At 70.8% G+C, this 56,861-nt stretch carries 51 protein-coding genes (2 of these 51 running past the window's edge); 23 read left to right on the top strand and 28 right to left on the bottom strand.

The window, feature by feature from the left end:
• From BG418_RS28055 to BG418_RS28045, 3 genes are all read right to left on the bottom strand, one after another.
• Positions 1-52, bottom strand: the start of a protein-coding gene (locus BG418_RS28055) for a TetR/AcrR family transcriptional regulator (RefSeq protein ID WP_188276791.1). The gene continues 554 nt to the left of window position 1, outside the view; 52 of the gene's 606 nt are visible here — the first part of the coding sequence; its start codon is at positions 50-52; the stop codon falls past the left edge of the window.
• Between the two features lie 114 nt (positions 53-166).
• A complete protein-coding gene (locus tag BG418_RS28050; protein ID WP_188276790.1) occupies positions 167-679 on the bottom strand; it encodes a hypothetical protein in 513 nt (170 codons plus the stop codon).
• Between the two features lie 102 nt (positions 680-781).
• Complete coding sequence (locus tag BG418_RS28045) at positions 782-1,189, bottom strand: hypothetical protein (RefSeq protein WP_188276789.1); 408 nt, start codon at positions 1,187-1,189, stop codon at positions 782-784.
• Positions 1,190-1,272: 83 nt separating this feature from the next.
• On the opposite strand from BG418_RS28045, the gene BG418_RS28040 reads away from it, so the two are divergent.
• From BG418_RS28040 to BG418_RS28025, 4 genes are all read left to right on the top strand, one after another.
• Positions 1,273-1,518: a hypothetical protein gene (locus BG418_RS28040; RefSeq protein ID WP_188276788.1), complete on the top strand. Its 246-nt coding sequence runs from the start codon at positions 1,273-1,275 to the stop codon at positions 1,516-1,518.
• Positions 1,519-1,601: 83 nt separating this feature from the next.
• Complete coding sequence (locus tag BG418_RS28035; RefSeq protein ID WP_223185518.1) at positions 1,602-2,627, top strand: endonuclease/exonuclease/phosphatase family protein; 1,026 nt, start codon at positions 1,602-1,604, stop codon at positions 2,625-2,627.
• A gap of 76 nt (positions 2,628-2,703) precedes the next feature.
• Complete coding sequence (locus tag BG418_RS28030) at positions 2,704-3,621, top strand: NADP-dependent oxidoreductase (protein WP_188276787.1); 918 nt, start codon at positions 2,704-2,706, stop codon at positions 3,619-3,621.
• A gap of 142 nt (positions 3,622-3,763) precedes the next feature.
• A complete protein-coding gene (locus BG418_RS28025) occupies positions 3,764-5,737 on the top strand; it encodes an FUSC family protein (RefSeq protein WP_188276786.1) in 1,974 nt (657 codons plus the stop codon).
• Positions 5,738-5,962: 225 nt separating this feature from the next.
• Here BG418_RS28025 and BG418_RS28020 read toward each other — a convergent pair whose 3' ends face one another.
• Positions 5,963-6,190 (bottom strand): hypothetical protein, encoded by a 228-nt coding sequence (locus BG418_RS28020; protein ID WP_188276785.1) that lies wholly within the window; start codon positions 6,188-6,190, stop codon positions 5,963-5,965.
• A gap of 89 nt (positions 6,191-6,279) precedes the next feature.
• Positions 6,280-6,948, bottom strand: a complete 669-nt coding sequence (gene snpA, locus BG418_RS28015) for a snapalysin (RefSeq protein ID WP_188276784.1) — start codon at positions 6,946-6,948, stop codon at positions 6,280-6,282.
• A 210-nt stretch (positions 6,949-7,158) separates the two neighbouring features.
• Here snpA and BG418_RS28010 point away from each other — a divergent pair, with 210 nt between their 5' ends.
• From BG418_RS28010 to BG418_RS27995, 4 genes are all read left to right on the top strand, one after another.
• Entirely contained in the window at positions 7,159-8,265 is a 1,107-nt protein-coding gene (locus BG418_RS28010) for a LysR family transcriptional regulator (RefSeq protein WP_188276783.1), read from the top strand.
• A gap of 204 nt (positions 8,266-8,469) precedes the next feature.
• A complete protein-coding gene (locus tag BG418_RS28005) occupies positions 8,470-9,867 on the top strand; it encodes a VWA domain-containing protein (protein ID WP_188276782.1) in 1,398 nt (465 codons plus the stop codon).
• Positions 9,868-9,998: 131 nt separating this feature from the next.
• A complete protein-coding gene (gene metG, locus BG418_RS28000; protein ID WP_188276781.1) occupies positions 9,999-11,606 on the top strand; it encodes a methionine--tRNA ligase in 1,608 nt (535 codons plus the stop codon).
• Between the two features lie 136 nt (positions 11,607-11,742).
• A complete protein-coding gene (locus BG418_RS27995; RefSeq protein ID WP_188276780.1) occupies positions 11,743-11,892 on the top strand; it encodes a hypothetical protein in 150 nt (49 codons plus the stop codon).
• 135 nt (positions 11,893-12,027) lie between these two features.
• Here BG418_RS27995 and aspS read toward each other — a convergent pair whose 3' ends face one another.
• Positions 12,028-13,797: an aspartate--tRNA ligase gene (aspS, locus tag BG418_RS27990; protein ID WP_188276779.1), complete on the bottom strand. Its 1,770-nt coding sequence runs from the start codon at positions 13,795-13,797 to the stop codon at positions 12,028-12,030.
• A 108-nt stretch (positions 13,798-13,905) separates the two neighbouring features.
• Between aspS and BG418_RS27985 the strand changes: the two genes are divergently transcribed.
• On the top strand, positions 13,906-16,083 hold the full coding sequence (locus BG418_RS27985) for a SpoIIE family protein phosphatase (protein WP_188276778.1): 2,178 nt from the start codon (positions 13,906-13,908) through the stop codon (positions 16,081-16,083).
• Here the strand turns inward: BG418_RS27985 and BG418_RS27980 are convergent.
• The 3 genes from BG418_RS27980 to BG418_RS27970 form a co-directional block, all read right to left on the bottom strand.
• Positions 16,008-17,117, bottom strand: a complete 1,110-nt coding sequence (locus BG418_RS27980; protein WP_188276777.1) for an AI-2E family transporter — start codon at positions 17,115-17,117, stop codon at positions 16,008-16,010. The two genes, BG418_RS27985 and BG418_RS27980, sit on opposite strands and share 76 nt — an antisense overlap.
• Before the next feature lie 238 nt (positions 17,118-17,355).
• Positions 17,356-18,312 carry a pirin family protein gene (locus BG418_RS27975; RefSeq protein ID WP_188276776.1) on the bottom strand — a complete coding sequence of 319 codons (957 nt, stop codon included), beginning with the start codon at positions 18,310-18,312 and terminating at the stop codon, positions 17,356-17,358.
• A gap of 182 nt (positions 18,313-18,494) precedes the next feature.
• Complete coding sequence (locus BG418_RS27970) at positions 18,495-18,947, bottom strand: SseB family protein (RefSeq protein WP_188276775.1); 453 nt, start codon at positions 18,945-18,947, stop codon at positions 18,495-18,497.
• A 122-nt stretch (positions 18,948-19,069) separates the two neighbouring features.
• Here BG418_RS27970 and BG418_RS27965 point away from each other — a divergent pair, with 122 nt between their 5' ends.
• The 5 genes from BG418_RS27965 to BG418_RS27945 all read left to right on the top strand — a co-directional run bounded on the left by BG418_RS27965 (position 19,070) and on the right by BG418_RS27945 (position 26,204).
• Positions 19,070-20,899, top strand: a complete 1,830-nt coding sequence (locus tag BG418_RS27965; RefSeq protein ID WP_188276774.1) for an acyl-CoA dehydrogenase — start codon at positions 19,070-19,072, stop codon at positions 20,897-20,899.
• A gap of 231 nt (positions 20,900-21,130) precedes the next feature.
• Positions 21,131-22,420 carry a M18 family aminopeptidase gene (locus BG418_RS27960; RefSeq protein ID WP_188276773.1) on the top strand — a complete coding sequence of 430 codons (1,290 nt, stop codon included), beginning with the start codon at positions 21,131-21,133 and terminating at the stop codon, positions 22,418-22,420.
• 167 nt (positions 22,421-22,587) lie between these two features.
• Positions 22,588-22,926 carry a hypothetical protein gene (locus BG418_RS27955; protein WP_188276772.1) on the top strand — a complete coding sequence of 113 codons (339 nt, stop codon included), beginning with the start codon at positions 22,588-22,590 and terminating at the stop codon, positions 22,924-22,926.
• A gap of 185 nt (positions 22,927-23,111) precedes the next feature.
• On the top strand, positions 23,112-23,738 hold the full coding sequence (locus tag BG418_RS27950) for a hypothetical protein (RefSeq protein ID WP_188276771.1): 627 nt from the start codon (positions 23,112-23,114) through the stop codon (positions 23,736-23,738).
• Between the two features lie 84 nt (positions 23,739-23,822).
• Positions 23,823-26,204 (top strand): hypothetical protein, encoded by a 2,382-nt coding sequence (locus BG418_RS27945; RefSeq protein WP_188276770.1) that lies wholly within the window; start codon positions 23,823-23,825, stop codon positions 26,202-26,204.
• A gap of 14 nt (positions 26,205-26,218) precedes the next feature.
• Here BG418_RS27945 and BG418_RS27940 read toward each other — a convergent pair whose 3' ends face one another.
• Positions 26,219-28,000: an NHL domain-containing thioredoxin family protein gene (locus BG418_RS27940; RefSeq protein ID WP_188276769.1), complete on the bottom strand. Its 1,782-nt coding sequence runs from the start codon at positions 27,998-28,000 to the stop codon at positions 26,219-26,221.
• Between the two features lie 40 nt (positions 28,001-28,040).
• Between BG418_RS27940 and BG418_RS27935 the strand changes: the two genes are divergently transcribed.
• Positions 28,041-28,547: an LURP-one-related/scramblase family protein gene (locus BG418_RS27935; RefSeq protein WP_188276768.1), complete on the top strand. Its 507-nt coding sequence runs from the start codon at positions 28,041-28,043 to the stop codon at positions 28,545-28,547.
• 15 nt (positions 28,548-28,562) lie between these two features.
• Here BG418_RS27935 and BG418_RS27930 read toward each other — a convergent pair whose 3' ends face one another.
• Positions 28,563-29,342: a carbon-nitrogen family hydrolase gene (locus BG418_RS27930; RefSeq protein WP_188276767.1), complete on the bottom strand. Its 780-nt coding sequence runs from the start codon at positions 29,340-29,342 to the stop codon at positions 28,563-28,565.
• 140 nt (positions 29,343-29,482) lie between these two features.
• Between BG418_RS27930 and BG418_RS27925 the strand changes: the two genes are divergently transcribed.
• Entirely contained in the window at positions 29,483-30,307 is an 825-nt protein-coding gene (locus BG418_RS27925) for a maleylpyruvate isomerase family mycothiol-dependent enzyme (RefSeq protein ID WP_188276766.1), read from the top strand.
• Positions 30,308-30,323: 16 nt separating this feature from the next.
• Here BG418_RS27925 and BG418_RS27920 read toward each other — a convergent pair whose 3' ends face one another.
• The 6 genes from BG418_RS27920 to pdhA (BG418_RS27895) all read right to left on the bottom strand — a co-directional run bounded on the left by BG418_RS27920 (position 30,324) and on the right by pdhA (BG418_RS27895) (position 37,247).
• Positions 30,324-31,640 (bottom strand): nitrate/nitrite transporter, encoded by a 1,317-nt coding sequence (locus tag BG418_RS27920; RefSeq protein WP_188276765.1) that lies wholly within the window; start codon positions 31,638-31,640, stop codon positions 30,324-30,326.
• Positions 31,637-32,311 carry a GntR family transcriptional regulator gene (locus BG418_RS27915; protein ID WP_188276764.1) on the bottom strand — a complete coding sequence of 225 codons (675 nt, stop codon included), beginning with the start codon at positions 32,309-32,311 and terminating at the stop codon, positions 31,637-31,639. Before BG418_RS27915 ends, BG418_RS27920 begins: the two co-directional genes overlap by 4 nt.
• A 104-nt stretch (positions 32,312-32,415) precedes the next feature.
• The gene (locus tag BG418_RS27910; protein WP_188276763.1) at positions 32,416-33,543 is read right to left on the bottom strand and encodes a hypothetical protein; all 1,128 of its coding nucleotides are present in this window, start codon (positions 33,541-33,543) and stop codon (positions 32,416-32,418) included.
• A 148-nt stretch (positions 33,544-33,691) separates the two neighbouring features.
• Positions 33,692-35,098, bottom strand: coding sequence for a dihydrolipoamide acetyltransferase family protein (locus BG418_RS27905; protein WP_188276762.1), 1,407 nt, complete (start codon positions 35,096-35,098; stop codon positions 33,692-33,694).
• A gap of 14 nt (positions 35,099-35,112) precedes the next feature.
• The gene (locus tag BG418_RS27900) at positions 35,113-36,093 is read right to left on the bottom strand and encodes an alpha-ketoacid dehydrogenase subunit beta (protein WP_188276761.1); all 981 of its coding nucleotides are present in this window, start codon (positions 36,091-36,093) and stop codon (positions 35,113-35,115) included.
• A gap of 2 nt (positions 36,094-36,095) precedes the next feature.
• Complete coding sequence (gene pdhA, locus BG418_RS27895; protein WP_188276760.1) at positions 36,096-37,247, bottom strand: pyruvate dehydrogenase (acetyl-transferring) E1 component subunit alpha; 1,152 nt, start codon at positions 37,245-37,247, stop codon at positions 36,096-36,098.
• 343 nt (positions 37,248-37,590) lie between these two features.
• Here pdhA (BG418_RS27895) and BG418_RS27890 point away from each other — a divergent pair, with 343 nt between their 5' ends.
• The 3 genes from BG418_RS27890 to BG418_RS27880 all read left to right on the top strand — a co-directional run bounded on the left by BG418_RS27890 (position 37,591) and on the right by BG418_RS27880 (position 40,282).
• Positions 37,591-38,250, top strand: a complete 660-nt coding sequence (locus tag BG418_RS27890) for a response regulator transcription factor (RefSeq protein WP_317453777.1) — start codon at positions 37,591-37,593, stop codon at positions 38,248-38,250.
• 385 nt (positions 38,251-38,635) lie between these two features.
• Entirely contained in the window at positions 38,636-39,088 is a 453-nt protein-coding gene (locus tag BG418_RS27885; RefSeq protein ID WP_188276758.1) for a pyridoxamine 5'-phosphate oxidase family protein, read from the top strand.
• Between the two features lie 15 nt (positions 39,089-39,103).
• Positions 39,104-40,282, top strand: a complete 1,179-nt coding sequence (locus BG418_RS27880; protein WP_188276757.1) for a phosphotransferase — start codon at positions 39,104-39,106, stop codon at positions 40,280-40,282.
• A gap of 69 nt (positions 40,283-40,351) precedes the next feature.
• On the opposite strand, the gene BG418_RS27875 is transcribed toward BG418_RS27880, so the two are convergent.
• Entirely contained in the window at positions 40,352-42,097 is a 1,746-nt protein-coding gene (locus tag BG418_RS27875; RefSeq protein WP_188276756.1) for a protein kinase domain-containing protein, read from the bottom strand.
• Positions 42,098-42,477: 380 nt separating this feature from the next.
• Here BG418_RS27875 and BG418_RS27870 point away from each other — a divergent pair, with 380 nt between their 5' ends.
• The 3 genes from BG418_RS27870 (at position 42,478) to BG418_RS27860 (ending at position 45,212) form a co-directional block, all read left to right on the top strand.
• Positions 42,478-44,088 carry a protein kinase domain-containing protein gene (locus BG418_RS27870; RefSeq protein WP_188276755.1) on the top strand — a complete coding sequence of 537 codons (1,611 nt, stop codon included), beginning with the start codon at positions 42,478-42,480 and terminating at the stop codon, positions 44,086-44,088.
• Between the two features lie 82 nt (positions 44,089-44,170).
• Complete coding sequence (locus BG418_RS27865) at positions 44,171-44,590, top strand: hypothetical protein (protein WP_188276754.1); 420 nt, start codon at positions 44,171-44,173, stop codon at positions 44,588-44,590.
• 94 nt (positions 44,591-44,684) lie between these two features.
• Positions 44,685-45,212: a bacterial proteasome activator family protein gene (locus tag BG418_RS27860; RefSeq protein WP_188276753.1), complete on the top strand. Its 528-nt coding sequence runs from the start codon at positions 44,685-44,687 to the stop codon at positions 45,210-45,212.
• Between the two features lie 258 nt (positions 45,213-45,470).
• Here the strand turns inward: BG418_RS27860 and BG418_RS27855 are convergent, their stop codons facing one another.
• From BG418_RS27855 to pdhA (BG418_RS27825), 7 genes are all read right to left on the bottom strand, one after another.
• A complete protein-coding gene (locus BG418_RS27855; RefSeq protein WP_188276752.1) occupies positions 45,471-46,448 on the bottom strand; it encodes an NAD(P)H-quinone oxidoreductase in 978 nt (325 codons plus the stop codon).
• A 10-nt stretch (positions 46,449-46,458) separates the two neighbouring features.
• On the bottom strand, positions 46,459-47,538 hold the full coding sequence (locus BG418_RS27850; protein ID WP_188277242.1) for a TrkA family potassium uptake protein: 1,080 nt from the start codon (positions 47,536-47,538) through the stop codon (positions 46,459-46,461).
• 145 nt (positions 47,539-47,683) lie between these two features.
• On the bottom strand, positions 47,684-49,027 hold the full coding sequence (locus BG418_RS27845; protein WP_188276751.1) for a molybdopterin molybdotransferase MoeA: 1,344 nt from the start codon (positions 49,025-49,027) through the stop codon (positions 47,684-47,686).
• Positions 49,024-49,893: an NTP transferase domain-containing protein gene (locus BG418_RS27840; RefSeq protein WP_188276750.1), complete on the bottom strand. Its 870-nt coding sequence runs from the start codon at positions 49,891-49,893 to the stop codon at positions 49,024-49,026. The genes BG418_RS27845 and BG418_RS27840 overlap by 4 nt, the downstream gene beginning before the upstream one ends.
• A gap of 208 nt (positions 49,894-50,101) precedes the next feature.
• Complete coding sequence (locus BG418_RS27835) at positions 50,102-51,415, bottom strand: dihydrolipoamide acetyltransferase family protein (RefSeq protein ID WP_188276749.1); 1,314 nt, start codon at positions 51,413-51,415, stop codon at positions 50,102-50,104.
• Positions 51,415-52,419, bottom strand: a complete 1,005-nt coding sequence (locus tag BG418_RS27830) for an alpha-ketoacid dehydrogenase subunit beta (protein WP_188276748.1) — start codon at positions 52,417-52,419, stop codon at positions 51,415-51,417. Before BG418_RS27830 ends, BG418_RS27835 begins: the two co-directional genes overlap by 1 nt.
• On the bottom strand, positions 52,416-53,555 hold the full coding sequence (gene pdhA, locus BG418_RS27825; protein WP_188276747.1) for a pyruvate dehydrogenase (acetyl-transferring) E1 component subunit alpha: 1,140 nt from the start codon (positions 53,553-53,555) through the stop codon (positions 52,416-52,418). Before pdhA (BG418_RS27825) ends, BG418_RS27830 begins: the two co-directional genes overlap by 4 nt.
• A 173-nt stretch (positions 53,556-53,728) precedes the next feature.
• Here pdhA (BG418_RS27825) and BG418_RS27820 point away from each other — a divergent pair, with 173 nt between their 5' ends.
• On the top strand, positions 53,729-54,226 hold the full coding sequence (locus BG418_RS27820; RefSeq protein ID WP_188276746.1) for an Lrp/AsnC family transcriptional regulator: 498 nt from the start codon (positions 53,729-53,731) through the stop codon (positions 54,224-54,226).
• Here BG418_RS27820 and BG418_RS27815 read toward each other — a convergent pair.
• The 3 genes in view from BG418_RS27815 to BG418_RS27805 are tightly spaced (at most 50 nt apart) and all read right to left on the bottom strand, a layout consistent with a single transcriptional unit that may run on beyond the window.
• Positions 54,223-55,017, bottom strand: coding sequence for a S9 family peptidase (locus tag BG418_RS27815; protein WP_188276745.1), 795 nt, complete (start codon positions 55,015-55,017; stop codon positions 54,223-54,225). The two genes, BG418_RS27820 and BG418_RS27815, sit on opposite strands and share 4 nt — an antisense overlap.
• A gap of 50 nt (positions 55,018-55,067) precedes the next feature.
• The gene (locus tag BG418_RS27810; protein ID WP_188276744.1) at positions 55,068-55,661 is read right to left on the bottom strand and encodes a TetR/AcrR family transcriptional regulator; all 594 of its coding nucleotides are present in this window, start codon (positions 55,659-55,661) and stop codon (positions 55,068-55,070) included.
• On the bottom strand, positions 55,658-56,861 hold the 3' portion of the coding sequence (locus BG418_RS27805; RefSeq protein WP_188276743.1) for a 3-hydroxyacyl-CoA dehydrogenase. 323 nt of this gene lie beyond the right edge of the window; the window shows 1,204 of its 1,527 coding nt (coding positions 324-1,527); the start codon falls outside the window, past its right edge; it ends in the stop codon at positions 55,658-55,660. The genes BG418_RS27810 and BG418_RS27805 overlap by 4 nt, the downstream gene beginning before the upstream one ends.

The raw sequence follows: 56,861 nt of genomic DNA, 5'->3' as shown, positions 1-56,861 counted from the left end.
TGGTGAGCAGCCGGTCGACGGTGGCTTCACCGCGTGGTTGTCTAGCCACCATGCCCCGAAGTCGTGGGTGCGGGAACGTACTTGGTACTGCGGTGCTGCGCGCTGCCCTCCGCCATGGCGGTCAGCCTAACGCAGTCGACCACCCTCATTGGTCTAGAAATATGTTCTAGAACGTTGCTCCGTTTTCGTACGCCCTCAGTACGTCCCGCAAGTGGTTGTCCGGGTCCCGCAGGAACAGCGCCAGGAGCTCGTCCAGCGGGTCGCACAGCGGCCAGTCCGACTCGTACAGGTCCTCCCGCTCCCGCAGTTCCGCCAACTCCTCCTCCGTCAGGCGGTCCTTGGGGAGCGTGACCAGCGGCTGGGGCCTGGTGGGGCGGCCGGGTTCGGGGTCGGGCGCGCACTTCCACACCGCACCGAAGCCGCGCACCTGCACCTCACCCAGGTACCAGGCCGCCACCTGCAGGAACGGGGTATCGGCCGCCTCGTCCGCCGCCTCGTACGAAGCGAATCGGCCGCGCACCAGGTCTTCGAGAGCGTCGAGGGAAGCCGGATTGAAGTCCCAGGTGCGCGGCGCCTGTTCGAGCACCTCGCACCACGCCGGGAACGCGTCCCGCTGCCGGTCCAACCAGTCGTTCAGGCGGGGATTGTCCGACCACTCGGGGCTGTCGATCGCGTCCATGGGTCCGGATCCTATGGCCGCACATGCCTGAGTCTGATCACGAGCTAGCCGAGGACCGGCCCCGCCTACGTACGGGGCCGGTCCTCCCCCGTTTTGCCGGGGCTAGTCCTCCCGTGTGTAGAACACGTAGAACGCCGCCGCGAACATCGCGCCGCCGAGCAGCGCGCCCATCATCGACGCGCCGAAGACGCTCTCGCCGGACTGGGCGTACAGGAAGCCCGTGCCCGCGCCGAACAGGGCGCCGAACGCCGCGCCGCGTACCTCGCGCATCAGGCGGCCCTGGATCATCAGCAGGCCGAGGCCCAGGGCGGCGATCACGATGCCGGAGACGAGGCCGAGCCCGATGTTCGCGGCGGTCACATCGCCGCCCCGGCGGTTGATGGAGGCGGCCCAGAAGCCGTAGAAGATCCCGATGACCACGGGCGTGGCGATCAGGGCCGAGGGCAGGCGGGTGCGGGACGCCGGGCGCGTCCGGGCCGGTCCCGCCGGCATGGCGGCGTGTGCGGACATGGCGGCACTCCTTCCACTCCACTCTTCCCCCATACAGCCCACACCCGCGCGCCCCGACCGGCAACCCGGGGTTCGCTGGACCCGTGCGACTCTCCTTCACCGCCGCCGGACTCGGCCTCGCCGCAGGCGGCCTCGGCCTGCGCGGTCTGGTCGCCCTCGGCCGCGTCCTGACCATCGCCGACCTGCCCGCGTACGGGGACCCGGACGTCGCCGCCGACGTCTACGACGCGCTCACCGGCGTCCTGTCCACCACCGCGTGGTGCGCGGTCGCGACGGGCCTCGCCCTCGCGCTGACGGCCTGGTTCGGCGGCCGCGTCGGCAGGTCCTGACCATGGCCGGGGCTACGCCAATCCGGCCTCCCCGGCGGATACTTCAGGTCTGACGCGCACCCGCCGACCGGGAGGGCATCGACTTGGACACCGTGGGCACCGCGCCGACCTCACCCTCGACGGACGCTCCGGTTCAGGAGCCCGGGCGCGGGCACCCCTGGCGGCGGGCCGCCGCCGTCCTCGCCGCGCTGCTGCTCGCGCTGGTCAGCGCCGTGGTGGGGTGCCGGATCGCCGGGTCCGACGGGGTCACGCCGGTGCCGCAGCTGCTCGCCTTTCTGCCGTGGCTGCTCGTGCCGGGCGCGGTCGCGCTGCTGCTCGCCGCGTTCGGGCGGTGGCGGACCGGGATGGCGTGGGCTGTGGTCGCGCTCGCGGTCACCGGCTGGTTCACCCAGCCGTACGGAGCCGAGACCACCCGCCCCCAGGGCCAGGTCCTCGCCCAACTGCGCATACTGACCTCCAACACCGAATTCGGCTGGGCCACCGACGACTTGATCGCCACCGTGCGGCGCGAGAAGCCGGACATCGTCTTCGTCGAGGAGTGCGCCTTCGTCTGCGCGGACGCGCTTGAGCAGCGGGTGCCGAAGGCCGACTACCCGTACCGCGATGTCGTACGCGAGGACGGCTCGGCCGGGTCCGCGATCCTCAGCCGCTTCCCGCTGCGGGACGCGCCCGTGATCCCCTCCGAGATGGCGATGCCGGGCGCGGTGGCGGTGATCGGGGGCAAGGACGTACGGCTCCAGCTCGCGCACCCCATGCCGCCGCTGCCGGGCGAGGAGGCGAAGTGGCGGCGGGAGCTGGGGCGGGTGCGGGACTTCGCGGCGGCCTCGAAGGGGCAGGCGGTGATCCTCGCCGGGGACTTCAACGCCACTCAGGACCACGCCCTGTTCCGCTCGGTCCTGGACGCGGGCGCCCTGCACGACAGCGCCCGCCTCACCGGCCACTCCCGTACGTACTCCTGGCCCGCCGACCGCACCACGCCCTTCCGCACCCAGATCGACCATGTGCTGGTCAGCGGGCGGGACTTCAAGGCCACCGCGTCCCGCTTCCTGACCGTGCGCGGCACGGATCACCGGGCACTGCTGGTGGACCTGTCGCTGTACGGAGGGTGATGCTCCGGGGTGCGCCGGGCGCCGGGGTGGGCGAGGATCGGAGCGTCCCCGGGGGCGGAGCAGGAGGCGTACGCGTATGCGCGCTGTCGCGGTGCAGACCTTCCGGGCCGAGCCGGAGCTCGTCCAGCTGCCCAAGCCCGAGCCCGGCCCCGGCGAAGTGCTCGTCAAGATCGACTATGCCGCCCTGAACCCCTTCGACTGGCAGGTCGCCGACGGGCTCCTGGACGGCCGGGTCCCGCATGTCTTCCCGCTGGTCCTCGGCCTGGACTTCGCCGGACGGGTGGACGTGGTCGGGCCGGGCGAGAACCGGTTCGTGGTCGGCGACGCGGTGTACGGCCAGGCGGGCCGCCCGCCGGTGGGCACGGGGACGTACGCGGAGTACGTAACCATGCCGCACGACACCACCATCGCCGGGGTCCCCGACGGGCTCGCGCTGCGGGCGGCCGCCGCCCTGCCCACGGCCGGGATGACCGCCCTGGAGATCCTGCGCACCACCACGCCCCTGGACCCGGGCGCGACCATGCTGGTCGTGGGCGCGGCGGGCGGGGTCGGCAGCGCGCTGACCCAACTGGCCGCCGCGCGCGACATCCGGGTGGTGGCGGCGGTGCGGGGCGACGAGCGGGAGCGGATGCGGGCGCTGGGCGCGGCGGTGAGCGTCGACACCACCGAGCAGTCGGTACGGGAGGCGTGCACGGGCGGGGTGGACGCGGTGGTCGACCTGGTGTCGGTGGACGCGGAGTCGTTCGGCGCGTACGCGGGTCTGCTGCGCTCGGGCGGGACCGCGCTGAGCACCCGGGGCGCGGCGGCCCCCGGACAGGGCGTCAACTTCCAGCTCACGGCGTCGGGCGCGCTGCTCGACGCGCTGGCGGCGGCCGCGCTCGCGGGCGAGGTGCACGTGCCCGTGGAAGCGGAATACCCGTTGGAGAAGGCACCGGAGGCACTGGCGCGGAACCGGTCGGGCGGGGCGCGCGGCAAGACGCTGTTCGTCCCGTAGGAATCGGCAGGTTTCCCGAAATCTTTTCCACACCCTGTGGAAAAGATTTCACGGCTCAGCGATTCACGATCCACGCACAAAGATCCATTGTGCCCAAGACCCGCCCAAAAGGACCCGACCGCAGTGATCGCATACTGATGCCATGGGTGATCAGCTCGACGTGGACGAGGGCCGGGACGGCCGGGGACGGGTGCGGCTCGCGCCGCCGCAGTGGCTGGTCAGCGGGTTGCGACCACAGAACACCCCGATTCCCTGGCCCGCCGTCGGGCGCGCCGGCATCGCCCTGGCCGCCCCGCTCGCCGTCGGCTTCGCCACCGACCAGACCGCGTACGGTGCGCTGGTGTCGATGGGCGCGCTGTCCGGGGTCATCGGCGACACGGCCGACGCGTACCGGATGCGGGTCTTCAACATCGCGGTGCCGCAGCTGTTCGGCGCGATCGGCGTCACGCTGGGCACGCTCGTGTACGGCGACGGCTGGCTCGCGGTCGGCGCGCTGACCCTGGTCGCGCTCGTCTCCGGGATGATCTCGTCGATCGGCGCGGTGGCCTCCGTATCGGGGCTGCTGCTTCTGCTGAACGCGGTGGTCGGGGCCGGGCTTCCGATGCCGTCGCCGTGGTGGAAGGCGCCGTTGCTGCTCTCCCTCGGCGGACTCTTCGTGCTGCTGCTGAGCCTGCTCGGCTGGCCGTGGCGCAACCGGGTCCCGGAACGCGCCGCCGTCGCCTCGACGTACCGGGCGGCCGCCGATCTGCTCGAAGCGGCGGGCACCACGGCGTACGACACCAAACGGCAGGCGGTCACGCAGTCGCTCAACACCGCGTACGACCTGGTGCTCGCCCGCCGCACCCGCGACCACGGCCGGCGCAGCCCATTGGTGCGGCTGCTCGCGCAGCTGAACGTGGTGATCCCGCTGGTGGAAGCGGCTCCGGCCGCGCATCTGCGGGGGCGCGCGCTGCCGCCCGAAATCCCTTTTGCCGTACGGGAGTTGGCGACAGCGGTGGAGGAGGGACGGACCGGTCCGGTCCCCGATCTCGCGCTGCCCGAGCCGGGCAAGCCGTCCGAGCGGGCCGTGGACGCGGCGCTTCGGCACGCGGCCGTCGTCGTGCACAAGCCGGACCCCGACCCGTACAACGTCGACGACCGGCTCGGCCGACCGGCGGCGCTGCGCATCCGGGTGCGGCGTGGTGCGCGCACCGTGCTGTTCTCCGAGTCGTCCTGGCGCTACGGTCTGCGGCTCGCGCTCTGCATCGGGCTGGCGCAGTCGCTGGTGTCGCTCGTCCCGGTGCCGCGCTCGTACTGGGTGGCGCTGACCGTCACGTTCGTCCTCAAGCCCGACTTCGGGTCGGTGTTCTCGCGGGCCGTGCTGCGCGCCCTTGGCACGGCGGTCGGGCTGGTCACGGCGGCGGCGGTGCTCTCGGAGGTGCCGCGCGGGTGGTGGGACGTGCCGGTGATGGTGGTGCTCGCGGCGCTGATCCCGGCGTTCTCGGCGAAGGGGTACGCGTTCCAGACGGCCGCGATCACCCCGGTGATCCTGCTGCTCTCCGACCTCCTCAACCACCAGGGGTTCCACCTGGTCCTGCCGCGCCTGTGGGACAGCCTGATCGGCTGCGGGATCTCGCTGGTCGCGGGGTATCTGCTGTGGCCGGAGAGCTGGCACACGCGGATCGGCGACCGGCTGGCCGATGCGGTGGCCGACGCTGCGGCGTATGTGGAGTACGCGTTCACTCAGGCGGCGGGTGACGACGCCGAGCGGGTCCGTCGACGCCGCCGCATCTACCGCGACCTGTCGGTGGTGCGGTCCGAGTTCCAGCGCGCGCTGACCGAGCCGCCGCCGGTGGGGGCGCGGGCGGCTGCGTGGTGGCCGCTGGTGGTTGCGGCGGAACGGATTGTCGATGCGACGACGGCTGCGCGGGTACGTGTGAACCATGGGGCGTCCCCGCCGACCCCGTCGGAGGTTTCCGATGCGTCGCGCGAGCTGCGAGAACTGGCCGAGGGCCTGCGCACCTCGGACACCCTGGTGGAGGTCCAGGCGGCCCTGACGGGCGACGAGACCGGTGTCCTGGCTCCGCTGCGCCATGAGATCCGGGCGGCGCGGGCGATCGCGTCCCCAGCGCGGTGATTCGCCTGCGGACCGTACGTGGCCGCGTCCTTTGGCCCCCCACCCCACCCCTTCCCGAAACTCTCCGAGGGATCTGGTCGGCTGCGGACCGTGCTGGGTTGCTCGCGCAGTTCCCCGCGCCCCTAGGTATTTAGGGGCGCGGGGAACTGCGCGGTCAGCCCCCACCGGCCCGCACCCGAACGACATCCGCCGGAGGCTTTCGGGAAGGGGTGGGGTGGGGAAAGGTCAGAACAGGGGCAACTGGCCCGGGAACGGGGCGACTTCGTAGCCGTCCAACGTTCGTTGGCCCGCGCCCTCCGGCGCCCGCCGCTTCGAGCCCGGACAGAGCGTCAGCTCCCCGCCGCCCACCACATACGTACGCGTACGCGGATCATGGCGTACGTACTTGCCCGCCACGACAGCCACGGCACGGCCGCACGACGGGCAGGGACGGCGGGGAGAGACACTCGGCATACCGTTCATGCTGCCAGAGGGGTACGACACACCACCCCCGGCGGCACGGGCACGGTCAAACGGCACACCGAGACCGCACAGCTACGGCATCACGCCACCGGCTTGAACGCGGAAGCCAGGCCGTACTGCCACAGCTGGTTCACCTGCGCCCGCTCGTTGCCGTCCGGGTACGGGTTGGTACACGACGGCCCGGGCCCGCCACCCGACATCAGCTCGCTGCACGGGCCGGAGTAGTGGTCCGGCAGACCGAGGACATGCCCGGTCTCGTGAGCGACGACGCGGACCGAGTAGTACTCCTGGTTCTGCTGGTAGTCGAGGAAGATGTACCCGTTGCCGTGCCCGTCCGTGGACGCGTACGAGCCCTGCGGGTCACTGCCCTCGTAGTACGAGAAGTCGGCGCCGCCGGAGGACTCCTGGAGCCGCACGTTCTGCACGGACGAGTTCCAGATCTGCGCGGCCTGGGCTATCTCGCTGCGGAAGCTGGGCGCGTTGTCGGTGCTGTAGGAGACGGTGACGGAGGCCGCGAGCGGGTGGGCGGCCCGCTTCTTGGCCACGGACTTCATGACGGCGTTGTAGAACGCCTTGTTGTTGGCGGCCTCCTTGGCGGAACCGGCGTACGCCGAGCCGTGCGAGACGTATGCCGGGGAAGAAGAGGAAGAAGGCGCGGTGGCGGCGTTGGCGGGGATGGCCCCGAGTCCGGCGAGCGCCAGACCCAGTGCGGTGGACAGGGAGAGGACGAGGGTCCTTTGGTGTCTCATGGGGGGCTCCTGGTCGTCCGTTCATGGCGGACCCCGGTGGGTTGCCGGGCGCCACGGTGGGTGCGGTCCCCGGTGGGTTGCCGGGGGCCACGGTGAGTGTCGGCGACCGAAGCGCGCCCCGGGATGATGACAACCGGCGATAACTCCGGGCTATCGGAGGGGATTCGGCCGTCTAGTGCGGGACATGACAATCCCTTTACCCTCGGAGCCATGGAGCTCGATGTGAGACATCTCCGCACCCTCTGCGCGATCGCGGAGACCGGCAGTCTGCACCGGGCCGCCCGGCGGCTCGGAACCAGCCAACCCGCGCTGACCACGCAACTGCGGCGCATCGAGCACTCGTTGGGCGGCCTGCTCTTCTTCCGCGAGCGCACCGGCTGCCGTCCGACCCCGCTCGGCCAGACCGTCCTGAGCCGCGCCCGCCCGCTGCTCGCGGGGATGGACGCGCTGGTCACCGAGGTACGGGCGGCCGCCGCCGGGGTCGACGGGCGGCCCCGGCTCCGGCTCGGCTCGACCGCCAGCCGGGCCATTCCGGGCTGGCTGCGGCGGCTGCGCGAACGCCTGCCCGGCACCGAGACCCAGCTCCACGTCGCCGTCTCCGCCAACGCCCTGCTCGGCCTGGTCGCGCTCGGCGAGCTCGACGTGGCCTTCGTGCACGAGGTGGAAGGGTGCCCGTTACGCGTCCCGGACGGCCTCGACCAGCGCGTACTCCTGGAGCGCGAGCCGCAGTTCATCTCGCTCTCCGTCGACCACCCGGCGGCCCGCCAGGACGTGGTGGAGCTCGCCGACCTCGCCGGGGACCGGTGGATGGTCGACCCGAGCGTCGACGGCGAATGGGACGGGCTGCGCCGGATGCTGACCGCCGCCGGGCTCAACCCCCGTGTGCTGCACGGCGATTACCTCACCGCCGCGAACCTGGTCGCCACCGGCGAGGTCGTCACCCCCTGCCAGCCGACCTCGCGGCCGCGCTCCGACATGGCGGTGCGCCCGCTGCGCGGCGACCCGCTGGGGGTACGGCTGCTGCTCGCCACCCGGCAGGGGGCGGACACGGAGCGGGAGGCGCTGTACGGGACGGTGCACTCGGCGCTGGAGGAGGCGTACTGGGAGGCGGCCCGGCAGTCCGCGCCCTACCGGGCGTGGCTGGCCCGGCCGCTGCTGCGCGCGTCGGGGGCACGGGGCCGCCAAGTGGCGTGGCAGGCGGCGCTGATGGAGCTGGAGCCCCGTTACGACGGAGGTCTCGACGGCGGACCCGGGCACGGTCCGGCCCGACGGGCGCACGGCCCGGGCGCGGGCCTCGGTCCTGCGGGCGGCCGGTGACGCGGGTGCCGTGGGTGTACACGGGTGATCCGGGGCGGCAGATCGCGCGGTGGCGTCGTGAGGTCGGCGCGACCGGTACGACGTCGTCCGCCCCCTGCCGAGGATGACCGGATCGGATCGCTAACCTTACGTGTCCGCGCTCGTGTCCCCCGCTCACGCGGCGTGGACGTGCATCGCACCCAACTTATGCGAAAGGCCTCGCCCATGGGCATTCGGAGCTTGCTGCGCAAAGTGTTCGGACGCGGTGACGCGGTGGCGTCGGACGAGGTGACGACTGCGGCCCCGGAGGCGTCGTCGACCGGGGAGTCGGCGTCGGCTCCGGCTTCCGTCGCCGTCGAGGAGTCGGCCCCGGCCTCGGTTTCCGCCTCGGTGGAGGAGTCGGCACCGGTCGCCGTCACGGTTCCGGCGCCCGCCGAGGAGGCCTCTGTCCCGGCCGAGAGCCCGGTCGTGCCGGCTCCGGCCCGGCGTGACCTGTCCCCGGCGGAGGAGCTGGTCGCGGCCGCTTTCGACGCTCCGTCGCGCCCGGCGGTCCCGGCCCCGTCCCGGCCGTCCGAGGACGCCCCGGTGTCCCGCCCGGAGGAGGACGCCCCGGCCTCCGCCCCGGCTGCCGAGCTGCCGCAGCCCCGGGCCGCGGAGTCGGAGCCGGAACCCGAGCCGATGCCCGAGCCGGCGCCCCTCCCGAAGCCCGAGCCCGAGCCCGAGCCGGTGCCCGATGCCGAGGTCGTGGTGGAGGTCGTGGCCGAGGTGGTCAAGGCCGAGGCCGTGGCCGAGGTCGTGGAGCCCGAGGTCGAGGTCGTGGCGGAGGCCGTCGTCGAGGTTCCGGCCGAGCCGGAGATCGTGGAGCCCGAGGTCGAGGTCGTCGAGGTCGTCGAAGTCGTCGAGGTTTCGGCCGAGGCCGAGACCGTAGTGGCCGAGCCGGAGACCGAGGCCGTGGTAGCCAAGGCCGCGCTCTCGCTGCCGCGCGTCAAGTCCCGTGCCCCCGGGCTCGTCGAGCACTACAAGGCCGCCGGGGTGCAGCTGCGCAAGGCGGGGCTCGTCGGGCAGCGGGCCCGGGTCTACCTCGTACTCGACCGGTCCGGGTCGATGCGGCCGTTCTACAAGGACGGCAGCGTCCAGCACCTCGCCGAGCAGACGCTCGCGCTCGCCGCGCACCTCGACGAGGACGCCACCGTCCACACCGTCTTCTTCTCCACCGAGCTGGACGGGACCGTCGACCTCTCCCTCACCTCGTACGAGAACGTCGTCGACGAGACGCACGCGGGGCTCGGGCGTATGGGGCGCACCAGCTATCACGTCGCCGTCGAGGCGGTCGTGGAGCACTACGAGAAGAGCCAGTACGAGGGTCCCGCGCTGGTGGTCTTCCAGACCGACGGCGCGCCGGACGCCAAGGTGGCGGCCCGCCAGGCGCTGGCCGACGCCTCCGGTGCGCCGGTGTTCTGGCAGTTCGTCGCCTTCGGGGACGACGACAGCAAGGCGTTCGACTTCCTGCGGAAGCTGGACGCGCCGAACGCCGCGTTCCTGCATGCGGGGCCCGCGCCGCGCGATCTGGCCGATGCCGCGTTCTACCAGGGCGTGCTGTCCGGGTTCGCCCAGCGGGACTAGGTAGGGGTCTTCTTTCGGGTGCGGGCCGTGGGGGCCGGCCGTTGCCGTGCCCCCGTCGGCCGCCGCCCTCACCCGCCGGTGCCGGTTTATGCGGGTGAGTGGATCTCCCGGGGCCCGTTAGGATTTCGACCATGGCGGCCACTGGATCCGAGAAGCAGGGGGCGAAGGCGTTTTACGTCTCGACCCCCATTTACTACGTCAACGACGCTCCTCACCTGGGCCACGCCTACACGACCGTCGCAGGCGACGTGCTCACGCGCTGGCACCGTCAGCGTGGCGAGAAGGTGTGGTACCTCACCGGCACGGACGAGCACGGTCAGAAGATCATGCGCACCGCGGAGGCGAACAACGTCACGCCGCAGGAGTGGTGCGACAAGCTCGTCGAGGAGGCCTGGAAGCCCCTCTGGGAGCACCTGGAGATCGCGAACGACGACTTCATCCGTACGACGGAGAAGCGGCACACCGACCGTGTGCAGGAGTTCGTCCAGGACCTGTACGACAAGGGCGAGATCTACAAGGGCGGCTACGAGGGCCCGTACTGCGTGGGCTGCGAGGAGTACAAGCTCCCGGGCGATCTCATCGAGGCCGAGGACGGCACCAAGCTGTGCCCCGTCCACAAGAAGCCGGTGGAGATCCTCAAGGAGGAGAACTACTTCTTCAAGCTCTCCGAGTACGGTCCGAAGCTGGTCGAGTTCTACGAGGCCAACCCCGGCTTCATCCAGCCCGAGTCGGCCCGCAACGAGGTCGTGAACTTCGTCAAGCAGGGCCTCCAGGACCTGTCGATCTCGCGCTCGACCTTCGACTGGGGCGTCCCGGTCCCGTGGGACGACAAGCACGTCATCTACGTGTGGATCGACGCCCTCCTGAACTACGCCACGGCCGTCGGCTACGGCTCGGACCAGGCGAAGTTCGACGAGACCTTCCCGGCCAACGTCCACCTCATCGGTAAGGACATCCTCCGCTTCCACGCGGTGATCTGGCCCGCGATGCTGATGGCGAACGGCCTGCCGGTGCCCGGCAAGGTCGCGGCCAACGGCTGGCTGATGGTCGGCGGCGAGAAGATGTCGAAGTCGAACCTGACGGGCATCAAGCCGCAGGACCTCACCTCGCACTTCGGCGTCGACGCCTACCGCTGGTACTTCCTGCGCGCCATCGCCTTCGGCCAGGACGGCTCGTTCTCCTGGGAGGACTTCACCGCCCGGTACACCTCCGAGCTCGCCAACGACTACGGCAACCTCGCCTCGCGCGTGGCGGCCATGGTCGGCAAGTACTTCGGCGGCACGCTGCCCGAGGCGACCGCCGCGGGCGAGGCCGAGCAGGCGATCGCCGACGGCATGGCGAAGGCCGTGGCCGAGGCGGACCGGAAGATCGGCGACGAGCTGGACTTCCAGGGCGGCATCCTCGCCGTCTTCGACTTCGTGAAGCAGGTCAACGGCTACATCACGGAGCAGGAGCCGTGGAAGGTGGCCAAGGACGAGTCGGAGGAGGGCAAGGCGCGCCTCGCGACCATCCTCTACACGGCCGCCGAGGCGCTGCGCGCGGTCGCCGTCCTGCTGAACCCGGTCATGCCGGACACCTCGCAGAAGCTGTGGGACTCGCTGGGCGCCGAGGTCGCGGACCTGGGCCCGCTGGCGGACCAGCGCGTGCAGGACGCGGGCCGCTGGGGCCAGCTGCCGGTCGGCGCGACGGTGACGAAGGGCGCGGTGCTGTTCCCCCGCCTGGAGGAGAAGCCCGCGTAGCCCGTACGCGATGAGAGTGTGAAGAAAGGCCCGGAAGCGGAATTCCGGGCCTTTCGCATGTACGAAACGGTTGCGGCTTCACCCGGCCGCGCGCACGCTGCACATGAGTCGGTACGTGCTTGAGGGGGTGCACGCCGTGACACGGAGTACGGACCAGCAGCAGGCGGAGGAGGACGCCCGGCGGCGCGAGGAGCTGCTGGCGAAGGTTCGCGAAGCGAACCGCCAGTCCGCCAACCGGCCGTGCGGCCCGCCTTCCCCGGATTTACCGTCCCGGGACGACGACTAGCGCGGCGACGTGGGGCCTGGTTCTTTGTCTGCGGGCCGGTGGGGGTTGCTCGCGCAGTTCCCCGCGCCCCTAAGTACCCAGGGGCGCGGGGAACTGCGCGCTCAGCCCACGACGGCCCGCGGACAAAGACCGGGCCTACTTCTCCCGCGCGACGGGCTTCCGCAGCTGGATGTTCAGTTCGCGCAGGCGGGTCTCGTCCAGCTCGGTAGGCGCGCCCATCATCAGGTCCTGCGCGTTGCCGTTGAGCGGGAACGCGATGGTCTCGCGGATGTTGGGCTCGTCGGCGAGCAGCATCACGATGCGGTCCACGCCGGGGGCGATGCCGCCGTGCGGCGGGGCGCCGTACTGGAAGGCGCGGAGCATGCCCGCGAACTCCTTCTCCACGGTCTCGCGGCTGTAGCCCGCGATCTCGAAGGCCTTGAACATGATGTCGGGCTCGTGGTTCCGGATGGCACCGGAGGACAGCTCGATGCCGTTGCAGACGATGTCGTACTGCCAGCCGAGGATGTCCAGCGGGTCCTGGTTCTCCAGGGCCTCAAGGCCGCCCTGCGGCATCGAGAACGGGTTGTGCGAGAAGTCGATCTTGCCGGTGTCCTCGTCCTTCTCGTACATCGGGAAGTCGACGATCCAGCAGAAGCGGAAGACGCCCTCCTCGAAGTGGCCGGCGCGCTTGGCCGCCTCGACGCGGACCGCGCCCATGATCTTGGAGACCTCGTCGTACTCGCCCGCGCCGAAGAACACGGCGTGACCGGCCTTCAGGCCCAGGCGCTCGGTGAGGACCTTGACGTTCTCCTCGGTGAGGAACTTGGCGATCGGGCCCGCGAACGCGCCGTCCTCGCCGACGCGGATCCAGGCCAGGCCCTTGGCGCCGTGCTCCACCGCGTACTCGCCCAGGCCGTCGAAGAACTTGCGGGACTGGCCCGCGACGTCCGGCACCGGCAGCGCGCGCACGTGCTTGCCCGCGAACGCCTTGAACTCCGAGCCCTCGAAGACGTCGGTGATGTCGACGAGTTCGAGCTGGGCGCGCAGGTCCGGCTTGTCGTTGCCGTACTTCAGCATCGACTCGCGGAACGGGATGCGCGGGAACGGCGAGGTGACGTGGCGGCCGCCGCCGAACTCCTCGAAGAGCTCGGTCATCAGCTTCTCGACGGGCTGGAAGATGTCCTCCTGCTCGACGAAGCTCATCTCGATGTCGAGCTGGTAGAACTCGCCCGGCGAGCGGTCCGCGCGGGCGTCCTCGTCGCGGAAGCAGGGCGCGATCTGGAAGTAGCGGTCGAAGCCGGAGATCATCAGCAGCTGCTTGAACTGCTGCGGGGCCTGCGGCAGCGCGTAGAACTTGCCGGGGTTCAGCCGGGACGGGACGACGAAGTCGCGGGCGCCCTCGGGGGAGGTCGCGGCGAGGATCGGGGTCGCCATCTCGTTGAAGCCGAGCGCGGTCATCTTGTGGCGCATCGCCGAGATGACGGCGGAGCGCAGCATGATGTTGCGGTGCATGCGCTCGCGGCGCAGGTCGAGGAAGCGGTACTCCAGGCGCCGCTCCTCGTTGACACCGTCGTCCGCGTTGATCGTGAACGGCAGCGGGGCGGCCGCGCCCAGCACCTCGACCTCGCCGACCTCGATCTCGATCTCGCCGGTCGGCAGCTCCGCGTTCACGTTCTCCGCGCCGCGCGAGACGACCTTGCCGTCGATACGGACGACCGTCTCCTTGGAGAGCTTGTCCAGCACCTCGGCGCCGGCCGTGCCCGGGCGGGCGACCAGCTGCGTGATGCCGTGGTGGTCGCGCAGATCGATGAAGAGGATGCCGCCCAGGTCACGGCGATTGTGCAGCCAGCCGCTCAGCCGTACGTCGGCTCCGACGGCGGAGGCGCGGAGCTCGCCGCAGGTGTGGGACCTGTACCGATGCATTTTCTTCATCCAGTTCTTCGCGTGACAGGCGGGAAACAGTCCCTCCAGGTTACCGGCCGGGCCGTACAGCTCTCGCCGGTATAAATCCGGCTGCATAGAGTGGGGATCATGCGCACCGAGGACGTCCTGGCTGCGATCGCCACCGGGCTGTGGCGCTGGGACAACGCGTCCGGAACGGTCACGGTCGACGCCGAGGCCGCCCGCCTGCTCGGTCTGCCCGCCGAGAGGGCCGTGCTCACCGAGGCCGCCGTGCGCGCCCGCTTCCACCCGGTCGACTGGAACGAGGTCGACGGGATCGTGAACCTCGCGGTCGCCGAGGGCACCCTCGCCGAGGCCCGGATGCGGATCATGGACGAGAACGGCCGGGTGCTGCGGACCGTACGCAGCCGCTCGAAACCGCTGATCAAGGACACCGCCGACGGTGTGAACTACGTCCTGGTCGGCACCATCCAGGAGGTCGCCGAGCCGCAGCCCGGCACCACCGCCGCGCAGGCCTCCATCACCGGCGACTGGCGCCGCTCCCGGGAGGCGTTCCTCCTTGACGCGGGCCGGGCGCTGGCCGAGGCGCGGTCCACCGCCGAGGTGCTGCGGGTCGCCGCCTCGCTGTCCATGCCGGGTTTCTCGCCGGACGGGCTCGCCGTCTTCGGCGTCGCGGGCGACCGTCTGTCGATCATCGGCCACCACGGGCACAACCCGGGCGACGACGGCCCCTTCGCCGACCTCCAGCTGGACACCGACTACCCGGCGACCGACGTGGTGCGCACCGGCCGGGCCATCTATCTGCCCACCCCCGAGGAGTACCGCCGCCGCTACCCGGCCACCTGGCCGCTGGCGCAGCGCTTCGACCGGCAGTCCTGGGCGTTCCTGCCGCTGATCGTGGCCGGGAAGACCATGGGCGCCTGGATGGCCGCGTTCAAGCACCCGGTGGCGTTCACGCCCGACGAGCGCTCGGTCCTCACGACCGTGGCTCGGATGCTCGCCCAGGCCCTGGCACGTGCGGGCGAGGCGGAGTCCGAGCGGGAGCTCTCGCTGGGCCTGCAGCGCTCGATGATGCCGACCCTCGGCCCCGAGATCCCCGGTATGACGGTCGCGGCGCGTTATGTGCCGACCGGCGGCGGGCTCCAGGTCGGCGGCGACTGGTACGACATGATCCCGCTGCCCAACGGCAGATTCGCGCTGGTCATCGGCGATGTGCAGGGCCATGACGTACGGGCGGCGGGGCTGATGGGCCAGCTGCGGATCGCGCTGCGGGCGTACGCGAGCGAGGGCCACCGCCCCGACGCGGTCCTCTCGCGCGCCTCGCGTTTCCTGTCCGGGATCACCGAGTCGTACGGGGAGTCCTACGGTGAGGCCGACGACCATCCGCGCTTCGCGACCTGCCTCTACATCGAGGTCGATCCGCTCACCGGCACGCTCGACATCGCCCGGGCCGGGCATCCGGACCCGGTGATCCGTACGACCGAGGGCACGGCCCTCATACGCCAGACGGCCGGTGGCCTGCCGCTGGGCATCGAGGCGGACTCGGACTACCCGACCACCCGGCTCGTCCTGGAGCCCGGCGAGACGATGATGCTCTGCACCGACGGGCTGATCGAGACCGGCGGCCACGACATGGCCTCGGGCTGGACCCGGCTGCGTCCGGTCCTGGAGGAGGACACCAACGACAACCTGGAGAAGCTGGCGGACGCCCTGGTCCAGGCGGTGCACGGCCCCTCCTCGTACCACACCGTGGGCCCGCTGGCCGATCGCCGCGAGGACGACATCGCGGTGCTGCTGCTGTGCCGCAACAGCGACGCGTGCGGCTGCGGCACGGCCGCCGGCACCGGTCTGCCCCCCGCCCGCCGCACCGCCCTGACCGTCGCCCAGGCCGAGCCGCACCGCATCGCGGGCGCCCGCCGCGAACTGCGCGAGCTGCTGCACGACTGGGCCGACGAGGAGCAGATCGACTCGGCGGTCCTGATGGTCTCCGAGATGGTCACCAACGTCCTGGTCCACACCGACGGCGACGCCCTCCTGGTCGCCGAGGCCACCGGCGCCCCCGGCACCCGCCGGCTGCGCGTGGAGGTGGCCGACGCCAGCGACGACCTCCCCCACAAGCGCCGCCCGGGCGAGATGGCCTCCAGCGGACGCGGCCTGGTGCTGATGGAGATGCTGGCGGAGCGGTGGGGGGTGGACCCGAGGGGCGAGGGGAAGTCGATCTGGTTCGAGATCTACGAGGGGGAGGCGTCCGGGGGTTCGGCGGGCGACGGGCCGGGTGACCCGGTCGGCTCCTCCTCCGAGGCGTAACGCTTCCGCAGCTCGCTCAGCACCCCGAACCCGGCGGCCGCGACCGGCACGGCGAGGAGCATCCCCAGCAGCCCGGCGACGCTCGCCCCGGCCGTGATCGCGATCATCACCATCGCCGGATGCATCTGCACGGTCCGGCTCTGGATCACCGGTTGCAGGATGTGCCCCTCCAGCTGCTGTACGGCGAGGACGACCCCGATGGTCCACAGCGCGGTCCCGACCCCCCGGTCGGCGAGCGCGACCAGCACGGCGACGGCGCCGGAGACGAAGGCGCCGAGATACGGGATGTACGCGCCGATGAACACCAGCGCGCCCAGACCGACCGCGCCCGGCACCCGCAGGATGAGCAGTCCGACCGTGATGCACACCGCGTCGATGAGCGCGATGAGCGTCGTCCCCCGCATGAACCCCTCCACCGCCTCGAACGCCCGCCGGGCCATGGCCTCGACGAGGTGGCCGGTGCCGCGCGGGGCCAACGAGTGGGCGAGGTGGACGGCCCGGTCGGAGTCCTTGAGGAAGAAGAAGGTCAGCAGCAGCGACAGCACTCCGGTCGCGACCAGTGTCCCGATCACGCTGAGCCCGGCGAGCAGCCCGGACGCGGCCGAGGCGCCGAACTTGGACAGGAGCTTCTTGGCGTTGTCGGCGAGGCTGGACACCCCGTCGCCGCTCGCCACCCCGAAGTGGTCGGCCAGCCACTGCCCGGCCTGCCGCAGCGACTCGATGATCTGGTCGCCGGAGTCGATGAGCGCGGTGACCACGATGTACCCGGTGCCGCCGACGACGGCGATGAGCGCGACGCAGGTGAGCCCGGCGGCGAGCGAGCGCCGCAGCCTGAACCTGAGCAGCCACCGGAACACCGGCCCGAGCAGCGCGGTGCCGAGCAGCGCGAGCAGCACGGGGGTGACGGCGGTCTTGAAGACCACGCAGAGCCAGATGCCGACGGCGGCGACGCCCGTGACCAGCAGGATGACGACGCACCAGGCGGCGGTCCGCCGCGCGGCGTCGGGCAGCAGTGGCTTACGCGTCGACTCCACGGCCCCAGCGCACCACGCGGTGTGCCGCGCCGCCCGCCGTGGGCGTCCGCCCGGGTTCGTCGGCTGCGTGCCGGTGGGGGTTGCTCGCGCAGTTCCCCGCGCCCCTCATGGGCCCGAAGGGCCCTCCTAGGGGCGCGGGGAACTGCGCGACCAGCCCGGCACGGTCCGCAGCCAAAGAACGGGCTCCGGGGCGCAGCCCCGCTCGGGGTCTGGGGCGCAGCCCCCGGGGAAGGGGCGGCTACATCCCGTGGACCGCCGGGATCGTGCCCAGCAAGCCCTTCTGGAAGTCGTCGAACGCCTGCTGCAGCTCCTCGCGGGTGTTCATCACGAACGGCCCGTAGTGCGCCATCGGCTCACGGATCGGGCGGCCGCCCAGGAGGACGATCTCCAGGTCCGGCGTGTGCCCGTCCTGCTTCTCGTCCGCGCGGACCGTCAGCGACCCGCCGTCGCCGAACACCGCGGTCTGCCCCATCTGGACCGGCCGACGCCCCGTACCCACCGAACCGCGCCCGGCCAGCACGTACGCCAGCCCGTTGAAGTCCGACCGCCAGGGAAGCGTGATCTCCGCGCCCGGCCGGATCGTGGCGTGGATCATCGTGATCGGGGTGTGCGTGATGCCCGGCCCCTCATGGCCGTCCAGCTCGCCCGCGATCACGCGGAGCAGCGCACCCCCGTCCGGCGAGGTGAGCAGCTGGACCTGGCCGCCCCGGATGTCCTGGTAGCGCGGGTCCATCATCTTGTCGGCGGCGGGGAGGTTGACCCACAGCTGGAGGCCGTGGAAGAGCCCGCCCGACGTCACCAGGGACTCCGGCGGCGCCTCGATGTGCAGCAGGCCGGAGCCCGCCGTCATCCACTGCGTGTCGCCGTTCATGATCGTGCCGCCGCCACCGTTGCTGTCCTGGTGGACGAAGGTCCCGTCGATCAGGTACGTCACGGTCTCGAAGCCGCGGTGCGGGTGCCACGGGGTGCCCTTGGGCTCGCCCGGCGCGTACTCCACCTCACCCATCTGGTCCATCATGATGAACGGGTCGAGGTACTGGTAGTTGATCCCGGCGAACGCGCGTCGCACCGGGAAACCCTCCCCCTCGAAGCCGCCCGGCGCCGTGGTCACGGCGAGCACGGGACGCGGCACCGCACCCTGCGGCGCGACCACGCGCGGCAGGGTCAACGGGTTCTCGACGGTCACAGCAGGCATGGGACGGCCCTCCTCGGGGGATGCTCAGCATCCAAAGTAGTTGAATGGTGAACAGTCGGCAAGGCGCGACGATTCCCGAGAGGACTACAGGGGTCTTCCGGGGGCACCCACCCCCGTAAAAATCGGCCGGAAATCAGGCCGGAAGCATCAGCCGCACACCGACCTCGGCCCGTACAGACGACTCAGCCGTACATCCGCCGCATCGCGAAGTCCACCATCTGCTCGACCGCCTTCGCGTCGAAGACCATCCGGTGGTCGCCCTCCATGTCGAGGACGAAGCCGTACCCCGTGGGGAGCAGGTCGATGACCTCGGCCCCGGTGATCACGAAGTACTTGGACTCCTTGCCCGCGTACCGCCGAAGCTCCTTCAGCGACGTGAACATGGGGATGACCGGCTGCTGCGTGTTGTGCAGCGCCAGGAATCCGGGGTTGTCGCCGCGCGGGCAGTAGACCTTCGAGCCCGCGAAGATCTGCTGGAAGTCCTCGGCCGACAGCGAGCCCGTGGTGAACGCCCGCACCGCGTCCGCGAGCGACGGCGGCGACGGCTCGGGGTACAGCGGCTGCTCCCCGTAGGAAGGCTGCTGCGGCTGGGCGTACTGCTGCTGAGCACCCTGGTTCTGGTCGTAGCCGTACATGGGCGCAAGAGTAGTGCGCCACATATGTGCCCAGAGGGGTTGCGTCTTATTACCGACGGGTAGCATCATCGTAGCTACTTGCTGGTAGAGATGTAACCGATCCTGCTTACGGAGCCGTCGCCATGGGGCACTACAAGTCGAATCTCCGCGACATCGAGTTCAACCTCTTCGAGGTCCTCGGCCGCGACAAGCTGTACGGCACCGGCCCGTTCGCCGAGATGGACGTCGACACCGCCAAGTCCATCCTGGACGAGATCGCGCGCCTGGCCGAGAACGAGCTGGCCGACTCCTTCGCCGACGCGGACCGCAACCCGCCGGTGTTCGACCCGGAGACCAACACCGCGCCGGTTCCGGAGTCCTTCAAGAGCTCCTTCAAGGCGTTCATGGACTCCGAGTACTGGCGTCTGGGCCTGCCGGAGGAGATCGGCGGCACCGTCTCGCCGCGCTCCCTGATCTGGGCGTACGCGGAGCTGCTGCTCGGCGCCAACCCGGCGATCTGGATGTACTCGTCCGGTCCGGCGTTCGCGGGCATCCTGCACGACGAGGGCAACGAGGCGCAGAAGAAGATCGCGCAGATCGCCGTCGAGAAGCAGTGGGGCTCGACGATGGTCCTGACCGAGCCCGACGCGGGCTCGGACGTCGGCGCCGGCCGCACCAAGGCCGTCCAGCAGGACGACGGCTCCTGGCACATCGAGGGCGTGAAGCGCTTCATCACGTCCGGCGAGCACGACATGTCGGAGAACATCCTCCACTACGTGCTGGCGCGCCCCGAGGGCCACGGCCCCGGCACCAAGGGCCTCTCCCTCTTCCTGGTCCCGAAGTTCCACTTCGACTGGGAGACCGGCGAGCTGGGCGAGCGCAACGGCGTGTACGCGACGAACGTCGAGCACAAGATGGGCCTCAAGGCCTCCAACACGTGCGAGATGACGTTCGGCGACCAGCACCCCGCCAAGGGCTGGCTGATCGGCGACAAGCACGACGGCATCCGCCAGATGTTCATGATCATCGAGTTCGCCCGCATGATGGTCGGCACGAAGGCCATCGCGACGCTGTCGACGGGTTACCTCAACGCGCTTGAGTACGCCAAGGAGCGCGTCCAGGGCAGCGACCTCTCGCAGTTCATGGACAAGACCGCGCCGAAGGTGACGATCACCCACCACCCGGACGTGCGCCGCTCGCTGATGACGCAGAAGGCGTACGCCGAGGGCATGCGCTCGCTCGTCCTCTACACCGCCGCCGTCCAGGACGCGATCCAGGTCAAGGAGGCCGCGGGCGAGGACGCCAAGGCGCTCGTCGGCCTCAACGACCTGCTCCTGCCGATCGTGAAGGGCTACGGCTCGGAGAAGTCGTACGAGAAGCTCTCCTCCGAGTCGCTGCAGACCTTCGGCGGCTCCGGGTACCTCCAGGAGTACCCGATCGAGCAGTACATCCGCGACGCCAAGATCGACACGCTCTACGAGGGCACCACGGCGATCCAGGGCCAGGACTTCTTCTTCCGGAAGATCGTCCGCGACCAGGGCGCCTCGCTCAACCTCCTCTCCGAGGAGATCAAGAAGTTCCTCGCCGAGCAGTCGGGCAACGAGGAGCTGGGCGGCGCGCTCGACTCGCTGGCCAAGGCCGCGGTGGACCTGGAGGCGATCGTCGGCGCGATGATCACCGACCTGACCGCCACGGGCGAGGACGTCAAGAACATCTACAAGGTGGGCCTCAACACCACCCGCCTGCTGATGGCCTCGGGCGACGTCGTCGTCGGCTACCTGCTCCTCAAGAGCGCGGCCGTCGCCGCCGAGAAGCTTCCGTCGGCCTCCGCGAAGGACGTCCCGTTCTACACGGGCAAGATCGCGGCCGCGAAGTTCTTCGCCGCGAACGTGCTGCCGGGTGTGGGCGCGGCGCGTGCGCTGGCCGAGACGGTCGACCTGTCGCTGATGGAGCTGGACGAGTCGGCGTTCTAGTCCACGTTCCAAGGGCTTCCGCTCGACGCGGTCCGCCCGACGGGCCAGGGGGATGGTGAGATCCCCCTGGCCCGTCTCCTCACCACCGCAGCCCGCGGCGGGGCCACCTTCCAGGCCCGGCCGCGGGCTGCGGTCTTGTGCTGTCCTTCGGCAGGCTGCGGTTTGTCCTACGAACCGCCCGGTTTCCGGCACCTGGTCCAGTCGGTCGAACACATACTTATGCTGGGCTCCATGAGCACACCCTCCCGCTTCGACCGCGGCCACACCGACGACCTGATGTCCTTCCTCGCGGCGAGCCCGTCGCCGTACCACGCGGTGGCGAACGCGGCCACGCGCCTTGAGAAGGCCGGCTTCCAGCAGGTGCGGGAGACGGACGCGTGGGACGCGTCGACCGGTGGCAAGTACGTGGTGCGCGGGGGCGCGATCATCGCCTGGTACGTGCCGGAGGGCGCGGCGGCGCACACCCCGTTCCGTATCGTCGGCGCGCACACCGACTCGCCGAACCTGCGGGTCAAGCCGCTGCCGGACTCGGGCGCGCACGGCTGGCGCCAGATCGCGGTGGAGGTCTACGGCGGGACGCTCCTGAACACCTGGCTCGACCGCGACCTGGGCCTGGCGGGCCGCCTGACCCTGCGCGACGGTACGCACCGCCTGGTGAACGTGGACCGCGCCCTGCTGCGCGTCCCGCAGCTGGCGATCCACCTCGACCGCTCCGCCAACGACGGGCTGAAGCTGGACCGGCAGAAGCACCTCCAGCCGATCTGGGGCCTGGGCGACGTGGAGGAGGGCGACCTCATCCGCTTCCTGGAGCAGGAGGAGGGGCTGGCCGAGGGCGAGGTCACCGGGTGGGACCTGATGGTGCACTCGATCGAGCCGCCGTCGTATCTGGGCCGCGACCAGGAGCTGGTGGCGGGCCCGAGGATGGACAACCTGATCTCGGTACACGCGGGAACGGCGGCGCTGGCGGCGGTGTCTGCGGCCGGGGAGTTGGAGTACATCCCGGTCCTGGCGGCCTTCGACCACGAGGAGAACGGGTCGCAGGCCGACACGGGTGCGGACGGGCCGCTGCTCGGGACGGTCCTGGAGCGGTCGGTGTTCGCGCGCGGCGGCACGTACGAGGACAAGGCGCGGGCCTTCGCGGGCACGATCTGTCTGTCCTCGGACACCGGCCACGCCATCCACCCCAACTACGCGGAGCGCCACGACCCGACGCACCACCCGCGCGCCAACGGCGGCCCGATCCTGAAGGTGAACGTCAACCAGCGTTACGCGACGGACGGTTCCGGGCGAGCGGTGTTCGCCGCCGCGTGCGAGCGGGCGGGCGTGCCGTGGCAGCACTTCGTCTCCAACAACGCGATGCCGTGCGGCACGACGATCGGCCCGATCACCGCGGCCCGCCACGGCATCCAGACGGTCGACATCGGCGTCGCGATCCTGTCGATGCACAGCGCGAGGGAACTGTGCGGCGCGGACGACCCGTACCTGCTGGCCAACGCGCTGGTGGCATTCCTGGAGGGCTGAGTCCACACGGAAGGCCCAACTTGCCTTCGTCAGGTTCGCCGTCGCGCTCGCCGCGGCGGTGAACCGCCAGCCCATCGAGCACTACTTGCGAGTAAAACACGCAGGTCAAAGGCGAGTTTGGGAAAACTTCAGACAACTCCCTTAATAACTCAGTACGTTACTGAGTTATGGACTTCACTATTATCAAGCATGCCGTTGAAGTCGATCACGGCATCAAACGCTTGTCCATGCACTTCATCAAGCGGTACGCGGCGCCTGACCGTGCCCGGCTGAGCTCGGAGTTGTGCGCCGAGATCAGCAGAAAACTCGGCGAGCTCGGACTCATCACCCTGCCGCAAACGCTGCCCACGTCCGAGAACGAGTACGTGTGGGTGATCCAGAAGGACAGCGAGCTGGGCGAGGTGGTCAGCGTGGCTGCCGCCGTCGCACACCTGGACGCCCTGAACATGAACCCCATTCCTCACCTCTTCGTCAACTACCCTACGGCGAAGGGGAATTTGAGCTAGCCTTGCACGACGCTCCTGACGGCGCCCTTTTGGTATGGCAGCCATCATTCGAGACTCCGGGATTCATAAAGCGGCTTGAGAATTCCCGCAACACGGAGGACCCTCGGATCACCGGGCTCAACTGTCCCGCATCTGCGGGAAGTTGAACCCCCCACGCATCTGTCCAGCGACGCCTCGGAGCGCAGATGACCACCATGGACCGCGAGGATTCACCAAGCTCGCCCGACAGCTTACGAGGTCGAGGCACCACCTTCGTCTTTGGTCACTCGCGCTGGAGATCGACCCGCACGATCTGCATGCTGCCCATCGAGGACCTGTCGACCGCTCTCACCATGCTCGACGTCATGGTTCCGCAGCAGCGCCCCGCCTGGAACGGAAACCATCGGGCCCATCAGGCAGCCCTGCGGGAGTTCAACCGCCGTCGTATCGACGCGCTGGCCGGTGCCATACCCGGGGTCGCCGTCCTCCATCTGGAGGGGAAGTGCAGCTGCGACACCATGGTCCACACCTCTCTCGACTGGCTGCAGACCAAACATCCCGCCGGAGGGTCGGGGCTGGCGCTGTTCAACCTGCCCATGGGGCGAACCTGGTACCACGTCCCTGCGGACAGCGAGAGTCCGGCTCCGCTGGCGCCAGATTCGGCACCGTGGGCCGAAGTCCGGCATCTTGAAGCCGACACCGATCAGTTCATCGCAATCGCAAAGAGCCTTGCGGGGCTAGCATGCCGACACAGGAACCTGCCTGACTGGCATCCAGAGCACCCTCCTGCGGCGCCGCCCGGCTCAAACGACGCCATAGATTTGCACTTGTAACTCAATTCCGAAGTGGTGGATCCCTTGGTCCACCACCCACTCCCGCTGCCTGCTGCTGCATCACTGCTTCTGGAGGCTCGCACCATGCCCACCGGCACCCCCGCACCCCTCTCCCTTGAAGTCCTTTGGGGATCAGAGAAGATCCAGGCGACCAACATCGCCCACCGGCTGCCCACCGAGTCCATGGACGCCCAAGTCACCGCGGTCACCGCGGCGGGGAGGGCCAATCCGGACGCACAACTTCCGGATGGTTGCTGGGCAGCCATAGCCCGGGCCACCTCGCTTCCGCACGCACTGGCACACCAACTGCACCCGGCCACCGACGGGCTCTCCGGGCTGCTCATGGTTGAGAACCTGGAGGGCGCCACGCTGCATTCGGGCATCACCCGTGTCCTGCTGAGCGAGCTGATCCCCGGTCCTCAACCACGTACTGGTATGTCGGTCACAGAGGTGCCGGACCCCCAAGTACACGGACTCACCCAGGACGGCCGTCCGAGCGCCGCGCTCCAGTACCGCTACCGAAGCTTCGCCCACCTTCGGGATCACGTGTGGCAGACCGTCCACGACACCTTGAGTCTCCACAGCTACGCGTCGTCTATCCTGACCCGTTCGGTCACCCGGAACCTGATCATCCATCCCGTCGAGATCGTCTTCGAGGACGGCACCGAGCCAATCCACGCGCTCGTCGTCCGGGACGGCATCACCCGCCTGGCCAGCGCCTGGGCCGTACTCGCCGGGCACGGCGCCGACAAAGCAGACGTGGCTGGCCTTGCCCGAGACGCCCTGCTGGGCACCCCTCTGGAAGGACTGGGCCAGGGCCGGGGCTCCGGTCTCGCGCAGCGGTTGGAGCAACACCGCAAGCAGTGGCGCCGGGCGATCCGGGACGAGTTCGATGCCGAGCTGAAGGGCGCGGCGCCGGGGCAGCGCGCGGCGGAGATCGCCCAGTCCTATGTCGTTCCCGCCCAGATCGCCGTCGGTGTCGAGGGCCACGCGGGCCGCGCACTGTCCCCCGAGGACGTCTTCGACGACGCCATCCGGTCCGTACTGGCATCGGTACACGTCGAGTTCCAGCCATGGAACGACGCGGCACAGAACGTCGAGGTCATCACTCGTGCGTTGAAACGGGTCATCCAGCTGGACGATCCACGCTGGAGCAGCGCCGAACTCCAGGACGTGTACGGACTTGCCACGGGTCGAATTCCGGTCACCGCCCTTCCCGAGGTGTTCGGCGGCGCCCCTCAGCCCCCCGGCACCGCGCTCTGGCGTGCCGTGTACCTGGTGAACGCACTGACCCAGCCCGACATGCTGGAACTGCTGAAGGACCAGGCGAAGGCCATCAAGGGCGGCAAGCGCATGAGTATGAAGGGCTTCGGGGACCTTCTCGGGCCGATCATCGACCTGCCCTGGCGCTCCAAGAAAAAGCTCGTCACCACGCAGGCGCGCAACGCCTGGAAGAACGGTGGTGTGCTGACGGGCATTGTCACCGGGGAGTGGCGTCCGGCCCCCACGGCGGACTTCACCACGCTGGTTGCACCGGCCCTTGCCGGAGACACCGATGCCCGCTGCACCTTGGCCGTGGCCGGCGGGGTGGCCTTGATCGCCGACAAGCTGCTCACCCGGAACGTCGGTTCGTCGCTCGGTATCCCGAAGGAAAGGGGCGGAGTGCCGTTCCGGACCGACGTGTCCAAGGTTGTCGAGGGGCTCTCCCGGCAGGACAACGAACTGGGCCTGTGGACACTGGCTCTGGCCGCGAACACGTTCCGCGAAAACGCCCTGCCGCAGAACGCCGTCACCAGGCACAGCCTCACCGCCAAGGAGTCCGCCGAGCCCACTGAGACGCCGTACGTCTACTTCAAAGTCGATCTCGACGCTCCGGACAAGATCGCCCGGAACGCCGACGGCGTTCCGGTGCTGCTCTACGAGTGGGACGTCGTGGCGGCGTCCGATCCCGATCGGGCGGATCGGACAGTCCTCAGGGCTCAATCCGGCAACACGACCGTCCCTGCTCAGGGGACGTTCACGCAGACCACCGAGGCGGACTCCGCGGGCGGCGACGAGGGGAGCGGTGCGAACGGGCGTGGATCCCTGAGCGCCCCGGACGCCATCCCCGCAACCTTCCGGTTCGGCCCGACCGAGGGCGGGACCGGAGAATCCCATCCCGCCCTTGAGGCCCCGGCCCCCGCGTTCGAGCCCCTGCGGCCCCCCAGCCAGCGCGCGGCGGAGCACCGCAAGACCCTTCGCCTCGGTGTGCAAGCGGCCCGCGACGCCTTGGACGACCTCCACGCACTGGAACCAGAGGTCGGCAGCCACACGCCGATCGTGCCCATCGAACTCCTGGATGACCTGCACAAGTTGCTCATCGGCATCCAGACCGACGTGGAGAACCTGCGTCGGCGGATCACGGACAGCCTGGATCCGGAGGAGAGCGACCTGGAGGACCCGGATGACTCGGAGGTGCCGGCCTAGCCCCGCTCCGGCTGCTACTCGTCCATCCCTGCGAGCACCAACGGCAGGCGGGTCGCACCGCCCGCAGTGAGGCGCACCGGCACCCCCCAGTCCTGCTGATGGACATGGCAAGCGGGGTACTCGTTCGCCGGATCGTCATCACAGGACGCGGCCATCGCTGAAACGTGCAGGACCCCCTCGGTGACCGAGGGGTCCAGCGCGAGCTCACGGGACAGCTCCGTACCCGTACCCGCGCCGGACAGCAGCAGCTCCGGCGGCGTCGAAGACACCAGCAGCCGCGTCGACGGCCCGTACCGCGTGTCCAGTTTCTGGCCCGTCGGGGCCTGGAAGACCACGTCCAACTGGAGCTTGCCCGGGGCGACTTCCGTTGCCGCGCGCTGGGTGCGGTGGGCCACCGCGTCCACCCGTACCGCCGACTCCGGCAGTCGAAGCCGCGTCAGCCGGTGCCGAGCGGACTCGACCACCACGATGTCGTCCCCGACGAGCACCGCGTCGCTGGGCTCGCGCAAGTCCGTGGCCAGGGTGGTCACTTCACCGTTCGAAGGGTCGTAACGGCGCAGCGCGTGGTTGTACGTGTCGGACAGCGCCACCGAGCCGTCCGGCAGGGCGGTCACGCCGAGCGGATGCTGGAGCAGCGCCTGCCCGGCCTCGCCGTCCCGGTGGCCGAAGTCGAACAGGCCGGTCCCGACCGCCGTACGCACCACGTACGAGGAACCCTCGCGCTCCACGTACCGCAGCGCGGAATTCTCCGAGTCCGCGACCCACAGGTGCTCCTCCGTCGCCGCGAGGCCGGACGGCTGCGCGAACCACGCCTCGGTGGCGGGCCCGTCGACCAGCCCCTCCTGCGTCGTCCCGGCCGCGACCTCGACCGTGCCGGCCGACGGGTCGTACGTCCACAGCTGGTGGACACCGGCCATGGCGATCCACACCTTGCCCTGCCACCAGGCGACGTCCCACGGCGAGGAGAGGTCGACGTCCAGGGCCGGCCCGGACGTGGGCGAGCCCTGCCACCACTGCTTGCCGGTACCGGCGACCCGCTCCACCGTGCCGCTCGCCGGGTCGAACACCCGCAGCGCGTGGTTCACGGTGTCCGCGACGATCACCCGCCCGTCGGGCAGCACCGCGAGCCCCTGCGGCTCCTTGAAGTCGCCGTCGCCGATACGCCGTACGACCGTCTCGCCGTCCGGCTCCAGCTCGACCAGCTGGTGCCTCGTCGAGTCCGAGACCAGGAAGTTCCCGCTGCCCGGCAGCACGACCGCCTTGCCGGGGAAGCGCAGATCGGTCGCGACCGGCTCCGGCGGCACGTACGGCCCGTCCCCGCGCCGCAGCGTCCCCTTCGCCGCGTGCTCGGCCTCCAGCTCCTCCACCAGCTTCGCGATGGCATGGGCATGCCCCTCGCCCGCGTGCTGGCCGACGATGTACCCCTCGGGGTCGATCACGACGAGCGTGGGCCAGGCCCGTACGGCGTACTGCTTCCAGGTCGCGAGCTCCGGGTCGTCCAGGACCGGGTGGTGCACCTGGTAGCGCTCGACGGCGTCGACGACGGCCTGGTGGTCGGCCTCGTGGACGAACTTCGGCGAGTGCACACCGATGATCACCACGGTGTCCCGGTGCTTCTCCTCCAGCTCCCGCAGCTCGTCCAGGACATGCAGACAGTTGATGCAGCAGAACGTCCAGAAGTCCAGGATGACGATCCTGCCCCGCAGGTCGGCGAGGGTGTACTGCTGATCACCGGTGTTCAGCCAGCCGCCCTTGCCGATGAGCTCGGGGGCCCGAACGCGTGCACGTGTAGCCATACCCCCATCCAACAGCAAAAGCCTGGGTACGCATTCCGCCATGAAATATCTGGTGCGCGACAAGATCTTCGCGATCGGTGACGACTACTGGATCGAGACCGAGGACGGCCGCCAGGCCTTCCTGGTCGACGGCAAGGCGCTGCGGCTGCGGGACACGCTGGAGCTGAAGGATCCGACCGGGCGCGTGCTGATCACCCTGCGGAAGAAGATGTTCAGCATCCGGGACGCGATGACGATCGAGCGCGACGAACGCCCGCTCGCCACGATCCGCCGCAAACGCCTCTCGCTGCTGCGCAACCACTACCGCGTCCAGCTGGTCGAGGGCACCGAACTCGACGTCTCGGGCAAGATCCTGGACCGCGAGTTCGCCGTCGAATACGACGGTGAGCTCCTCGCCCATGTCTCGCGCCGCTGGTTCCGGGTGCGCGAGACGTACGCGGTGAACGTCGTCCGCGAGGACGCCGACGCGGCGCTGCTGATCGCGGTGGTGGTGTGCGTGATCAGGATGGACGAGAGGGATCGGGAGCGCGATCACGAGGAGGACTGATCCCGCAGGACCCCGCTACCCCAGCCGTCGGTCCTTCAGCGCCGGGAACTGCTCCCTCGTCGTCGCCACCCTCGACATGTCCAGGTCCACCGTCAGGACCTCCTCGCCCTCGCCCGCCTCCGCCAGGACCTCGCCCCAGGGGTCGACGACCACGCTGTGGCCCGCCTGCTCGACGCCCGCGTGGGTGCCGCCGGTGCCGCAGGCCAGGACGTACGCCTGGTTCTCGACCGCACGGGCGCGCGCGAGCAGCGTCCAGTGGGCCAGGCGCTTGGCGGGCCAGCCCGCCGGGATCACGAAGGTCTGGGCGCCCGCGTCGACCAGGCCCCGGAACAGCTCCGGGAAGCGCAGGTCGTAGCAGGTGGCGAGGCCCGCCACGGTCTCCGGGAGCGCCACGGTGACCAGTTCGGTGCCCGCGCTCATCAGCAGCGCCTCGCCCTGGTCGAAGCCGAAGCGGTGGATCTTCCGGTACGTGGCCGCGAGTTCGCCCTCGGGCGTGAAGACCAGGGACGTGTTGTAGAGGCCGCCGTCCGCCGCCCGCTCGGGCACGGACCCGGCGTGCAGCCAGACTCCCGCGTCCCGCGCGGCCTTTGACATGGCCGAAAACGTCGGTCCGTCAGAAACCGACTCCGCCTCGGACTCGAAGCTCTCGTACGCGAACGCGCCGACCGTCCACAGCTCCGGGAGCACCACGAGGTCGCTGCCCCGCTGCTCGCGTACCAACGAAGCCGCCCGCTGCCTGCGGGAATCGACCGGTTCCTGGGGCTCTACACCGAATTGGATGAGAGAGGCGCGCACACTACCACCGTCCTGGCATTCGAGTTGTCAACACGGGCCTACGATCGTCACACGAAAGCACTGCCGGGGTGCCTTTCGGCAGCGTAACTTAACTGCCACAGCACCCAGCCCGCGTACGTACAGAACCGCCGAGGGGTCCCGTGACCGTCCATCCCAGCCTCCAGACCTACGCCGACGCCTGGACCCACTCCATCGAGGCGATAACCGAGCTGGTGCTGCCGCTCGTCGAGGGCGAGTGGAACCGTGCCACGCCGTGCCCGTCGTGGTCGGTGCGCGACATCGTGTCGCACATCATCGGGATGGAGTGCGAACAGCTCGGCGACCCACGGCCGATCCATACGTTGCCGCGCGATCTCTACCACGTACAGAGTGAGTTCGCGCGCTACATGGAGATGCAGGTCGATGTGCGCAGACACCACACCGCGCCGGAGATGACCTCGGAGCTGGAGTACACGGTCATCCGCCGGGCGCGGCAGCTGCGCAACGAGAACCGGGCGCCCGACACCATGGTCCGCGCGCCGCTCGGCGCCGAGCAGACCCTGGAACTGGCGCTGCGGATGCGGGCGTTCGACGTGTGGGTGCACGAGCAGGATCTGCGCACGGCGCTCGGCAAGCCGGGCAACCTGGACTCGCCGGGCGCGTACGTGGCCCGCGACATCCTGCTGCACACGCTGCCGAAGGTGGTCGCCAAGGACGCGGGCGCCCCGCCGAGCTCGGCGGTCGTCTTCGACATCCACGGGCCGGTGGAATTCCTGCGGACGGTACGGGTCGACGCCGAGGGGCACGGAACGGTCGACGGCGCGCCGTCGCTGGGGCCGCTGGCGACGCTCTCGATGGACTGGGAGACGTTCATGCGGCTCGCCTGCGGCCGGGTCCGCCCGCACGCGGTGGTGGACCGGGTGAAGACCGAGGGCGACCAGGAGCTGGCGCAGGCGATCCTGCGGCACTTCGCGGTGACGCCGTAGGGACCTCTGCGGGTCCTCACACCGTGACGTGGACCGCCTCCACCCGGCTCGCCACCAGGTGCTCGCGTTCGCGGTGGGCCGCGCGCGAGCGCAGCCGCAGGATCTGTACGACGCCGAGCGCTTCGAGCACGAACACCGAGGAGAAGGCGATCCGGTAGTTGTCGCCGGTCGCGTCCAGCAGGACGCCGACGGCGAGCAGGGTCGTCATGGACGCGACGAAGCCGCCCATGTTGGTGATGCCGGACGCCGTGCCCTGGCGCTCGGGCGGGTTCGCGGGCCGGGAGAAGTCGAACCCGATCATCGAGGCGGGCCCGCAGGCGCCGAGCACCACGCAGAGCGTGATGAGCAGCCACATCGGCGTGTGCGGCGCGGGATACGCGACCACTGCCCCCCACAGCGCCGCCGTCGCCCCCACCGTCCCCAGCGCGAGCGGCAGCCGGGCCTCGTGGTGGCGCGCGATGAGCTGCCCGTACACCAGACCGACGACCATGTTGGAGAGCACGACGAGGGTCAGCAGCTCACCGGCCGTGCCCCGGGAGAGCCCCTGCGCCTCGACGAGGAACGGCATCCCCCACAGCAGCAGGAACACCATCGCCGGGAACTGGGTGGTGAAGTGCACCCACATCCCCAGGCGCGTCCCCGGCTCGCGCCAGGACGCCGCGATCTGACGGCGTACGTACGCGCCCCCGGCGTGCGCGGCGGGCGCGGGCTCGTGGCCCTCGGGGTGGTCCTTGAGGAAGAGCAGCAGCAGGACGAGCACGACCACACCGGCCAGCGAGCTGCCCGCGAACGTCTTCGTCCAGCCGATCCCGTGCAGCGCGCGGGCGATGACGATGGTGGAGACGAGGTTGCCCGCCATCCCGAACAACGCCGCGACCTGCGCGATCAGCGGCCCGCGCCGGGCCGGGAACCAGCGCGAGCCGAGCCGCAGCACGCTGATGAACGTCATCGCGTCGCCGCAGCCGAGCAGCGCGCGGGAGGCGAGGGCGGTGCCGTACGAGGGCGAGAGCGCGAAGCCGAGCTGGCCGAGGGTGAACAGCACGACGCCGAGGGTCAGCACCTTCTTGGTGCCGAGCCGGTCGACCATGAGGCCGACGGGTATCTGCATACCGGCGTAGACCAGCAGCTGGAGTATGGAGAAGGTGGAGAGCGCGGAGGCGTTGACGTGGAAGCGGTCGGCGGCGTCGAGCCCGGCCACGCCCAGGCTGGTGCGGAAGATGACGGCGACGAAGTAGACGGCGACGCCGATGCCCCAGACGATCAGGGCCCGGCGGCCGCCGAGGGGGGCGGGGGTGTCGGGGCGCGCGGGGCCGCCGGCTTCGGGCCCGCTCATCGGGCGTCGCCCCGGACCAGGACCTTGACCCAGCTCAGGTGCTGGCGCACACAGTGCGCGGCGCGTTCGGCGTCCCCGGCGCGGATGGCGTCCAGCATCTCCTCGTGCTCGACGATGTTCTTGGCGATCCGGTCGGGCTGGGCGTGCATCACGGCGACGCCCATCCGCAGCTGCCGGTCGCGCATCTGGTCGTAGAGCCGCGACAGGATGTCGTTCCCGGCATTGCGCACGATCTCGGCGTGGAAGCAGCGGTCGGTGACGGCGACGGCGGCGAGGTCCCCGGACGCGGCGTTCGCCTTCTGCTCCGCCAGCAGCTCTTCGAGCCGCGCGATCAGCCGCTCGGGCGCGGGCACCGCCTTGCGTACGGCGAACTCCTCGACCAGGAGCCGGGTCTCGACCACGTCAGCGGTCTCCTGCGCGGAGACGGCGAGGACGAGCGCGCCCTTCTTGGGGTAGAGCCGGATCAGCCCTTCCACTTCGAGCTTCAGCAGCGCTTCCCGTACGGGTGTGCGCGAAACCCCGACCGCCTCGGCCAGCTCCCCCTCGGTGAGCAGCGTGCCGCCCTCGTAACGCCGGTCGAGTACGGCCTGCTTGACGTGCATGTACACGCGGTCGGCGGCAGGGGGCTGCTTGACGGACAACTGCTTTACGGGAGAGGGCGCGGCGGGCATGCGCACAGGATAGATACAACGGGTGTACGTGAGAAAGGGGCGTCCGGATCGCGGGACGGACGCCCCCTGCGGTGGATTCGCTCAGGCCGTGGTGGCGGCTTGGCTCAGGCCGTGGTGCTGTGGCCGGAGGCCGTCTCCAGCGCCCCCAGCACCCGCCCCACGTTCTTCTTCTCGGTGACGACGAGCACCTGCGTCTCCCCGTCCCGGCACTCCACGACCAACGTTTCGGCCGGGTAGTCGCCGCCGCCCGGGTCGGTCCAGTACGGGCGTCGAACGCGCTGCGGGACGAGGGTGCGCGGCACGGACGTACGGGCGAACGCGCCGGTGGGGTCGGGGGTGGTCGCGAACAGACCCGGGCCGGTCACGAGAAAGCCACCGCCGTTGCCCGCGCGGTACGGCACGTCCCCGAGGACGACGCCGGGGAAGATCTCCTCGCCGGTCCCGGGAACGACGGGGGCGACCTCGACGGTGTCGTCCTCGGTCCCCCGCCGCGCGAGGACGAAGCCGGTCAGCAGGCACGCCACCAGGCCGACGACGACGGCCCCGGCGGTGCCGAGGAGGGCGTCTTGGACACTGCCGGCCAGCATGGCGAGGACGGCGGCGAACCCGCCGACGCAGAGCGCGGCCGCCGGCGGCAGCGCGACCTGCCAGGGGTTGGCCCTGGGCGAGGAACCCGAACGCCGGGCCCACCAGTACGCGGACCACAGGAACCCCGTACTGAAGACGCCGAGGCCGAGCCCCCAGGCGGCGAACGGGCGCCAGTTGCCGATCGGTTCGGCGTAGGCGGACTGCCAGCCGTCCGCGAAGTGGACGGCCCGGATCTGGCCGCGCCAGTAGCGGACGTGGACCTGCTTGCCGGCCAGGTCCCCGGGGCTCCCCTCAAGGCGGGCCCGGTCGGTCGTCCCGTCGGCCAGCTTCACGTACATCCAGTAGGTCGGCGTCTTGCGCCGGGCGTCCCGGGTGTGGTCGACGTGCGCGGGAACGGAGCGCAGACAGTCCTCGTCGGACGGGGGCTCGGACCGGGACTGGGCCTGCGACTGCGCGGGGCAGTCGACGGCGGCCCGGAAGTCGCGCTCCGAGTCGAGCGCGCGCGGCATGTTCACGAGGAGCAGCCAGGCCGCGATGAGTGCGAAGGCGACGCCGAGCGTCGCGGAGTAGATGAGCCCGCCGCGGTTGCGCGGGCGCGGTGAGCCGTCCGTTGTACGGGACGGCTTGTCCTGTTTCGGTACCACGCAGTCATTCTGCGCCTACATGATCAAGCCGGAGCGACAAGATCGCGTCAAGATCCGAGGTGACCGCGATTGCGGGGTGGGGAAAGCGTTCAGGCGGTCGCGGCCCCCGGCACGCCGCTGAGCGGCCGGGGGCGCAACTGCCGTACTGCTACGCCCAGGTGATGAGCCGCTTCGGCTGCTCAAGGATCGCGGCGACATCCGCCAGGACCTTGGAGCCGAGCTCGCCGTCGACCAGACGGTGGTCGAACGACAGCGCCAGGGTGGTGACCTGACGCGGCTTCACCTTGCCCTTGTGGACCCACGGCTGGAGCTTGATCGCACCGACCGCCAGGATCGCCGACTCGCCGGGGTTGAGGATCGGCGTGCCGGTGTCGACGCCGAAGACGCCGACGTTGGTGATCGTGACCGTACCGTTCTGCATCGCGGCGGGCGACGTCTTGCCCTCGCGGGCCGTCGACACCAAGTCACCCAGCGCGGCAGCCAGTTGCGGCAGCGTCTTGTCGTGGGCGTCCTTGATGTTCGGGACGATCAGACCGCGCGGCGTGGCGGCCGCGATGCCCAGGTTCACATAGTGCTTGAGGACGATCTCCTGCGCCGCCTCGTCCCACGACGCGTTGACGTCGGGGTTGCGCTTGATGGCGACGAGCAGGGCCTTGGCGATGAGCAGGAGCGGGTTGACCCGCAGGCCCGCCATCTCCTTGTCGCCCTTGAGCTCCTCGACCAGCTTCATCGTGCGGGTCACGTCCACCGTCACGAACTCCGTGACATGCGGGGCCGTGAACGCCGAACCCACCATCGCCGCCGCGGTCGCCTTGCGTACGCCCTTGACGGGGATACGGGTCTCACGGGCACCGGCGGGCTGAACTTCCGCCGTGGGAACGGGCGTTGTTTCACGTGAAACGTCGACCGGCTCGGCCACCGGAGCGGGTGCGGCTGCCGCGTGGACGTCCGCGCGGGTGATGATGCCGTCCGGGCCGGTGGGGACCACGGTCGCGAGGTCGATGCCCAGGTCCTTGGCCAGCTTGCGGACCGGCGGCTTCGCCAGCGGCTTGGCCACCGGCGGGGCCGCATGGCCGTTCAGCTCGGCCTGCACGGCCGCGGCCGCCGCCTGCTCGGGAACCGAAGTCACCTTGCGCGGACGGCGCTTGGTCGAGGACTCGGCGACGCCGTACCCGACGAGGACCGGCTGGCGGCCCTTGGGCGCGGCATCCTCGTCGGCCTCGGCAGCCTCCGTGACGGGGGCCTGGACGGGCGCGGCGGCTTCAGCAGCGGCCTCGGCGACCGGCTCGCCGGAGCCCGGCGCCACGTCCACCGAGATGATCACCTCGCCGACGTCCACTGTCGTGCCCTCGGGGAAGCGCAGCTCGTGCACCACACCGTCGTAGGGAATGGGCAGTTCGACGGCCGCCTTCGCCGTCTCCACCTCGCACACGACCTGGCCGTCCGTGACGGTGTCACCGGGCTGGACGTACCACTTGAGGATCTCCGCCTCGGTGAGCCCCTCGCCGACGTCCGGCATCTTGAACTCGCGGAAGCGGGCAGAAGTTTCAGTCATGGTCACGGGACTCCTCAGTACGCCAGCGAGCGGTCGACGGCGTCGAGCACCCGGTCAAGGCCCGGCAGGTACTCCTCCTCCAGGCGCGCCGGCGGGTACGGGGCGTGGTAGCCGCCGACCCGGAGCACCGGGGCCTCCAGGTGGTAGAAGCTGCGCTCGGTGATCCGCGCGGCGATCTCCGCGCCCGCGCCGTAGAAGACCGGCGCCTCGTGGACGACCACCAGACGGCCCGTCTTCTCCACCGACGCCTGCACCGCGTCGAAGTCGATCGGGGACATCGAGCGCAGGTCCACGACCTCGACCGACTTGCCCTCCTCCTGAGCCGCGGCGGCCGCCTCCTGGCAGACCTTCACCATCGGGCCGTACGCGACCAGGGTCAGGTCCGAACCCTCGCGGACCGTACGGGCCTTGTGCAGCGGGCCGGGGATGGCGTCGGTGTCGACCTCGCCCTTGTCCCAGTAACGCCGCTTCGGCTCGAAGTAGATGATCGGGTCGTCGCTCTGGATGGCCTGCTGCATCATCCAGTACGCGTCCGACGCGTTCGAGGGCGAGACCACCTTCAGGCCCGGGACGTGCGCGAACAGCGCCTCGGGCGACTCGCTGTGGTGCTCGACCGCGCCGATGCCGCCGCCGTAGGGGATACGGATGACGACCGGCAGCTTGATCTTGCCGAGCGCGCGGGCGTGCATCTTCGCGAGCTGGGTGACGATCTGGTCGTACGCCGGGAAGACGAAGCCGTCGAACTGGATCTCCACGACCGGGCGGTAGCCGCGCAGGGCCAGGCCGATCGCGGTGCCGACGATGCCGGACTCGGCGAGCGGCGTGTCGATGACCCGGCCCTCGCCGAAGTCCTTCTGCAGTCCGTCGGTGACCCGGAAGACGCCGCCGAGCTTGCCGACGTCCTCGCCCATGATGAGGACCTTGGGGTCGGTCTCCATGGCCTTGCGCAACGATTCGTTGATCGCCTTGGCGATGGGAAGCTTCTGTACGGTCATGGCTACTTGCCCTCCCCGTCCGCGAACGACGCCTGGTAGGCCGCGAACTGGGCCCGCTCCTCGTCGACGAGCGCGTGCCCGTCGGCGTAGATGTTCTCGAAGATCGCCATCCGGTCGGGGTCGGGCATCGCCCGCACCGCCTCGCGCACACGCTTGCCGAGCGTCTCCGACTCCTCCTCCAGGGAGGCGAAGAAGGCCTCGTCGGCGTGGCCCGCCTTCTCCAGGTAGGTGCGCAGCCGCAGGATCGGGTCCTTGGCCTCCCACGCCTCGCGCTCCTCGTCGGCCCGGTACTTCGTGGGGTCGTCGGAGGTGGTGTGCGCGCCCATCCGGTACGTGAACGCCTCGACCAGGGTCGGGCCCTCGCCGCGCCGGGCGCGCTCAAGGGCGGACCGGGTCACGGCCAGGCACGCCAGGACGTCGTTGCCGTCGACCCGGACGCCCGGGAAGCCGTAGCCCTGGGCGCGCTGGTAGAGCGGCACCCGGGTCTGCTTCTCGGTCGGCTCCGAGATCGCCCACTGGTTGTTCTGGCAGAAGAACACGACCGGGGCGTTGTAGACGGCGGAGAACGTGAACGATTCCGCGACATCGCCCTGGCTGGAGGCGCCGTCGCCGAAGTAGGCGATGACCGCCGAGTCCGCGCCGTCCTTGGCCACACCCATGGCGTAACCGGTCGCGTGCAGCGTCTGCGAGCCGATGACGATCGTGTACAGGTGGAAGTTGTTGCTGTTGGGGTCCCAGCCGCCGTGGTTCACGCCGCGGAACATGCCGAGCAGATTGGTGGGGTCGACTCCGCGGCACCAGGCGACGCCGTGCTCTCGGTACGTGGGGAACACGTAGTCGTCGTCGCGCAGCGCGCGGCCGGAGCCGATCTGGGCGGCCTCCTGGCCCAGCAGCGAGGCCCACAGACCCAGCTCGCCCTGGCGCTGCAGTGCGGTGGCCTCGGCGTCGAAACGCCGGGTCAGCACCATGTCGCGGTAGAGACCGCGCAGCTCCTCGGGGCTCAGGTCAACGTCGTAGTCAGGGTGCTCGACCCGCTCGCCCTCGGGCGTCAGCAGCTGTACGAGCTGGGGATCGGCGACAGCCTTCCCGGCGCTGCTACCGGTGCGCTTGCTGCTGCGTCGCGGTTTGCGCGCGGCAGTGCTCTCCACGGTCACGTGCGTGCTCCTCCGTCTGTCCGGCCCCCGGGTTCGCCGGTGTGGCCAGTTGCGGCTCCTCGCCTGCTTCCGGTCGCGGGTGCACGGGGGTGGGTGCGCCTCGCCGGGACAGGCGTGACAGGTGCCCCGGCGAGCGCCCTGTCATAGGCACGTTACCCAGTGCTGCGCATTACTGCGAAACCCCATTTGACCTGCGATTTTGCTTGGATTTCCAAGTAAATCCGGAAAGCGGGGAACAACCACTGGTCACAGCACTGATGACAGCCTTGCAGGCCGCCGGAACAACGGCACGTTATCCCGGTCACCTGCGGCACGGGAAGAGCGAATGTGTGAGACTGATTCCGTGCGCGAAACAGGCAAAATCACCGTATTCCTGCTCGACGACCACGAAGTGGTCCGCCGTGGCGTCCACGAAATGCTCTCCGTAGAGGACGACATCGAGGTGGTCGGCGAGGCCGGCACCGCGGCGGATGCCCTGGTCAGGATCCCCGCGACCCGTCCGGACGTGGCGGTGCTCGACGTCCGGCTGCCGGACGGCAGCGGCGTGGAGGTCTGCCGCGAGATCCGGTCACAGAACGAGGACATCAAATGCCTGATGCTCACGTCGTTCGCCGATGACGAGGCCCTGTTTGACGCGATTATGGCCGGTGCGTCCGGTTACGTCCTCAAGGCGATCCGGGGCAGCGAACTGCTCTCGGCCGTACGCGACGTGGCGGCCGGCAAATCGCTCCTCGACCCGGTCGCGACCGCCCGCGTCCTGGAACGCCTCCGCGACGGCGGCGCCCGCAAGGGCGACGACCGCCTGTCGAACCTGACGGAGCAGGAACGCAAGATCCTCGACCTGATCGGCGAGGGCCTGACGAACCGGGTCATCGGCGAACGGCTGCACCTGGCCGAGAAGACGATCAAGAATTACGTGTCGTCACTGCTGTCGAAACTGGGAATGGAACGCAGGTCCCAGGCGGCGGCGTATGTGGCGCGACTGCAGGCCGAGCGGCATTGACCCCACCCCGCCCCTTCCCTAAACCCTCCGGGGGTGGGGGAGGGTGAAGGTGACCTCCCGGGGGCGTGGCCCCCGGACCCCATGCAGGGGCTCCGCCCCTGCGGCCCCTGTTTGCCTGCGGATCATGCTGGGTTGCTCGCGCAGTTCCCCGCGCCCCTAAGGAGGGCCCGAAGGGCCCATCAAGGGGCGCGGGGAACTGCGCGACAAGCCCCCACCGGCGGCCAGACGAACGACATCCGCCGGAGGCTTTCGGGAAGGGGCGGGGTGGGGAAATCGCCCGCCGCAGGCGCTCCTGCTGCCGCAACGCACATTCGGGACCTAGGGCCCGCCCCACAGGGGCCCCCGGCACTGTCGGAGGGTGTAGCACCGGCACGAGAGTGGACCCATGTCCACCGAGGAAACCCGCGCACTCGACCTCCTCCACCGAGTCTCGTACGGCCGCATAGCCACCAGCATGCGAGCCCTCCCCTTCGTGGCCCCGGCCAGGCACATCGTGGTCGACGGCCGCGTCATCCTCCGCATCCACGCGGCCCTCGGCTACCACGAAGCCTGCGCGGGCAGCGTCGTGGCGTACGGCGCCGACAACCTTTGCGCGGGCGAAACGGCGGCCACACCCAACAGCGCCGCCACACCCGCCACCCACCTCTGGTCCGTCCAGTTCACCGGCACCGCCGAACCCGTCACCCCCACCCCCGCAGAACTGGATATGTTCGGCCCGGCCCCCCGCCACGTGGACGGCGAGGACTTCGACCCGGTCTACCTCCGTATCGAACCCCAGTTCGTAACCGTCCACTCCCTGGACTATTCCCCAGAGCGACACCTGCGCAACGCCGCGTGATCTAACATCTGGCGCGTGCCGCGCTCATATGCAACCCCGCCCGTGAGGGACCTGCTGCGCCGATACGCCTCGCTGGGCGAGCCGCTGGCCTGCGAACCCGTCGCCCAGGGCCTCCTCAACCGCGGTTACCGGCTCGCCACCACCCGGGGCGAGTACTTCCTCAAGCACCACCTCGACGGCGACCACCAGGCCATCGCCCGCCAGCACGACGCCACCCTCCGCCTCCAGACCCTCGGCGTCCCCGTCGCACCCCCGGTGCCGGACGACGACGGCGAGACTGTCACGGTGCTGGGCGGCCGCTGCTACGCCCTGCACCCATGGGTCCACGGCCGCCACCGCGACGGCGCCCAGCTCGGCGCCGTCGGCTCCCGGCGGCTCGGCGCACTGCTCGGCCTCGTCCACACCTGCCTGGAAGAGGTCATGGAGGGGCGCACCCCGGCGGCACCGGCGGACCAGCAGGCGGGCGCGCACACGGACCCGCAGACGGGGGCGCAAAGGGGCGCACAGCCGCGCGCATACGCGGGCGTACAACTGCCCGCCCAGGCGCATGCACACACGCACTCGCAAACAACCGCACATACAGGCGCGCACACAAGCGCACCGGCGGACGCCCACCCCGCCACCCACGCCAGCGCCGACCCCGCCGACACCTTCGCCCTCATCGACGACCTGCTCGCCCGCACCCGCCGACGCCGCCCCCGCGACTCCTTCGACGAGCTCGCCGAACACCGGCTGCGCGAACGCCGCGTCCTCATCGAGGAGCACGCCCACCGCCGCCCGCCCGCCCAGCCCGCCGGCGGCTGGGTGCACGGCGACTTCCACCCGCTGAACCTGCTCTACCAGGGCAAGGAACCGGCCGCGATCGTCGACTGGGACCGCCTCGGCGTGCAGCCCCGCGCCGAAGAGGCGGTGCGGGCCGCCGTGATCTTCTTCGTCCGCCCGGCCGGGGAGTTGGAGCTGGACAAGGTACGCGCGTACGCCCGGGCGTACCGGCGCGCGACCGGCGCCGACCCGGCCGAACTCGCCGCCGCCGTCCACCGCGTGTGGTGGGAACGGCTCAACGACTTCTGGATCCTGCGCTGGCGCTACCAGCTCCACGACCGAAGGGCCGACCCGCAGTTTCCCGCGGCGTCGGCCCTGGCGGTCTGGTGGACCAGCGAATACGAGGCGGTCTGCGAGGCGTTCGCGGGCTAGATCCCGAACAGCCCGGCGTTCAGCCACCGTTGGGCGCGAGGCCGCACAGCGGCCGGCGCGCCCCGGACGTCACCCCTTGGGCGTGCTGCCGCCGGCGCTCTGACCCCCGGCGGTCGGCCCGGCGCTGGTGCCCGTCGTACCGGCCGTGGTGCCCGTGTTCGTACCGGCAGAGGTGCCCGTGTTCGTACCGGTCGAGGTGCCCGTGCTGGTGCCCTGGTCCGTGCCGGTGCTCGTCCCGGAGGACGTGCCCTGGTCGGTGCCGGTGCTGGTGCCCGAGCTCGTGCCCGTGCTCGTGCCCTGGTCCGTGCCGGACGTCGTCCCCGAGGTCGTGCCCTGGTTCGTGCCCGATGTCGTACCGGACGTCGTCCCCTGGTTCGTCCCCGGCTTCGGCGAGGTCGACTTGTGCGGCCTGCGCGACGGCTTGTGGGTCGGCTCCTCGTCGGCGCCGCCGGTCGTCGTGTTCTGGTCCTGCCCCTTGGTGCTCTGGTCGTCCGGGGTCGGCGAGGTCTGCGACTGGGACTGCGACGGGCTGTTGGAGACCGCCGGGTGCTTGGCCGGCCCGTTGCTGTCCTTCTTGTTCGCCGCGTTGATCGCGAAGGCCACGCCCGCGGCGATCGCGATGATCGCGAGCACCACGAACAGGACCACCTTGCCCCGGCCGCCGCGACGGCGGCCGCCGTTGCCGTGGTAGCCGTTGCCGTGGTAGCCGCCCTGGCCGTAGCCGCCGTCGTACCCGCCGTCGTCCGGGTTCATCGGCGGCAGGATCGGACCGCGGAACTGCGAGGTCTCCCCGTGCATGGGGTGGCCCATGGCCGTGGTCGGTGCGGTCATGCCCATGGGGGAGGTGTGGGCGCCCTCGTGCATCACCGCGACCGGGCCGGTGTTCCAGGTGCCGGTGTGGCCGCCCTGCGCCTGGAGCATCTGCAGTCCGTACTGGACCAGGCCGCGCATCTCCTCGGCGGACTGGAAACGGTCGTCCGGGTCCTTGGCGAGAGAACGCATGACGAGGCCGTCGAGTTCCGGCGGCGCCACATCCGATGTCTGGGACGGCGGAATCGGGGTGTCCTGCACGTGCTGGTACACCACTGACAACGGTGTCTCGCCGGTGAAGGGCGGGCGCAGCGCGAGGAGTTCGTACAGCAGGCAGCCCGTCGCGTACAGGTCGGAGCGGTGGTCGACGGCCTTGCCGAGCGCCTGCTCGGGCGAGAGGTACTGCGGCGTGCCCATGACCATGCCGGTCTGGGTCATCGTCGACTGCGCGCCGTGCAGGGCGCGCGCGATGCCGAAGTCCATCACCTTGACCGCGCCGGCGTGCGTGATGATCACGTTCGCGGGCTTGATGTCGCGGTGCACGATGCCGTGCTGGTGCGAGTACGCCAGCGCCTCCAGGACGCCGGAGACGATGATCAGCGCCTGCTCCGGAGGCGGGGCGTCCGCACTGACGAGGAGATCGCGGATGGTGCGGCCCTCGACCAGCTCCATCACGATGTACGGGACGGTCTGGCCGCCCACCACGTCCTCGCCCGAGTCGTAGACCGCCACCACCGCGTGGTGGTTGAGGCCGGCGACCGACTGCGCCTCGCGCGTGAAGCGGGCCTTGGAGACCGGGTCCTCGGCGAGGTCGGGACGCAGCAGCTTCACCGCGACCGTGCGGCCCAGGCGTACGTCCTCCGCCGCGAAGACCTCGGCCATGCCACCGCGGCCCAGCCGGTGCGTCAGCCGGTAGCGGCCGTCACCGACGAGTCCGCCGACCCACGACTCGTGATCCTGCGCATCGGCCATCCCGGCGCCGTTTCCCTCGGGTTCGGGTGCCATCAGTCCTCGCCGTCGTGTCTGGCCGCGTCAGCGGTGGTTCCTTACAGTCTTACGGTCACGCGCAGTGCCTTGCTGCCTCGTCGCGGCCTGGTCCTGCTGGTACTGCCGGTGTGCCCTGCTGGTCTGCGTCCTACTGGTTGTGCAGTAGTGCACGCTACAGCGTTCGCGCGGGGCGCCGGATCGGGATGGACCGGCCATCCAATCGGTTCCGCGTGTACCCATGCAAATTCGATGCGATTCCTGTAACGCTTACGAGACGCTTCTTGCGCGTACGGTCACGGAACGGGCACTCGGCTTGACGTGTCGTACCCCTCGGGCAGACTTGCCTAGAAAATTTCAGGGATCATCACTGGCCACCGCGCCAAGGGGGAAGCACAGTCATGAGCCAGGACGGCGCACAGGGCCGCTATGCGGGCGGTTCCATCGCGGGCGGGCGCTACCAGCTGCGCGACCTCCTCGGCGAAGGCGGCATGGCCTCGGTCTACCTGGCGTACGACGCCGCGCTGGACCGCCAGGTGGCCATCAAGACCCTGCACACCGAACTCGGCCGAGAAGCATCCTTCCGCGAGCGCTTCCGCCGCGAGGCCCAGGCCGTCGCCAAGCTCCAGCACACCAACATCGTGTCCGTCTTCGACACCGGCGAGGACGAGCTGGGCGGCGCGACCATGCCGTACATCGTCATGGAGTACGTGGAGGGCCAGCCGCTCGGCTCGGTGCTGCACACCGACATCCAGCACTACGGCGCGATGCCCGCCGACAAGGCCCTCAAAATGACCGCCGACGTCCTGGCGGCCCTTGAGGTCAGCCATGAGATGGGCCTGGTCCACCGGGACATCAAGCCGGGCAACGTGATGGTCACCAAGCGTGGCGTGGTCAAGGTCATGGACTTCGGCATCGCGCGCGCCATGCAGTCCGGCGTCACCTCGATGACCCAGACCGGCATGGTCGTCGGCACCCCGCAGTACCTCTCGCCCGAGCAGGCGCTCGGCCGCGGCGTCGACGCCCGCTCCGACCTGTACTCGGTCGGCATCATGCTCTTCCAGCTGCTCACCGGCCGGATCCCGTTCGACGCGGACTCGCCGCTGGCGATCGCGTACGCGCACGTCCAGGAGGAGCCGGTCGCGCCCTCCTCGATCAACCGCTCCATCCCGCCGGCCGTGGACGCGCTGGTCGCCCGCGCGCTGAAGAAGAACCCGAACGAGCGCTTCCCCAGCGCGGCCGCGATGCGCGACGAGATCGCCCGCATCTCGGCCAGCGGCCAGACCGGCGCGGCCCCGGTGATCACCGGCGGCGCCCCCGTCTCCAGCGGCCAGGGCGTCGGCTCGGCGGTCTTCCCGCCGCTGGACTCCTCGGCCCAGCCGGGCTACCAGGGCAGCGTCCAGACGCCGTACCAGCCGAGCCCGTACGGCCCGCCGACCCCGGCCCCGACGCCGCAGCCCTCGTACGGCTACCCGCAGCAGCAGATGCAGCAGCCGGCCCCGATGGCCCAGCAGACCCCGCCGCCCTACACGATCTCGCCGACCGGCCCGGCCGGTGGTGGTTCTTCTTCTTCGAAGAAGAACACGCCCGTGATCGTCGGCGCGATCGCGGTGGCCGTCCTCGCGGTCGGCGGTCTGGTCGCGGCGCTGATGATGAACAGCGGCGGCGACTCGGGCAAGGGCGGCGACTCCAAGGCCTCCGGATCCGCCGTCGCGGGCCACAAGGACCCGGAGCGCAGCCGCACGCTGGACACCACCAAGTGCACCAGCCCCCAGAAGTCCGCCCTCGACCCCTCGAAGGTCCAGGCGCCCGACTTCACCTACAAGGACATCCTGTCGGTGAAGTCCTGCATCCAGGCCGCGGGCTGGAAGCTCAACACCACGGCGGTCGACAACGGCCAGTGGGGCCAGGACGTCGTGGTGACCCAGTTCCCGGCGGCGGGCGTGGACGTGGACCCGAAGGAAGCCCAGTTCAGCCTGACGCTGTCGACGGGCAACCCGCCGCAGCAGTAGGTACGGTGACGCGCGCGCCGCCCGATCCCCCGGGTGGCGCGCGCGAGATGCCACAAATGTCGGCCCGTGTGACGCTGGCCCCATGGCTTCAGGGCTCCGGACACTCGGCGCGGGCACCGCGCTGGCGGGCCTGCTGTTCCTGACCCCGTCGGCGTACGCGGACGAGAGCTCACCGGCACCGGCCACGCCCTCCCTGTCGCTCGACCAGCGGCTGGCGGGCCGCAAGGCCGGGGAGGGGCGAGCGCGTCCGGGCCGGGCGCCGGAGACCCTCCCGTATGTGCCGGACGCGTCGGCGGAGCCGATCCCCGCGGCCGTCCCCACACCTACGCCGCCCGTGGCTCCGTCGAGCGCGCTCCCGGCGGCCGCCGCCCGCAAGAAAGCGTCACCGGGCCGCCTCTCGACGTCCTCCGAGCTACGGGTGCATGTGCTGTCCATGGGGGCGGGGCTCGCACTGACGGGACTGGGCCTCGCCTTCCTGGCGCTGCGCCTGCGCCGCCCCTAGCACGACGTGCGGTTCGGCTCCCAGAATCGGGGTGGATCACCTCTCTTCGGGGGCACAACGTGATGTGAGGCACGTGTGCGAGAGAATGGACGGCATGGAGATGCCGAGGAACGAACAGTCGCCGGACAGCCCCCACATCCTGGTAGTCGGACAGGACGGTATGGCCATCGGCGGCGGTGACGACGAGTCGCGCGAGGTCCCGGTGACGGAGATGGTCGAACAGCCCGCCAAGGTCATGCGCATCGGCAGCATGATCAAGCAGCTTCTGGAAGAAGTACGCGCGGCTCCTCTGGACGAGGCGAGCCGCGTACGCCTGAAGGACATCCACGCGTCGTCCGTCAAGGAACTGGAAGACGGCCTGGCCCCGGAGCTGGTGGAGGAGCTGGAGCGACTGTCGCTCCCCTTCACGGACGAGGCCATCCCGTCCGAGGCGGAACTGCGCATCGCCCAGGCCCAGTTGGTCGGCTGGCTGGAGGGCCTCTTCCACGGCATCCAGACGGCCCTGTTCGCCCAGCAGATGGCAGCCCGGGCCCAACTGGAACAAATGCGCCGAGCCCTCCCGCCCGGCGCCCCCCACGACGAGGACGACGCGGCGGGCGTGCGGTCGGGGCCGTACCTGTAGGGGTTATGGGGGCCGGGGCGAAGCCCCGGCCCTACCCCGCCCGCGTCCGGGGCGAGCCACCAACCCACCGGCTAGGGCCCAGGGGGTGCAGGGGCGCGCAACCCCGCTCACCCACCCACCCCCAGCGGGGTGCAGGGGGCGCAGCCCCCGCGTGGGGTCCGGGGGCGCAGCCCCCGGGGAACCTCCCCCTCCCACCTCACCCCCCGCCCGCCCGCCCCCGGAGGGTTCAGGGAAGGGGCGGGTCGGGGGCAGAACACCTCACACCACCAACAGCACCTTCCCCACATGCGCCCCCGCCTCCAACACCCGATGCCCCGCACCCGCATCGGCCATCGACACCACCCGATCCACCACCGGCCGCACCCGCCCGGCCGGAATCAGCGGCCACACATGCTCCCGAACCGCCGCCACGATCGCCGCCTTCTCCACCGAAGGCCGCCCCCGCAACGTCGTCGCCGTCACAGCCGCCCGCTTGGCCATCAGCGCCCCGAGGTTGAGCTCGCCCTTGACCCCGCCCTGCATCCCGATGACGGCCAGGCGCCCGTTCACCGCCAACGCCCGCACATTCGGGTCCAGATACTTCGCGCCCATGATGTCGAGGATGACGTCCGCCCCCGCGCCATCCGTCGCCTTGCGGATCTCCTCCACGAAGTCCTGCGAGCGGTAGTCGATCAGGATGTCCGCACCCAGCTCAGCGCACCGCGCCAGCTTCTCGGGCCCGCCCGCCGTGACGGCGACCCGCGCCCCCACCGCCTTGGCCAGCTGGATCGCCATCGTCCCGATCCCGCTCGCCCCGCCGTGCACCAACAGCGTCTCGCCAGGCCGCAGATGGGCCACCATGAACACGTTGGACCACACCGTCGCGACAGCCTCCGGCAGCGCCGCCGCGACCGTCAGCTCCACACCCTCCGGCACCGGCAGCAGCTGCCCCACCGGCACCGCCACCTTCTCCGCGTACCCGCCGCCGCTCAGCAGCGCGCACACCTCGTCGCCGACGGACCACCCGGACACCCCGGGCCCCAGCGCGACGATCCGCCCAGAGCACTCAAGGCCCGGATACGGCGATGTCCCCGGCGGCGGGTCGTAGAACCCCTGCCGTTGCAACACATCCGCACGGTTGACGGCCGCCGCCGCCACCTCGACGAGGACCTCGCCCTCGCCCGCCACGGGATCGGGCACCTCGGCCCACACCAGCGCTTCGGGACCACCCGGCTCAGGAATCGTGATCGCATGCATGCGGCCGACGCTACTCCGCCGCGCCCTCCGCGGCCCCGCCGCCCGCCCGTACGATCGTGATCAGCCGGTCGGTGAGCCGCAGCGGGCTGGCCTCCGCGTCGTCGTACGCGAGCAGCCGGTGTCCGCGCAGCACACTCACCGTCAGGTCCTCGGTCTCCCGGACACCGCGCCCCACCTCGCTCTTCTTCACCGGCCGCTCCACGAGGTCGAGCCCGCTGCCCTGCTGGATCAGGTCCTCCATCACCGTGCCCGCGCTCGGGCTGAGCACCGAGAGGCCGAGCAGCCGCCCCGCCGCACTCGCGCTCGTGATCACCGCGTCCGCCCCGGACTGCCGCAGCAGCGGCGCGTTCTCCTCCTCCCGCACCGCCGCGACGATCTTCGCCCCCCGGTTGAGCTGGCGTGCAGTCAGCGCGACCAGCACCGCCGTGTCGTCGCGCTGGGTGGCGATGACGATCTGACGGGCCTTCTGGAGCTCGGCCCGCAGCAGCACATCACTGCGGGTCGCGTCCCCGACGACCCCGACGAACCCCTCCGCGTTGGCCGCCTCGATCACCTTCACGCTCGGGTCGACGACCACGACCTGCTCCTTCTTGAGCCCGGTCGCACACAGTGTCTGAATCGCCGAGCGCCCCTTCGTACCGAAGCCGACGACGACAGTGTGGTCTCGCAAGTTCGCCTTCCAGCGGTTGAGCCGCCACTCCTCCCGGGTCCGCTCCGTGAGGACCTCCAGAGTCGTGCCGACCAAGATGATCAGAAAGAGCACACGCAGCGGCGTCACCAGCAGGATGTTGGTGAGCCGCGCGCTGTCGCTGTACGGAACGATGTCGCCGTAACCCGTCGTGGAGAGCGTGACGGTGGCGTAGTAGGCGGCATCGAGGAGATCGAGGGTGTCGTTGGCGTTGTCGTGGTAGCCCGCCCGGTCGATCCAGACGATGAACGTGGTCAGTATCAGCACGCTGAGCGCCATCAGCAGCCGCTTGCCGACCTGCCGCAGCGGCTTGTCCACGACCCGGCGCGGCAGCTTCACCCGCCGCGTCTCCAGCTTCTCGCCGGCCTGGCGGGCGATCGCGTCCTGGCCGGGCAGTTTCACGTGAAACACCGCCAGGATGTACGGGACTTGAGGCCGCAATCGGTACCAAGGTGCGGTGTTTCACGTGAAACACCCGTCATACGTACGGGACTTGAGGAACTTGAGGCGGGGGCGACACCACGCACGGCGCCACGGACGGCATGTTTCACGTGAAACACCCTTCGCCCGAGCCCAGTTGAGCCCAGGGAAGATCCAGCACCTCGACCTCTTGCCCGGCCCGCGCCCCGCCCGGCGCCACGACCGCGAGCCCGTCCGCCGCCGCGATCCCGCGCAGCATCGCCGGCCCGTTGTAATGCAGCGGCACGACCTGTCCCGCCCGGTGCACCACCGGCACGAGCCGGGTGTCATACGGATGCCCGTGGACCTCGTCGCGCAACTGCGCGGTGTACGGGACGGTGTGCGCGGCAGCACCCACCCGGCCCGCGAGCTCCCACAGCAGCGGCTCGGCGAGGGTGAGCAGCGCGGAAACGGCCGCGAGCGGATTGCCCGGCAGCCCGACCAGGAACTTCCCGGCACCGAGCCGGGCCAGCAGCATCGGGTGCCCCGGCCGGACGGCGACCCCGTCCACCAGCAGCTCACCACCTGCCGCCCGCAGCACGGGATGGACATGGTCGACGGGTCCGGCCGCCGTACCGCCGGTCGTCACGACCACGTCCGCCCCGGACTCGGTGACGGCGGCGAGCAGCACATTCGCGTCGTCCTTGAGCCGCTGCGTCGCGACGACCTCCGCGCCGAGCATGCGCAGCCAGGGCCCGAGCATCGGCCCGAGCGCGTCCCGGATCAGCCCTTCCTGCGGAAGCCCCTCGGCCAGTAGCTCGTCGCCGAGGACGAACACCTCGACGCGGGGCCGGGGCACGGTGCACAGCTCGTCGTACCCGGCGGCCGCCGCGAGCCCCAGCACCGCCGGGGTGACCAGCGCGGCGGCGGGCAGCAGCTGGTCGCCGGACCGGCACTCCTGCCCGCGCGGCCGGATGTCCTGCCCGGTGACGACATCCCGTTCGGCGTGGAGCAGCGACTTGGCCGCGTCCGTACGGGCGTGCTCGCTGCGGATGACGGCGGTCGCCTCGCCGGGGATACGGGCCCCGGTGGCGATCCGTACGGCCTCGCCGTCGGCGAGCGGGGCGGGCGCGGCGTGCCCGGCGAGAATGCCGTGCTCCTCGCCCCCGTCCCGGATGCGCCAGGGTCCGGGTCCGGCGACGACCCAGCCGTCCATGGCGGAGGTGTCGAAGGACGGCAGATCGGTGAGAGCGGCCAGCGGCTCGGCCAGGGTCTCGCCGAGGGCCTGCGCGAGCGGTACGCGATGGGTACGGCGAGGCGCCGAGCGTCCGGCCTGTGCGGCCGCGGCCCGGGCGTCGCCCCAGCGGGCGGCCCGGTGACGGCCCCGGGCACCGGGGGCCGGGACGGGGGCAGAGGCCGGTGTCCTGACCAGGGCAAGCGCCTCCTCCACGCCGTCGTCGACGGGCGACACGGATGAATCGGCCCCGGTCATGGGGTGGACTCACCCTTCTCGGCGGCGGCGTCAGCAACGGCCTCGGCGGCCCAGTGGTCGGCGAGGGCGGCGGCCTTGCGCGCCGCCTCGGCCACATCCGTACCCTCTCCGCCCGCCTTCGCCGCCGCGTACCCGACCAGGAAGGTGGTGAGCGGCGCGGCGGGCCGGGCCACGCCGTGCGCGGCGTCCCGGGCCAGGTCGAGCAGCACGCCGGTGTCGACGTCCAGGTCGATGCCGAGTTCGTTCTTGACTGCGGTGATCCATTCGTCCAGCACGTTCCCATGCTCCCTGATCCGGGCGCGGGCCGCCGCGATGTCCTCCCAGGTGTCGCAGTCGAAGGACGCGAGGGGTTCGGGGGCGTCGAGCCGGCCGAGGTCGAGTTCCGCCGTCAGCAGGCGCACGGGGAGCCCGCCGAGCCCCCCGTGCTCGGCCGCCAGAAGAGCGAGCTCACGACGCAGCGGCTCGGCACGGTAGACGGCGACGAGCGGCTGGACACGCCCGTCACGGTCCACACAGAGCACGCCCTCACGCTCGCCCACTTCGCTGAGCAGGGCCTCGACGGTGGGCTCACCGAGGAACGGCAGGTCGGCGGAGAGTACGAGAACGAGCGGGGCCGATGTCCGCCGAAGCCCGGCGTCGAGCGCGGCGAGGGGCCCACCACCGGGCGGATTCTCCCGGGCCCAGGAAACGGGCCGCGAGGTCGCCCGTCGCCCCCCGACCACCACGGTCTCCCCGGCCCCGGCACAGGCCGCGAGCACCCGATCGATCAGCGCCCGTCCACCCACCCGCACCCCGGGCTTGTCCACCCCGCCAAGCCGCCGAGCGGCCCCTCCGGCGAGCACGATGGCGTCATAGGGGGTCGTCATCCCAGCAGTATGCGGCGCGGGGCGCGCGAGGGGGATCCCGGACGGACCGAGCAAGCCCGAGCCAGGACGCAGGCGCGTAGCCCGCGAGTGGGCACCGGGGCGCGCGCACCTTCAGCGAAGACGCCCGGGCGCAACCCGAGCGGCTGACCAGGGGCGGGCCGCCCAACCCGCCCCCGCCGAAGTCAGCCTCCCGAAGCCGTCCCCGCCCCTACAGCGACCGCAACAGCACCGCCGGCTGCTCCACGCAGTCCGCCACGTACCGCAGGAAGCCGCCCGCCGTTCCTCCGTCACACACCCGGTGGTCGAACGTCAGCGACAGCTGGACGACCTGACGTATCGCCAGCTCACCCTGGTGCACCCACGGCTTGGCCATGATGCGGCCCACGCCGAGCATCGCCGCCTCGGGGTGGTTGATGATCGGCGTGGAGCCGTCCACCCCGAACACCCCGTAGTTGTTCAGCGTGAACGTCCCGCCGGTCAGATCCCCGGGGGTCAGCGTCCCGGCCCGGGCGGCCTCGGTGAGCCGCGCGAACTCCTTGCTGAGCGAGGCCGCGTTACGCGCGTGCGCGTCCCGCACCACCGGCACGACCAGGCCCCGCTCGGTCTGGGCGGCGAAGCCCAGATGCACCGAGGGCAGCCGGACGATCTCCCGCGCCGCCGTGTCCACCGTCGAGTTCAGCTCGGGGTAGCGATCGAGCGCGGCCGTGCAGATCCGGGCCAGCAGCGCCAGTACGGAGATCTTCGGGCCGCCCACCGCGTTCATCGCGGCCCGCGCCGCCATCAGCTCGGTCGCGTCCGCGTCGACCCAGCACGTGGCGTCCGGGATCTCGGTCCGGCTGCGCGCCAGCTTGTCGGCGACCGCGCCCCGTATCCCGCGCAGGGGTATGCGCGTCCCGGCAGCGGCGGGCTCCGCCGCCACCCGTACCGGCTCGGGCTCGGACCGCAGCGCCGACTCCACGTCGGACCGCAGGATCAGCCCGTCCGGCCCGGACCCGGTCAACTCCCGCAGATCCAGCCCGTTCTCCCGGGCCAGCTTCCGCACGAGCGGCGAGATGACCGCCACTGGTCCGCCCTCCACCGGCGCACCGGCAGCCCGGGAAACAGGCGCAGGCGAACCGGCGGGCACAGACGGCACCGCGGCGGGCGGCGCAACCGACGCGCCCACTGGCACCGGCCGCACCCGGCGCCGCCGCCGCACGGCCTCCCCCGTCCCGTACCCCACCAGCACGTTCCCGGAGTACTCCGACGACTCGGCCTCGGCCGCCTCCGCGCTCGGCTCACCGACCGCCACCGTCAACAGCGGCGCGCCTACGGGCAGTTCCGTGCCCTCCTCGCCGAACCGCGCCGTCACCACACCGCCGTACGGGCAGGGCACCTCGACCATCGCCTTGGCGGTCTCGACCTCGACGACCGGCTGGTCGATGGCGACGACGTCGCCCACCGCCACCAGCCAGCGCACGATCTCCGCCTCGGTCAGGCCCTCGCCGAGGTCCGGCAGCTTGAATTCAAGGACCTGGGCCATCAGCTCTCCGCCTCCCACTGCAGCCGCGCCACCGCGTCGAGCACCCGGTCGACACCCGGCAGATGGTGCTTCTCCAGCATCGGCGGCGGGTACGGGATGTCGAAGCCGGCGACCCGCAGCACGGGCGCCTCCAGATGGTGGAAGCAGCGCTCGGTGACCCGGGCGGCTATCTCGCCGCCGGGGCCGCCGAAGCCGGTCGCCTCATGGACGACGACCGCCCGGCCGGTGCGGCGTACCGACGCGCAGACCGTCTCGTCGTCGAAGGGCACCAGCGAGCGCAGGTCGACGACTTCGAGGTCCCAGCCCTCGGCCGTCGCCGCCTCGGCCGCCTCCAGGCAGACCGGCAGCGACGGGCCGTACGTGATGAGCGTGGCGCTGCGGCCCGGGCGGCGCACGACCGCCTTGCCTATGGGCGCCACCTGCGCCGGCGCGTCCGGCGACCAGTCGGCCTTCGACCAGTAGAGCCGCTTGGGCTCCAGGAAGACCACCGGGTCGTCGGAGGCGATGGCGGCCCGCAGCAGCCCGTACGCGTCCTCGACGGTGGCGGGCGTGACCACATGGAGCCCGGGGGTCGCCATGTAGTACGCCTCGGAGGAGTCGCTGTGGTGCTCCACGCCGCCGATGCCGCCGCCGTAGGGCACCCGCACCACCAGCGGCATCGCCATGGAGCCGCGCGTGCGGTTGCGCATCCGTGAGACATGGCTGATCAGCTGCTCGAACGCGGGATAGGCGAACGCGTCGAACTGCATCTCCACCACGGGCCGCAGCCCGTACATCGCCATGCCGACCGCCGTGCCGAGAATGCCGGCCTCGGCGAGCGGGGTGTCGGTGCAGCGGTCCTCGCCGAACTCCTTGGCGAGCCCGTCGGTGATCCGGAAGACACCGCCGAGCGCGCCCACGTCCTCCCCGAGGACATGGACCGAGGGGTCCTCGGCCATCGCGTCGCGCATGGCGCGCTGCAGCGCCTGCGCCATGGTGGCGGGCTTCGCCGCGACCGTGGTCATCGCTCCCCCTCCTCGTGCGCCGCCAGCTCCGCCCGCAACTGGGCTTCCTGTTCGCGCAGTTGGGCCGTCTTCTCGGCGTACACATGGGCGAAGAGGTCCATGGGGTCGAGCTCGGCGTCGGCGTTCATCCGCTCGCGCAGGGCGGCGGCCATCGTCTCGGCGGCCTCGGCCGCGGCCTGCTTCTCGCTGTCGTCGAGGAATCCGCGGCTGGTCAGCTCGGCCTCCAGGAGCCGGATCGGGTCGTGGTCGCGCCACGCCTCCACCTCGGCGTCGACCCGGTAGCGGGTGGCGTCGTCGGCGTTGGTGTGCGCCTCGATCCGGTAGGTCACGGCCTCGATCAGGGTGGGGCCGCCGCCGCGCCGGGCGCGCGCGACCGCGTCGGCCAGCACCTCGTGGACCGCCGCCGCGTCGTTGCCGTCGACGAGCCGGCCCGGCATGCCGTACCCGACGGCCTTGTGGGCCAGCGAGGGCGCGGCGGTCTGCTTGGCCAGCGGCACGGAGATCGCGAAGCCGTTGTTCTGCACCAGGAAGACGACCGGGGCCTGCCAGACGGCCGCGAAGTTCAGCGCCTCGTGGAAGTCGCCCTCGCTGGTGCCGCCGTCGCCGACCATGGCCAGCGCCACCACGTCGTCGCCCTTGAGCCGGGCCGCGTGCGCCAGGCCCACCGCGTGCGGGAGCTGAGTGGCCAGCGGGGTGCACAGCGGGGCGATGCGGTGCTCGTGCGGGTCGTATCCGGTGTGCCAGTCGCCGCGCAGCAGGGTAAGGGCCTGTACGGGGTCGAGCCCGCGGGCGACGGCGGCGAGGGTGTCCCGGTAGCTGGGGAAGAGCCAGTCCTGCTCCTGGAGGACCAGCGCGGCCGCGACCTCGCAGGCCTCCTGGCCGGTCGAGGAGGGGTAGACGGCGAGGCGGCCCTGCTTGGTGAGGGCGGTGGCCTGCGCGTTGTACCGCCTGCCGCGGACCAGCTCCGCGTACAGCCGCAGCATCAGGGCGCGGTCGAGCGGGGCGTCCGTGCCGAGCACGCGGTACGGCTCGGGGTCCGGGAGCAGCGGGGCGGGGTCGGTGCGGGGCCTCCAGGCAGGGGGAGGGGTGGGCCGGTAGGCGGCGGCACCGGCACCGGGCAGCTCTTGGACCGTCATGACGAAGCACCTCCTCTTGGGAGCGGAAGGAGGCACGACAGTGTGATGCGCCTCACCTACCGATTGTTCGGTCGTGAGGGCATTTTGGCTACAGGCACCGCGAGCCTGTGGACAAACGGTTCTGCACAGCCTGGGATAGAGACAGGTCGTCCATGCTAGGGAGGCGGGGGGACATGGCAGCTGAACAAATGGCCGACGAGGGCCAGAACGCGGGCGCACGGCCGCTGGACGCCGTGGACCGCGACATCCTGCGCATGCTGCAGACGGACGGTCGCGCGTCGATACGCTCCGTGGCCGAGCGGGTGCACGTCTCGCGCGCCAACGCCTACGCCCGGATCAACCGGCTCCTCGACGACGGGGTGATCCGCGGCTTCACCGCGCGCGTGGACCACGAGAGGGCGGGGCAGGGAGCGTCCGCGTACATCACGCTCAAGATCGTGCAGAACTCCTGGCGCACGGTGCGCGAACAGCTCCAGGCACTGCCGGGCGCCGCCCATATCGCCCTGGTCAGCGGCGACTTCGACGTACTGCTCCTGGTGCACTCGCCGGACAACCGGGCGCTGCGCGAACTGGTGCTGACCAAGCTCCAGTCGATCCCCGAGGTCCTGTCCACGCGTACGTTGCTGGTCTTCGAGGAGACCGACCTGGACCCCGGCCCCGGCGCGCCCTAGGTGCAGTGCTTCTTGAGGAAGGCGAGCACCGTCGCCCAGTTCTTGGCGTCGTCGAGCAGCGAAACCCCGTGGTCGGCAACGCCCTTGAGCTCGTAGAGCTTGTTCTCCGGCGCCTTGGTGCTCGCCTTGCTGAGCTGCACCGCCGCGTCACCGAACGGGCTGTCGTCCGCGCCCGCCATGTAGAGCACGGGCGAGGTGAGCTTGGGAGCGGCCGCCAGCGCGTCGTCGGCTCCGTACGCGGTGGGTCCGGAGAGCGAGACGACCGCGTCGGGCCTCGGCTCCAGCACGGTGGCCGCCTGGACCACGGCGGTGCCGCCCTTGGAGGCGCCCATCAGGAGCAGCTTCCAGGCGCCCTTGGCGCGCAGATAGGCGGCCGCCCCCTTGACCTCGGCGACGTCGTCCCCGGTGGAGTTCACGGCGAGCACCTGGAAGCCCGCCCTGCCCAGCTCGACGGCCTTGTCCTTCCACTGGCAGACGTTGCCGTCGGCCTGGTGCGCGAGCACGATCCCCGTGTTGCCGTGCCCCGTGAAGAATCCGGCCGTCGCGGCCCCGTCCGTGGCCTTGAAGACGACCGAGCCCGACTTCGCCTGCTCGGGTGTCAGACAGCCGAAGTCGTCGCCCTTCTTAAGAGAAGGGGCCGCTTGCGGGGACACGGTCGCCTGCCCGTTCACCGTCTTGTTCGGGGCCGTGTGCTTGTCGCCGCCCCCGGAGCAGCCGGACACCGTCAGCCCCATGAGCAGCGTCACGGTGCAGAGGGAGACAGCGGCAGCACGGCCGTCCACGGCATTCATGACCGTGGATGGTGATCTGGATCTACCGGACAGTCAACGGTCCGCGCACGTCAGGGACGGTTGCGCAGCCCGTCGAAGGCCATGTGGACGATGGCCTCGGTGACCTGGGCGCGGTCCGCCTCGCCGTCGCGCTGCGGCCGGTACCACTCCACCAGCGAGTTCACCATGCCGAACAGCAGCCGGGTGGCCAGGCGTATGTCCATGTCGGAGCGGAGGTCCCCGTCCGCGGCGGCGGCCTTGAGCAGGTCGGAGACCCGCTGGTCGAACTCCCGGCGGCGCTCCATCGCCCAGCGCTCGGTCTTGGTGTTGCCGCGTACACGCAGCAGCAGCGTGACGTACGGAACCTCCGCCATCAGCACCTCGACCGTACGGCGGGTGACGTACTCGACCCGCTCGATCGCGCGCCCGCGCGTGGCCCCCGGCTCGTCGAGAACGGCGAACAGGCCGTCGATGGCCCGACTGACGGCCCGCCGCAGCAGCTCCTCCTTGCCGGAGACATGGTGGTAGATCGACGACTTGGAGATCCCCGCCGCCTTGGACAGGTGCTCCATCGAGGTGCCGTCGTAGCCGCGCTCGTTGAAGACCCGCACGGCGACCGTGAGCAGCGTCTCCGGGGTGTACGTGTCCCGCTTGGCGGTGGTCATGAGGCGGTCTCCTCGCCGTTGCTGTACGACTGCCGGTAGAGCGCGAGCGAGGGGGCATAGCGCCCTCCGGGGCAGCGCTGGTGCAGGGCACAGAGCAGGTCGTACGCCCAGTCCCGGCCGAGCCTGCGGTTCCACTCGACGGGCCCCAGCGGGTAGTTGACGCCGAGGCGCATCGCGGTGTCGACGTCCTCGGCCGAGGCGACGCCCCGGGCGACCGCGTCGGCCGCGAGGTCCGCGAGCATCGCGACCGTACGGGCGACGATCATGCCCGGTACGTCGCCGATGACGCTGACCTTCTTGCCCAGCTTCTGGAAGAGCCCCACGGCTTCGGCCACCGCGCGCGTGGAGGTGTCCTCGCTGGCGGAGAGCGCGATACGGGTGGCGCCCCGGTAGTCGAGGGCGAGGTCGAAGTAGACGACGTCCGCGTACTCCACTGAGGTGCGCCCATCCGCCGGGACGAGCTGGCCGTCGCCCGGCAAGGCGATGTAGGGGCCGCCCGACTCGACCGTCTTCACGTCGATACCGGCTTCGCGCATCATGGCGACGAGCTCGGCGGCGGGACCGAGGTCGCCGACGACGGTCACGGCCGCGGGGGCCTCGGCGGGCTCGGCGGTGTGCGGCTCGGGCCGTACGGCGCCCTCCCCGTACGCGTACCAGCCGCGCCCGCTCTTGCGGCCGTGCAGCCCCGACTCGACAAGTCGGCGCTGGGCCAGTGACGGGGTGAACTTGGGGCTGTGGAAGAAGGACTCCCACACGGAGCGGGTGACCGCCTCGTTGACGTCCTGGCCGATCAGGTCGGTCAGCTCGAAGGGCCCCATCGCGAAGCCGCCGCTCTCGCGCAGCACGGCGTCGATGGTGGCCGGGTCCGCGCCGCGCTCCTCGTAGACCGCGAAGGCCTCGGCGTAGAAGGGCCGGGCGATGCGGTTGACCAGGAATCCGGGGGTATCGGCGCAGCGCACCGGCGTCTTGCCCCACGCCTTCGCCGTCTCGTACGCGCCCGTGGCGGCCGCCTCGTCCGTGGCGAAGCCGCTGACCACCTCGACGAGGGGGAGCAGCGGCGCCGGGTTGAAGAAGTGCAGCCCGACGAACCGGCCCGGGTGGCGCAGGGCTCCCGCGACGGCCGTCACCGACAGGGACGAGGTGTTGGTGGCGAGCAGGCAGTCCTCGGCGACGATGTCCTCCAGCGCCGCGAACAGCTCC

The organism is Streptomyces sp. CBMA152 (genome assembly GCF_014596475.1).
In the GTDB taxonomy this organism is placed as follows: domain Bacteria; phylum Actinomycetota; class Actinomycetes; order Streptomycetales; family Streptomycetaceae; genus Streptomyces.
The sequence above is the reverse complement of the archived record's forward strand: the minus strand, read 5'-3'. Positions and strand labels throughout refer to the sequence as shown.

What these genes read in the sequence shown, in the direction of transcription:
- BG418_RS27815 (WP_188276745.1), bottom strand. Translation starts at nt 55,017, where the DNA reads ATGAATGCCGTGGACGGCCGTGCTGCCGCTGTCTCCCTCTGCACCGTG.
- BG418_RS27985 (WP_188276778.1), top strand. Translation starts at nt 13,906, where the DNA reads ATGCGCACCGAGGACGTCCTGGCTGCGATCGCCACCGGGCTGTGGCGC.
- BG418_RS27915 (WP_188276764.1), bottom strand. Translation starts at nt 32,311, where the DNA reads ATGCCCGCCGCGCCCTCTCCCGTAAAGCAGTTGTCCGTCAAGCAGCCC.
- BG418_RS27855 (WP_188276752.1), bottom strand. Translation starts at nt 46,448, where the DNA reads ATGCATGCGATCACGATTCCTGAGCCGGGTGGTCCCGAAGCGCTGGTG.
- metG (WP_188276781.1), top strand. Translation starts at nt 9,999, where the DNA reads ATGGCGGCCACTGGATCCGAGAAGCAGGGGGCGAAGGCGTTTTACGTC.
- BG418_RS27900 (WP_188276761.1), bottom strand. Translation starts at nt 36,093, where the DNA reads ATGACCGTACAGAAGCTTCCCATCGCCAAGGCGATCAACGAATCGTTG.
- BG418_RS27945 (WP_188276770.1), top strand. Translation starts at nt 23,823, where the DNA reads ATGCCCACCGGCACCCCCGCACCCCTCTCCCTTGAAGTCCTTTGGGGA.
- BG418_RS27975 (WP_188276776.1), bottom strand. Translation starts at nt 18,312, where the DNA reads ATGCCTGCTGTGACCGTCGAGAACCCGTTGACCCTGCCGCGCGTGGTC.
- BG418_RS27940 (WP_188276769.1), bottom strand. Translation starts at nt 28,000, where the DNA reads ATGGCTACACGTGCACGCGTTCGGGCCCCCGAGCTCATCGGCAAGGGC.
- BG418_RS27865 (WP_188276754.1), top strand. Translation starts at nt 44,171, where the DNA reads ATGGCTTCAGGGCTCCGGACACTCGGCGCGGGCACCGCGCTGGCGGGC.
- BG418_RS27970 (WP_188276775.1), bottom strand. Translation starts at nt 18,947, where the DNA reads ATGTACGGCTACGACCAGAACCAGGGTGCTCAGCAGCAGTACGCCCAG.
- BG418_RS27830 (WP_188276748.1), bottom strand. Translation starts at nt 52,419, where the DNA reads ATGACCACGGTCGCGGCGAAGCCCGCCACCATGGCGCAGGCGCTGCAG.
- pdhA (WP_188276747.1), bottom strand. Translation starts at nt 53,555, where the DNA reads ATGACGGTCCAAGAGCTGCCCGGTGCCGGTGCCGCCGCCTACCGGCCC.
- BG418_RS28045 (WP_188276789.1), bottom strand. Translation starts at nt 1,189, where the DNA reads ATGTCCGCACACGCCGCCATGCCGGCGGGACCGGCCCGGACGCGCCCG.
- BG418_RS27955 (WP_188276772.1), top strand. Translation starts at nt 22,588, where the DNA reads ATGGACTTCACTATTATCAAGCATGCCGTTGAAGTCGATCACGGCATC.
- BG418_RS27905 (WP_188276762.1), bottom strand. Translation starts at nt 35,098, where the DNA reads ATGACTGAAACTTCTGCCCGCTTCCGCGAGTTCAAGATGCCGGACGTC.
- aspS (WP_188276779.1), bottom strand. Translation starts at nt 13,797, where the DNA reads ATGCATCGGTACAGGTCCCACACCTGCGGCGAGCTCCGCGCCTCCGCC.
- BG418_RS27960 (WP_188276773.1), top strand. Translation starts at nt 21,131, where the DNA reads ATGAGCACACCCTCCCGCTTCGACCGCGGCCACACCGACGACCTGATG.
- BG418_RS27835 (WP_188276749.1), bottom strand. Translation starts at nt 51,415, where the DNA reads ATGGCCCAGGTCCTTGAATTCAAGCTGCCGGACCTCGGCGAGGGCCTG.
- BG418_RS28025 (WP_188276786.1), top strand. Translation starts at nt 3,764, where the DNA reads ATGGGTGATCAGCTCGACGTGGACGAGGGCCGGGACGGCCGGGGACGG.
- BG418_RS28030 (WP_188276787.1), top strand. Translation starts at nt 2,704, where the DNA reads ATGCGCGCTGTCGCGGTGCAGACCTTCCGGGCCGAGCCGGAGCTCGTC.
- BG418_RS27845 (WP_188276751.1), bottom strand. Translation starts at nt 49,027, where the DNA reads ATGACCGGGGCCGATTCATCCGTGTCGCCCGTCGACGACGGCGTGGAG.
- snpA (WP_188276784.1), bottom strand. Translation starts at nt 6,948, where the DNA reads ATGAGACACCAAAGGACCCTCGTCCTCTCCCTGTCCACCGCACTGGGT.
- BG418_RS27920 (WP_188276765.1), bottom strand. Translation starts at nt 31,640, where the DNA reads ATGAGCGGGCCCGAAGCCGGCGGCCCCGCGCGCCCCGACACCCCCGCC.
- BG418_RS28050 (WP_188276790.1), bottom strand. Translation starts at nt 679, where the DNA reads ATGGACGCGATCGACAGCCCCGAGTGGTCGGACAATCCCCGCCTGAAC.
- BG418_RS27950 (WP_188276771.1), top strand. Translation starts at nt 23,112, where the DNA reads ATGACCACCATGGACCGCGAGGATTCACCAAGCTCGCCCGACAGCTTA.
- BG418_RS27840 (WP_188276750.1), bottom strand. Translation starts at nt 49,893, where the DNA reads ATGACGACCCCCTATGACGCCATCGTGCTCGCCGGAGGGGCCGCTCGG.
- BG418_RS27810 (WP_188276744.1), bottom strand. Translation starts at nt 55,661, where the DNA reads ATGACCACCGCCAAGCGGGACACGTACACCCCGGAGACGCTGCTCACG.
- BG418_RS27820 (WP_188276746.1), top strand. Translation starts at nt 53,729, where the DNA reads ATGGCAGCTGAACAAATGGCCGACGAGGGCCAGAACGCGGGCGCACGG.
- BG418_RS28010 (WP_188276783.1), top strand. Translation starts at nt 7,159, where the DNA reads ATGGAGCTCGATGTGAGACATCTCCGCACCCTCTGCGCGATCGCGGAG.
- BG418_RS28005 (WP_188276782.1), top strand. Translation starts at nt 8,470, where the DNA reads ATGGGCATTCGGAGCTTGCTGCGCAAAGTGTTCGGACGCGGTGACGCG.
- BG418_RS27875 (WP_188276756.1), bottom strand. Translation starts at nt 42,097, where the DNA reads ATGGCACCCGAACCCGAGGGAAACGGCGCCGGGATGGCCGATGCGCAG.
- BG418_RS28020 (WP_188276785.1), bottom strand. Translation starts at nt 6,190, where the DNA reads ATGCCGAGTGTCTCTCCCCGCCGTCCCTGCCCGTCGTGCGGCCGTGCC.
- BG418_RS27935 (WP_188276768.1), top strand. Translation starts at nt 28,041, where the DNA reads ATGAAATATCTGGTGCGCGACAAGATCTTCGCGATCGGTGACGACTAC.
- BG418_RS27965 (WP_188276774.1), top strand. Translation starts at nt 19,070, where the DNA reads ATGGGGCACTACAAGTCGAATCTCCGCGACATCGAGTTCAACCTCTTC.
- BG418_RS27870 (WP_188276755.1), top strand. Translation starts at nt 42,478, where the DNA reads ATGAGCCAGGACGGCGCACAGGGCCGCTATGCGGGCGGTTCCATCGCG.
- BG418_RS27860 (WP_188276753.1), top strand. Translation starts at nt 44,685, where the DNA reads ATGGAGATGCCGAGGAACGAACAGTCGCCGGACAGCCCCCACATCCTG.
- BG418_RS27885 (WP_188276758.1), top strand. Translation starts at nt 38,636, where the DNA reads ATGTCCACCGAGGAAACCCGCGCACTCGACCTCCTCCACCGAGTCTCG.